General features: G+C 71.3%; 58 protein-coding genes, 1 pseudogene and 1 riboswitch (1 of these 60 running past the window's edge). Of the genes and pseudogenes, 27 read left to right on the top strand and 32 right to left on the bottom strand.

Going from position 1 to position 54,972, the window contains the following annotated elements; translation table 11 throughout:
- On the bottom strand, positions 1-775 hold the start of the coding sequence (locus QT196_RS36725; RefSeq protein WP_290356478.1) for a 2-isopropylmalate synthase. 1,049 nt of this gene lie to the left of the window's left edge; the window shows 775 of its 1,824 coding nt (coding positions 1-775); its start codon is at positions 773-775; its stop codon lies off the left edge, out of view.
- Positions 776-940: 165 nt separating this feature from the next.
- On the opposite strand from QT196_RS36725, the gene QT196_RS36720 reads away from it, so the two are divergent.
- From QT196_RS36720 to QT196_RS36710, 3 genes are all read left to right on the top strand, one after another.
- Complete coding sequence (locus tag QT196_RS36720; protein ID WP_168483004.1) at positions 941-1,630, top strand: FadR/GntR family transcriptional regulator; 690 nt, start codon at positions 941-943, stop codon at positions 1,628-1,630.
- A gap of 73 nt (positions 1,631-1,703) precedes the next feature.
- Complete coding sequence (locus QT196_RS36715; protein ID WP_168483003.1) at positions 1,704-2,237, top strand: GNAT family N-acetyltransferase; 534 nt, start codon at positions 1,704-1,706, stop codon at positions 2,235-2,237.
- Positions 2,238-2,326: 89 nt separating this feature from the next.
- The gene (locus tag QT196_RS36710) at positions 2,327-2,911 is read left to right on the top strand and encodes a carboxymuconolactone decarboxylase family protein (RefSeq protein ID WP_290356477.1); all 585 of its coding nucleotides are present in this window, start codon (positions 2,327-2,329) and stop codon (positions 2,909-2,911) included.
- Positions 2,912-3,098: 187 nt separating this feature from the next.
- On the opposite strand, the gene QT196_RS36705 is transcribed toward QT196_RS36710, so the two are convergent.
- Positions 3,099-5,549 carry an MFS transporter gene (locus QT196_RS36705; protein WP_290356476.1) on the bottom strand — a complete coding sequence of 817 codons (2,451 nt, stop codon included), beginning with the start codon at positions 5,547-5,549 and terminating at the stop codon, positions 3,099-3,101.
- A 606-nt stretch (positions 5,550-6,155) separates the two neighbouring features.
- Complete coding sequence (locus QT196_RS36700) at positions 6,156-6,842, bottom strand: ScbR family autoregulator-binding transcription factor (RefSeq protein WP_290356475.1); 687 nt, start codon at positions 6,840-6,842, stop codon at positions 6,156-6,158.
- A 118-nt stretch (positions 6,843-6,960) separates the two neighbouring features.
- On the opposite strand from QT196_RS36700, the gene QT196_RS36695 reads away from it, so the two are divergent.
- Together QT196_RS36695 and QT196_RS36690 are read left to right on the top strand one after the other, a co-directional pair.
- Complete coding sequence (locus QT196_RS36695; protein ID WP_323139178.1) at positions 6,961-8,001, top strand: ScbA/BarX family gamma-butyrolactone biosynthesis protein; 1,041 nt, start codon at positions 6,961-6,963, stop codon at positions 7,999-8,001.
- A gap of 174 nt (positions 8,002-8,175) precedes the next feature.
- Entirely contained in the window at positions 8,176-8,940 is a 765-nt protein-coding gene (locus tag QT196_RS36690) for an SDR family oxidoreductase (protein ID WP_168482998.1), read from the top strand.
- Between the two features lie 39 nt (positions 8,941-8,979).
- On the opposite strand, the pseudogene QT196_RS36685 reads toward QT196_RS36690, so the two are convergent.
- The 5 genes and pseudogenes from QT196_RS36685 to QT196_RS36665 all read right to left on the bottom strand — a co-directional run.
- Positions 8,980-9,180 (bottom strand): annotated as a pseudogene (locus QT196_RS36685) (2OG-Fe(II) oxygenase); the annotation flags it as partial.
- Positions 9,181-9,320: 140 nt separating this feature from the next.
- On the bottom strand, positions 9,321-9,833 hold the full coding sequence (locus QT196_RS36680) for a methylated-DNA--[protein]-cysteine S-methyltransferase (RefSeq protein ID WP_168482997.1): 513 nt from the start codon (positions 9,831-9,833) through the stop codon (positions 9,321-9,323).
- A complete protein-coding gene (locus QT196_RS36675) occupies positions 9,830-11,350 on the bottom strand; it encodes an AlkA N-terminal domain-containing protein (protein WP_290356474.1) in 1,521 nt (506 codons plus the stop codon). The genes QT196_RS36680 and QT196_RS36675 overlap by 4 nt, the downstream gene beginning before the upstream one ends.
- A 174-nt stretch (positions 11,351-11,524) precedes the next feature.
- Positions 11,525-11,695 (bottom strand): hypothetical protein, encoded by a 171-nt coding sequence (locus tag QT196_RS36670; protein WP_168482996.1) that lies wholly within the window; start codon positions 11,693-11,695, stop codon positions 11,525-11,527.
- 145 nt (positions 11,696-11,840) lie between these two features.
- Positions 11,841-12,068: a hypothetical protein gene (locus tag QT196_RS36665; RefSeq protein WP_042158238.1), complete on the bottom strand. Its 228-nt coding sequence runs from the start codon at positions 12,066-12,068 to the stop codon at positions 11,841-11,843.
- A 124-nt stretch (positions 12,069-12,192) separates the two neighbouring features.
- On the opposite strand from QT196_RS36665, the gene QT196_RS36660 reads away from it, so the two are divergent.
- Positions 12,193-12,798: an HD domain-containing protein gene (locus QT196_RS36660; RefSeq protein ID WP_290356473.1), complete on the top strand. Its 606-nt coding sequence runs from the start codon at positions 12,193-12,195 to the stop codon at positions 12,796-12,798.
- Positions 12,799-13,028: 230 nt separating this feature from the next.
- On the opposite strand, the gene QT196_RS36655 is transcribed toward QT196_RS36660, so the two are convergent.
- The 4 genes from QT196_RS36655 to QT196_RS36640 all read right to left on the bottom strand — a co-directional run bounded on the left by QT196_RS36655 (position 13,029) and on the right by QT196_RS36640 (position 19,520).
- Complete coding sequence (locus tag QT196_RS36655) at positions 13,029-13,925, bottom strand: 2-hydroxy-3-oxopropionate reductase (RefSeq protein ID WP_290356472.1); 897 nt, start codon at positions 13,923-13,925, stop codon at positions 13,029-13,031.
- A gap of 146 nt (positions 13,926-14,071) precedes the next feature.
- On the bottom strand, positions 14,072-15,853 hold the full coding sequence (gene gcl / locus QT196_RS36650) for a glyoxylate carboligase (RefSeq protein WP_168482993.1): 1,782 nt from the start codon (positions 15,851-15,853) through the stop codon (positions 14,072-14,074).
- 346 nt (positions 15,854-16,199) lie between these two features.
- Positions 16,200-17,861, bottom strand: coding sequence for a TROVE domain-containing protein (locus tag QT196_RS36645; RefSeq protein WP_168482992.1), 1,662 nt, complete (start codon positions 17,859-17,861; stop codon positions 16,200-16,202).
- Between the two features lie 396 nt (positions 17,862-18,257).
- On the bottom strand, positions 18,258-19,520 hold the full coding sequence (locus tag QT196_RS36640; RefSeq protein ID WP_290356471.1) for an acyl-CoA dehydrogenase family protein: 1,263 nt from the start codon (positions 19,518-19,520) through the stop codon (positions 18,258-18,260).
- A gap of 161 nt (positions 19,521-19,681) precedes the next feature.
- Here QT196_RS36640 and QT196_RS36635 point away from each other — a divergent pair, with 161 nt between their 5' ends.
- Positions 19,682-20,329: a TetR family transcriptional regulator gene (locus tag QT196_RS36635; protein WP_085922103.1), complete on the top strand. Its 648-nt coding sequence runs from the start codon at positions 19,682-19,684 to the stop codon at positions 20,327-20,329.
- Positions 20,330-20,360: 31 nt separating this feature from the next.
- Here QT196_RS36635 and def read toward each other — a convergent pair whose 3' ends face one another.
- On the bottom strand, positions 20,361-20,921 hold the full coding sequence (def, locus tag QT196_RS36630) for a peptide deformylase (RefSeq protein ID WP_168482990.1): 561 nt from the start codon (positions 20,919-20,921) through the stop codon (positions 20,361-20,363).
- Between the two features lie 183 nt (positions 20,922-21,104).
- Between def and QT196_RS36625 the strand changes: the two genes are divergently transcribed.
- The 5 genes from QT196_RS36625 (at position 21,105) to QT196_RS36605 (ending at position 25,611) form a co-directional block, all read left to right on the top strand.
- Positions 21,105-22,343, top strand: a complete 1,239-nt coding sequence (locus tag QT196_RS36625; protein ID WP_085922105.1) for a MurT ligase domain-containing protein — start codon at positions 21,105-21,107, stop codon at positions 22,341-22,343.
- 26 nt (positions 22,344-22,369) lie between these two features.
- Positions 22,370-23,098: a glutamine amidotransferase gene (locus QT196_RS36620; RefSeq protein WP_168482989.1), complete on the top strand. Its 729-nt coding sequence runs from the start codon at positions 22,370-22,372 to the stop codon at positions 23,096-23,098.
- Positions 23,099-23,241: 143 nt separating this feature from the next.
- On the top strand, positions 23,242-24,267 hold the full coding sequence (locus tag QT196_RS36615; protein WP_168482988.1) for a 6-phosphofructokinase: 1,026 nt from the start codon (positions 23,242-23,244) through the stop codon (positions 24,265-24,267).
- 117 nt (positions 24,268-24,384) lie between these two features.
- Complete coding sequence (locus QT196_RS36610; RefSeq protein WP_168482987.1) at positions 24,385-25,344, top strand: cytochrome c oxidase assembly protein; 960 nt, start codon at positions 24,385-24,387, stop codon at positions 25,342-25,344.
- 108 nt (positions 25,345-25,452) lie between these two features.
- Positions 25,453-25,611: a hypothetical protein gene (locus tag QT196_RS36605; protein ID WP_168482986.1), complete on the top strand. Its 159-nt coding sequence runs from the start codon at positions 25,453-25,455 to the stop codon at positions 25,609-25,611.
- 22 nt (positions 25,612-25,633) lie between these two features.
- Here QT196_RS36605 and QT196_RS36600 read toward each other — a convergent pair whose 3' ends face one another.
- The 3 genes from QT196_RS36600 to QT196_RS36590 all read right to left on the bottom strand — a co-directional run bounded on the left by QT196_RS36600 (position 25,634) and on the right by QT196_RS36590 (position 27,298).
- A complete protein-coding gene (locus QT196_RS36600) occupies positions 25,634-26,059 on the bottom strand; it encodes an SSI family serine proteinase inhibitor (protein WP_168482985.1) in 426 nt (141 codons plus the stop codon).
- A 208-nt stretch (positions 26,060-26,267) separates the two neighbouring features.
- A complete protein-coding gene (locus tag QT196_RS36595) occupies positions 26,268-26,945 on the bottom strand; it encodes a hypothetical protein (RefSeq protein ID WP_266736749.1) in 678 nt (225 codons plus the stop codon).
- 77 nt (positions 26,946-27,022) lie between these two features.
- The gene (locus QT196_RS36590) at positions 27,023-27,298 is read right to left on the bottom strand and encodes a hypothetical protein (protein ID WP_290356470.1); all 276 of its coding nucleotides are present in this window, start codon (positions 27,296-27,298) and stop codon (positions 27,023-27,025) included.
- A 196-nt stretch (positions 27,299-27,494) separates the two neighbouring features.
- On the opposite strand from QT196_RS36590, the gene QT196_RS36585 reads away from it, so the two are divergent.
- A complete protein-coding gene (locus QT196_RS36585; RefSeq protein WP_168482983.1) occupies positions 27,495-28,223 on the top strand; it encodes a lysophospholipid acyltransferase family protein in 729 nt (242 codons plus the stop codon).
- A gap of 148 nt (positions 28,224-28,371) precedes the next feature.
- Here QT196_RS36585 and QT196_RS36580 read toward each other — a convergent pair whose 3' ends face one another.
- A complete protein-coding gene (locus tag QT196_RS36580) occupies positions 28,372-30,009 on the bottom strand; it encodes an alpha/beta hydrolase (protein ID WP_266736746.1) in 1,638 nt (545 codons plus the stop codon).
- 599 nt (positions 30,010-30,608) lie between these two features.
- Here QT196_RS36580 and QT196_RS36575 point away from each other — a divergent pair.
- From QT196_RS36575 to QT196_RS36560, 4 genes are all read left to right on the top strand, one after another.
- Positions 30,609-30,992, top strand: a complete 384-nt coding sequence (locus QT196_RS36575) for a hypothetical protein (RefSeq protein ID WP_042158216.1) — start codon at positions 30,609-30,611, stop codon at positions 30,990-30,992.
- A gap of 43 nt (positions 30,993-31,035) precedes the next feature.
- Complete coding sequence (locus QT196_RS36570) at positions 31,036-31,890, top strand: hypothetical protein (protein ID WP_168482981.1); 855 nt, start codon at positions 31,036-31,038, stop codon at positions 31,888-31,890.
- A gap of 70 nt (positions 31,891-31,960) precedes the next feature.
- On the top strand, positions 31,961-32,341 hold the full coding sequence (locus QT196_RS36565; RefSeq protein ID WP_042158214.1) for a roadblock/LC7 domain-containing protein: 381 nt from the start codon (positions 31,961-31,963) through the stop codon (positions 32,339-32,341).
- A gap of 152 nt (positions 32,342-32,493) precedes the next feature.
- On the top strand, positions 32,494-32,868 hold the full coding sequence (locus QT196_RS36560; RefSeq protein ID WP_168482980.1) for a hypothetical protein: 375 nt from the start codon (positions 32,494-32,496) through the stop codon (positions 32,866-32,868).
- A 40-nt stretch (positions 32,869-32,908) separates the two neighbouring features.
- Here the strand turns inward: QT196_RS36560 and QT196_RS36555 are convergent, their stop codons facing one another.
- The 6 genes from QT196_RS36555 to QT196_RS36530 are packed head-to-tail and all read right to left on the bottom strand — an operon-like array spanning position 32,909 to position 37,557.
- A complete protein-coding gene (locus tag QT196_RS36555; protein WP_290356469.1) occupies positions 32,909-33,745 on the bottom strand; it encodes an urease accessory protein UreD in 837 nt (278 codons plus the stop codon).
- Positions 33,742-34,437, bottom strand: coding sequence for an urease accessory protein UreG (gene ureG, locus QT196_RS36550; protein WP_168482978.1), 696 nt, complete (start codon positions 34,435-34,437; stop codon positions 33,742-33,744). The genes QT196_RS36555 and ureG overlap by 4 nt, the downstream gene beginning before the upstream one ends.
- A 60-nt stretch (positions 34,438-34,497) precedes the next feature.
- Positions 34,498-35,172 (bottom strand): urease accessory UreF family protein, encoded by a 675-nt coding sequence (locus tag QT196_RS36545; RefSeq protein ID WP_168482977.1) that lies wholly within the window; start codon positions 35,170-35,172, stop codon positions 34,498-34,500.
- A gap of 42 nt (positions 35,173-35,214) precedes the next feature.
- Positions 35,215-36,936: an urease subunit alpha gene (locus QT196_RS36540; RefSeq protein WP_168482976.1), complete on the bottom strand. Its 1,722-nt coding sequence runs from the start codon at positions 36,934-36,936 to the stop codon at positions 35,215-35,217.
- Entirely contained in the window at positions 36,929-37,240 is a 312-nt protein-coding gene (locus tag QT196_RS36535; RefSeq protein ID WP_168482975.1) for an urease subunit beta, read from the bottom strand. The genes QT196_RS36540 and QT196_RS36535 overlap by 8 nt, the downstream gene beginning before the upstream one ends.
- A gap of 14 nt (positions 37,241-37,254) precedes the next feature.
- The gene (locus QT196_RS36530; RefSeq protein WP_026170153.1) at positions 37,255-37,557 is read right to left on the bottom strand and encodes an urease subunit gamma; all 303 of its coding nucleotides are present in this window, start codon (positions 37,555-37,557) and stop codon (positions 37,255-37,257) included.
- Positions 37,558-38,077: 520 nt separating this feature from the next.
- Here QT196_RS36530 and QT196_RS36525 point away from each other — a divergent pair.
- Positions 38,078-39,022, top strand: coding sequence for a M28 family metallopeptidase (locus tag QT196_RS36525; RefSeq protein ID WP_168482974.1), 945 nt, complete (start codon positions 38,078-38,080; stop codon positions 39,020-39,022).
- 38 nt (positions 39,023-39,060) lie between these two features.
- Here QT196_RS36525 and QT196_RS36520 read toward each other — a convergent pair whose 3' ends face one another.
- On the bottom strand, positions 39,061-39,375 hold the full coding sequence (locus tag QT196_RS36520; RefSeq protein WP_290356468.1) for a type II toxin-antitoxin system Phd/YefM family antitoxin: 315 nt from the start codon (positions 39,373-39,375) through the stop codon (positions 39,061-39,063).
- Positions 39,376-39,432: 57 nt separating this feature from the next.
- Between QT196_RS36520 and QT196_RS36515 the strand changes: the two genes are divergently transcribed.
- From QT196_RS36515 to QT196_RS36505, 3 genes are all read left to right on the top strand, one after another.
- A complete protein-coding gene (locus QT196_RS36515) occupies positions 39,433-40,068 on the top strand; it encodes an ATP-dependent Clp protease proteolytic subunit (RefSeq protein WP_168482972.1) in 636 nt (211 codons plus the stop codon).
- Positions 40,069-40,074: 6 nt separating this feature from the next.
- Complete coding sequence (locus QT196_RS36510; RefSeq protein WP_168482971.1) at positions 40,075-40,383, top strand: hypothetical protein; 309 nt, start codon at positions 40,075-40,077, stop codon at positions 40,381-40,383.
- 276 nt (positions 40,384-40,659) lie between these two features.
- A riboswitch (cyclic di-AMP (ydaO/yuaA leader) is annotated at positions 40,660-40,858 on the top strand.
- 4 nt (positions 40,859-40,862) lie between these two features.
- Positions 40,863-41,336, top strand: a complete 474-nt coding sequence (locus QT196_RS36505; protein WP_168482970.1) for a C40 family peptidase — start codon at positions 40,863-40,865, stop codon at positions 41,334-41,336.
- Positions 41,337-41,490: 154 nt separating this feature from the next.
- On the opposite strand, the gene QT196_RS36500 is transcribed toward QT196_RS36505, so the two are convergent.
- Positions 41,491-42,141: a LysE family transporter gene (locus QT196_RS36500; RefSeq protein ID WP_290356467.1), complete on the bottom strand. Its 651-nt coding sequence runs from the start codon at positions 42,139-42,141 to the stop codon at positions 41,491-41,493.
- A 71-nt stretch (positions 42,142-42,212) separates the two neighbouring features.
- Between QT196_RS36500 and QT196_RS36495 the strand changes: the two genes are divergently transcribed.
- Positions 42,213-43,130, top strand: a complete 918-nt coding sequence (locus QT196_RS36495) for a LysR family transcriptional regulator (RefSeq protein ID WP_290356466.1) — start codon at positions 42,213-42,215, stop codon at positions 43,128-43,130.
- A gap of 30 nt (positions 43,131-43,160) precedes the next feature.
- Here the strand turns inward: QT196_RS36495 and QT196_RS36490 are convergent, their stop codons facing one another.
- Positions 43,161-43,589 carry an ATP-binding protein gene (locus tag QT196_RS36490; protein WP_290356465.1) on the bottom strand — a complete coding sequence of 143 codons (429 nt, stop codon included), beginning with the start codon at positions 43,587-43,589 and terminating at the stop codon, positions 43,161-43,163.
- 279 nt (positions 43,590-43,868) lie between these two features.
- Positions 43,869-45,095, bottom strand: coding sequence for an 8-amino-7-oxononanoate synthase (locus tag QT196_RS36485; RefSeq protein WP_290356464.1), 1,227 nt, complete (start codon positions 45,093-45,095; stop codon positions 43,869-43,871).
- Positions 45,096-45,251: 156 nt separating this feature from the next.
- On the opposite strand from QT196_RS36485, the gene bioB reads away from it, so the two are divergent.
- The 4 genes from bioB (at position 45,252) to QT196_RS36465 (ending at position 49,414) form a co-directional block, all read left to right on the top strand.
- On the top strand, positions 45,252-46,415 hold the full coding sequence (bioB, locus tag QT196_RS36480) for a biotin synthase BioB (RefSeq protein WP_168482966.1): 1,164 nt from the start codon (positions 45,252-45,254) through the stop codon (positions 46,413-46,415).
- Positions 46,408-47,712, top strand: a complete 1,305-nt coding sequence (locus QT196_RS36475; protein ID WP_168482965.1) for an adenosylmethionine--8-amino-7-oxononanoate transaminase — start codon at positions 46,408-46,410, stop codon at positions 47,710-47,712. The genes bioB and QT196_RS36475 overlap by 8 nt, the downstream gene beginning before the upstream one ends.
- 130 nt (positions 47,713-47,842) lie before the next feature.
- Positions 47,843-48,544, top strand: a complete 702-nt coding sequence (gene bioD / locus QT196_RS36470) for a dethiobiotin synthase (RefSeq protein ID WP_168482964.1) — start codon at positions 47,843-47,845, stop codon at positions 48,542-48,544.
- A 198-nt stretch (positions 48,545-48,742) separates the two neighbouring features.
- Entirely contained in the window at positions 48,743-49,414 is a 672-nt protein-coding gene (locus QT196_RS36465; RefSeq protein ID WP_266736712.1) for a class I SAM-dependent methyltransferase, read from the top strand.
- Positions 49,415-49,436: 22 nt separating this feature from the next.
- Here the strand turns inward: QT196_RS36465 and QT196_RS36460 are convergent, their stop codons facing one another.
- The 4 genes from QT196_RS36460 to QT196_RS36445 all read right to left on the bottom strand — a co-directional run bounded on the left by QT196_RS36460 (position 49,437) and on the right by QT196_RS36445 (position 52,478).
- Positions 49,437-49,808, bottom strand: coding sequence for a fic family toxin-antitoxin system, toxin component (locus tag QT196_RS36460; RefSeq protein ID WP_168482962.1), 372 nt, complete (start codon positions 49,806-49,808; stop codon positions 49,437-49,439).
- Positions 49,805-50,077, bottom strand: coding sequence for a toxin-antitoxin system HicB family antitoxin (locus QT196_RS36455; protein ID WP_063770822.1), 273 nt, complete (start codon positions 50,075-50,077; stop codon positions 49,805-49,807). Before QT196_RS36455 ends, QT196_RS36460 begins: the two co-directional genes overlap by 4 nt.
- Before the next feature lie 122 nt (positions 50,078-50,199).
- Entirely contained in the window at positions 50,200-50,829 is a 630-nt protein-coding gene (locus QT196_RS36450) for a CAP domain-containing protein (RefSeq protein ID WP_266736707.1), read from the bottom strand.
- 560 nt (positions 50,830-51,389) lie between these two features.
- The gene (locus QT196_RS36445) at positions 51,390-52,478 is read right to left on the bottom strand and encodes a cytosine permease (protein WP_290356461.1); all 1,089 of its coding nucleotides are present in this window, start codon (positions 52,476-52,478) and stop codon (positions 51,390-51,392) included.
- 424 nt (positions 52,479-52,902) lie between these two features.
- Here QT196_RS36445 and QT196_RS36440 point away from each other — a divergent pair, with 424 nt between their 5' ends.
- A complete protein-coding gene (locus tag QT196_RS36440; RefSeq protein ID WP_290356460.1) occupies positions 52,903-54,384 on the top strand; it encodes an APC family permease in 1,482 nt (493 codons plus the stop codon).
- A gap of 21 nt (positions 54,385-54,405) precedes the next feature.
- On the opposite strand, the gene QT196_RS36435 is transcribed toward QT196_RS36440, so the two are convergent.
- Complete coding sequence (locus tag QT196_RS36435) at positions 54,406-54,828, bottom strand: MarR family winged helix-turn-helix transcriptional regulator (RefSeq protein ID WP_168484246.1); 423 nt, start codon at positions 54,826-54,828, stop codon at positions 54,406-54,408.
- Between the last annotated feature and the right edge of the window lie 144 nt (positions 54,829-54,972).

The following is a 54,972-nucleotide window of genomic DNA, read 5'->3' as shown; positions in this document are numbered from 1 at the left end:
TGGGGGTGGCGACCTCGACGGTGGCCGGGAGGTTATGCGTCACCGGACGGTCCGGCGAGGCGTCCCACAGGTCCGTCAGACCATTGCAGATCTCCAGTACGAGATCGGGCTCGGTGAGGTTGAAGACCTCCGGCGAGAACTGGAACCGGATGTCGGCCCCGGGCCGCGCCGCGGCCAGCCGGGCCATGTACGTCGCGGCGTCGTGTACCAGGTCGCGCACCTCCGTACGGCTGCGGCCCAGGACCACGTCACGCCACGTGGGCGCGGTCGGCGTGTAGAGGTGCACGACGGTGCGCGGCAGCCCCTCGACGGCCGCGAAGGTCCGCTCGATCAGGTCCCGCCGGGCGGGGGTGAAGACCACCACCGTCACGTCGTCCGGCACCGCGCCGCTGTCCGCCAGGTGCCGGACGAAGTCGAAGTCGGTACGGCTCGCGGAGGGGTAGGCGACCTCGATCTCCTTGAAGCCCATCGCGACGAGCAGATCGAACATCCGGCGCTTCCGTGGGGTGTCCATCGGCTCGGCGAGCGCCTGATTGCCGTCGCGCAGATCGACCGGCACCCACAGCGGGGCGCGCTCGATCCGGGCGGCGGGCCAGGCCCGTCCGGTGAGCGGTACCTCGACGCGCTCATGGGCGGGCCGGTAGCGGTGCGACGGCATCGCGCTGCCGCGCTGCGGATTCCACGCCGGTGCGTCGGCGGGGACCGGTCCGGCGGGCGTACGGAGCGTGGGGTAGGCGCTCGCGGCGACGGGATCGGCGGAGTGGGTACAGGGCATGACGGTCCTTCACAAGCCGGCGGGAGACCGGCAGCACCGAACCCCACGGCGGGGTGCCGGTCGCGTCAGGCCCCGCCGCGGCGGCCGAGAAGGAGACCACGCAGCTTCATGGCCGGTACAGTAGCCATGAATCAACTCCTCAGACAACCTGAGAGGTACGCCGGGATGTCACTCGAAGCGCTCCGCCCCAGCCCCCTGGTCGAACAGGCCGCCCAGCGGCTGCGCGACCAGATCACCGGCGGCCACTGGCCGGTGGGCACCAAGCTGCCCGGCGAGACCACGCTGGCCGGAACCCTTGGCGTCGGCCGCTCCACGGTCCGCGAGGCCGTACGGGCCCTGGTCGGCGCCGGGCTGGTGCGGCCACGGCAGGGCGCCGGCGTCTTCGTGATCGCCACCGAGCCCACCGAGGGCTGGCCCACCCGCCTGCGCCGCGCGGCCGTCGCCGATGTCTACGAGGTCCGCGCCATGGTCGAGGTGCAGGCCGCCCGGCTGGCGGCCACCCGGCGCACGGAGGACGACATCACGGCGATGCGGGCCGCCCTGGAGGGCCGCCGCACGGCCGCCGGAGCGGACCACGCGGCGTTCGTCGACGCGGACATCGCGCTGCACGCCGCCGTGGTCGAGGCCGCCCACAACCCCGTACTGACCGATCTGTTCACGGAGTTCGCACCGGCCCTGCGCCAAGGGCTGATCGACCTCGTGGAGCTGCTGGGGCTCCGGGACGAGGACCCGCAGCACGGCGACGCCCGGCACGCCGCGCTCGTCCAGGCCGTGACGGACGGCGACGGGGAGGCGGCGAGCCGCGTCCTCCAGACCGAACTCGACGCGACACTGACGCAGCTCCTGGGCCGCTGACCTGCACCGGACGGCCCGCGTACGGACACCCGCCGATTACCGCCGCGCCTCCGTATTCGACAGGATGGGCGGCATGACCGAGATCCGCACCCCCCGCCTCATCCTCCGCCGCTGGACCGACGACGACCTCGCCCCCCTGGCAGACATCCACGCGGACCCGCAGGTCATGCGCTGGATCGGCGACGGCTCCACGCTCGACCTGGACCAAACCGCCGAGGAGATCGAGCGCTGGGAGGAGGAGTGGGATGACGAAGGCTTCGGCATCTTCGCCGTCGAACTCCTCGCCTCGGGCGAACTGGCCGGATGCGCCGGCCTGTCCGTCCCCGCGTTCCTCCCGGAGGCCGAACACGAGGTGGCGATCAGCTGGCGCCTGGGCCCGCAGTACTGGGGCCAGGGCTACGCCTCCGAAGCCGCCCAGGCCGTCCTGGAGTTCGCCCTCCAGGACCGCGGCCTCGACCGCGTCATCGCCGTCAACCCGCTCGGCCACGAGTCCTCCCTGAACGTCGTACGCAAGCTCGGCATGACCTTCGAACGGGAGGCCACACATCCGGAGTACGGCCATGCGCTGACGGTGCACAGCATCGATCTCACGGAGTACCAGGCCTGAGGGGCGCACCGGCACCCCTAGCGCTTCGATTTCAGAAGCACTAGCCTCCTTCCGCTGCTTCGAAAAGCACATCAAGCGGAAGGGGAGTCATGCCTGCCCGGATTGCACCGACCGAGGCGCCGCACCCGTCAGAGGTGGCGGAAGTACTGCACCGCATGATGCCGGGGGACGAGGAGCCGATCGCGCTCTTCCGGCTCTACGCACGCAACCTCCCGCTGACCGAGGCGCTGCACGCCTGGGGCTCGTACCAGCTCAGCCGGCGACTCAGCCTCGGTCTGCGGGACCGCGAGATCCTCATCGACCGCACCTGCGCACGCTGCGGCTGCGCGTACGAATGGGGCGTGCATATCGCGCGCTTCGCCCCCCGCGCCGGACTGACCCCGGCGCAGATCACCTCCCTGACGCACGGCAGCAGCGCGGACACGTGCTGGACGACCGACCGCGACCGACTCCTCCTCGACGCGGCCGACGCCCTGCACACCGGCCACGACATCGATGACACGCTATGGGAGCGCCTCAGCGCGGAGTTCAGCCCGGAACAGCTCCTGGACCTGCTGATGCTGTGCGGCTGGTACCACGCCATCAGCTTCACCGCCCGCGCCACCAGACTCACCCCGGAACCCGGCACACCGACGTTCGACGACTTCCTCCCTCCGGACCCGCCGAAGCGCTGAAGCATCCCGCGGCACGGCGGGATGGATGGCGGACGGCTAGATTCGTGGGTCACGTCGCAGGCGGAGCAGTCGACTTGGGACCGCGGCTGAGAAGCCGCCGCCCTGCCGGGTGAGTGGCACTCGGCAGGGCGCCTGCATGTGTCTGCGGGTGTGCGTCTGCGAGCCTGCGGCCCCGTGCCGGAGTCCGTCAGCCGGCGGGTATCGGTGGCTGTGCCAGGTCCAGTTCCAGGTCCAGGTCCAGGTCCAGGTCCAGGGTTTCGTGGGTGCCGGCGGTGAGGGATATCGGGGCGGTGTGTGGCGGGTAACCGGCCGCCGTGAGGGTGTAGTCGGCGCCGCTCAGGCCGGAGAAGGCGAAGGCGCCGTCCGGTCCGGTGACGGTGTGCCCGGCGACCGTGCCGTCCTCGACGAGGGTCACGGCGGCGTCGGCGACCGGCCGACCGTGCGGGCCGCGCACCGTGCCACGGACGGTAGCCGTCTGCTGCAGGCGGGCGTCCTGCCGTTCCGGTGCGCCGCCGGACAGGTCCACGGCGCGGGCCTGCGGCTGGTGACCGGCGGCGCTGAGGACCACGGTGTAGTGGCCGGGCGGCAGAGAGGAGATGTCCCAGGCCCCGTCGGCGCCGGAGGCCGTACGGGCCACCACGGCGCCTTCGGCATCGGTGACGACGATGCTCCCGTCGGCCAGCGGGGTGCCCTCGGCGCCGCCGAGCATGGTGCCGCCCAGTCGGCCGGTGCCGGTGAGGACCAGGTCGACCCGGGTCGCGGCGCCCGCGCCGCGGTAGGTGGCGGAGGCCGCGTGCGGAGTGTGGCCGGGCGCGGCGCCCGTGAGGACGTAGGTGCCGGCCGTGGGGGCGTCGAGTGTGAAGTGACCGTCGGCGTCAGCCGTGGCGAGGCCGGCCTGGCGGCCCTGCCGGTCGATCAGGGTGATGCTCGCGCCGGGAACCGGGCTGCCGGAGGTGTCCGCCACCCGGCCCCGGAACCCAACGGCGTCGACACTCGCGGTCGTCGCCTCGGGGGTGGGCCGGGTGAGGGCTTGGTGGGGTTCGGTGACCGGCCGCGCCCAGGACGGCGCCGACTTCGCCAATGGCTCCATCTGCCCGTCCACGGAGGTGAGTTCGACGGCGCTCTCCGCGTCCACCGCACCGTCAGTGCTCTCGGCGACCAGGGTCGGGCCGGCCGCCTTGCGCTGTGACGGCAGGAAGCAGGCCAGGGCGACGCCGACGAGGACGGCGGCCGTGGCGATGAGAAAGGAGACCCGGAAGCCGGCCATCGTGGGCACCGTGGCCGGACCCATCTTCTGCGACATGTCGGCCAGCACCATGCCGATCACCGCGCTGGACACCGAGGTGCCGATGGAGCGCATCAGGGTGTTCAGGCCGTTGGCCGCGCCGGTCTCCGAGGCGTCGACGGCCCCGATGATCAGGGCGGGCAGCGAGGAGTACGCCAGGCCGATGCCGGCGCCGACGACCACCGCGATGATGACGGTCTGCCAGGCGGCATCCATCAGGCCGATGCCCGCGCCGTAGCCGATCGCGATGACGAGCATGCCGAGCAGCAGCGAGACCTTGGGGCCGCGCCGGGCGGCGATCCGGGCGTACAGCGGGGCGACGAGCATCATCGTCAGGCCCAGGGGCGCCATGCACAGCCCGGCCACCACCATCGACTGGCCGAGTCCGTAGCCGGTCGACGTGGGCAGCTGGAGCAGCTGCGGCAGCACCAGAGAGATGGCGTAGAAGGCGACACCGACCGTTATCGAGGCGAGGTTGGTCAGCAGCACCTCGCGGCGCGCGGTGGTCCGCAGGTCGACCAGCGGATCGGCGAGACGCAGCTCCATCACGCCCCACAGCACCAGGATCACGACCCCAACACCGAAGAGGATGAGGGTGGTCGGTGAACCCCAGCCCCAGTCGCTGCCCTTGGTGAGGGGCAGCAGCAGCGCCACCAGACCGGCCGACAACCCGAGGGCGCCCGCCACGTCGAAGCGCCCCTGGGCCCGTACCGAGGTCTCCGGGACGACGAGGAGGGTGAGCCCCATCGACAGCACGCCGAGCCCGGCGGCACCGAAGAACAGGGTGTGCCAGTCGGCGTGTTGGGCGACCAGGGCCGCGACCGGCAGGGCGAGCCCGCCGCCCACGCCGATCGATGAGCTCATCAGGCCCATGGCCGAGCCGAGCCGCTCGCGCGGCAGCTCGTCACGCATGATGCCGATACCGAGGGGAATGGCGCCCATGGCGAAGCCCTGGAGCGCCCGGCCCACGATCATGGTGACCAGATCACTGGTGAAGCCGCAGACCAGCGAGCCGACGACCATGACCGCGAGGCTGGTCAGCAGCATCCGCCGCTTGCCGTACAGATCGCCGAGGCGCCCCATGATGGGGGTCGAGACGGCACCGGCGAGGAGGGTGGCGGTCATGACCCATGTGGCGTTGCTGGGCGCCGTATTGAGCAGCACCGGCAGGTCTTTGATGACCGGCACCAGCAGCGTCTGCATCACCGCGACGACGATGCCCGCGAAGGCGAGGACCGGGACGATGCCGCCGGGGGATCTCCGCCGCCCGCCCACGGCCGGGTCGGGCCCCGGGTGGGTGGCCGCGGTCTCCGCCGCCCGTGCGGGGAGCTGGTCCGTCGTCGTCCGGGTCATGCGTGCGGCCTCCAGGGCGGCAGAGGTGGGTGGGTGTCGTCCAGCGGTGAAGCAAGCGGCGGGCGACAGGCGTTCGGTCGTGGGGCGTCGTCTGCGGGGCACGGTCACGATCAGGCCGTGGACGGATGGCGGGCCGATACGCACCACACTGATACGTGCATGACGAACGTTTTACCCGTGCTCGCTATTCCGCTGCGCGGCCCCGCATCTGCCCCCGACGACGGTGATCTCCCTCACCCCGCACCACTCCCCCGCGCCGTCTCCCGCCCCACTCATCGAGCCTCCCTCTGATCTCACCCTCGATGCGGACTCCACCGAACCCGCTGAGACCAGTGAACAGCACGCCACTGACAATCCCGTTCGGCAACGGCGAGACGCCCGACCCGCCCCCGTCGCCGGCGCTCACGGCTGCGCCTCCACTACCGCACCCGCCAATGGCGAGAGGCGCCGCGAGCCCTCCGCGACGCCTCTGACCTGCACAAGTCATCCATGACTCGTACACACTTCATCATTCAACACCGTCTGCGCGGTATGTTTTTGCCGTCCTCAGGATGCCGCCCGGATCGCCTCCACTCGACCCGGCCCCAGCCGTCGGCCGGGCCGGACTCACCCCGTGACGACGTCGCCCCCGGCGTCGGCCCCGGCGTGCGCCAGGGCCTTCCCCTGGAGGGTGGCATCGAGTTTCTCCCCGCGCTCCGGATCCAGGTTGAGCTTGGCGAGGATGGCCGGCACCGCGATGCTGGGGAGGGTGTGCTGGAAGAAGATGGTCAGGCGCTGGCTGAGGTCGGCCTGATTGGTCAGGGCATGCGACATCAACTGGATGCCCGCGAAGGCACCGACGAAGAGTTCGGCGGTCTCGGGCACCACGACGCTCTCCATGACCTCGCCGCGGTCCCGCGCCTGATTCAGCAACTCCACGACGAACCGGGTCCAGGCGAGCATCGACTGCTTGCGGTCGAGGTGGTTGGAGCCCTGCTCGACCGCCAGCCGGGCCGCCCCGCGCTGGATCGGGTCGCTGCGCAGCCGGTACGCCAACACCTGGCCCGAGTCGACGAACTCCTGCAACTTGATCTTCTGCGGCTCCACCGCGATGTCCAGCACATGCTCGTCAAGTACCGCGAGCGCGAGCTGCTCCTTGGAGGCGAAGTGGAAGTACAGGGCGCCCTTCGTCACACCGGCACGCTCAAGGACTTCGGCGATGGTCGCGCGGTCGTAGCCGAGGTCGTCAAAGACCGAGGCGGCCGCCTCCAAAATCAGTCGCCGGGTCCGGATCGCGCGGTCCTGTTGCGCCACAGGACGCCTCCTGTCTCTCGAAGTATTTTCACGTTCCGCATCAGTTAGCTACCGCTCAAGTCGCGCCTGGACCAGCTACTTGCTCCGTTTCGTCGCCCGGCATTGAAAATAAAACCGGATGGTACGTATCTTAACAGCGCCGGACCTCATCCCATTAAGACGCCTGGGGGCAGTCATGAGCGACACGATGCACGTCAGCGGCGCTGTTCAACCCAGGACTCCACCTCAGACGCAGCCGAAGCGGAACCCCGTCGGCAGCGCCGGGCAGCGCCACGGTCCGGGCGTTCCGCAGGAATTCGTGCACCGTCCGTTCATCGACGACATTCTGGTCACCTCATGGCACCGCCGGGACGACTCCCACTTCTCGCTGACCGCACAGTGGCCGCACGATCACGGGTATTTCACTCCGGTACATGGCCGTCACCATCTCATTCTCACCGGTGAGACGATTCGCCAGGCCGGGCTGCTGTTGTGCCACACCGAACTCGGTGTCCCGGTGGGCCATCACTTCATCCTCGGGGACCTGGTGTATACAACCCACCCCGAGCATCTGGCCGTTGGGGGCGGCCCCACCCGGCTGACGATCGATGTCACCTGTAGCCGGATGCGGATGCGGGCGGGCAGGCTCACCAACGGGCACTTCGACATGACCATCCGCAAGGCGGGCCGGATCGTCGCGACCGGCCACTCCGATGTCACCGTCGCCTCCCCCGCCGTCTACCGCCGGATCCGCGGCGAACGGCTGACCGCGCGCCGCTCGCTCGCCCCGCTCCCCCCTGCCGTACCGCACCACTTGACCGGCAGCGCCGATGACCGCGATGTCCTGCTCTCCCCCACCGGGCGGCCGGACCGCTGGCGGCTTCGTATCGCGCCCGGCCATGCCGCGATGGTGAACCCCGCGAACGACCACATTCCGGGGATGCTGCTGCTCGACGCCGCACAGCAGGCGGCCCGCGTCCTGACCGCGCCGCAGGAGTTCGTGCCGTACGCCTTCGGCACCGAATTCCGCCGCTACGCCGAGCACGGCATGCCCTGCGACATCGAGGCGCGCCTCGTCCCGTCCGCGCTCCCCTGCACCACGACGGTCCAGGTCACCGGCTTCCAGGACGGCCGACCGGTGTTCGTCTCCACCCTGACGGCGCTGGACGACCGGCGCTGAGCACACGGATCACGAGCCGCCTGCCGCGCGACCGGTATCCGCACCGTACGGGCCAGGAGGCGGAAGCGGCTGGACAGGGGCGCGCCGCCCCCGACTGCCCCACCGCAGCACAGCAATTGATGATCAACGGCGGCAGCGCGCCCGCCACAGGTACACGGAAGGCCAATCACACTCATGGGTGACCTCAACGGAAAGACCGCGCTGGTGACGGGATCCAGCCGGGGTATCGGCCGGAGCATCGCCCAGCGCCTCGCCCAGGACGGTGCCCTGGTCGCCGTCCACTACGGCAGCAATGACACCGCGGCCAAGGAGACGGCCGAGAGCATCACCACCGCGGGTGGGCGGGCCTTCCTCGTGGGCGCGGAGCTGGGGGTCCCCGGTGATGTGGAAGCCCTCTTCGCCGGCTTCGACGCCGAACTCGCCGCCTGCGGTGCGGAACCCGGCCTCGACATTCTCGTCAACAACGCGGCACTCAACTTCCCCGGGCGCATAGACCAGGTCACCCCCGAGGAGTTCGACCGCACCATCGCGGTCAACATCAAGGCCCCGTTCTTCATCGCCCAGCACGGTCTGCGCAGGATGCGGGACGGCGGACGCATCATCAACATCTCGTCGGCGGTGACGAGTACGGCACACCCGGCGCAGATCGCCTACAGCGTCTCCAAGGGCGGCGTGGACACCCTCACGCTCGCCCTCGCCAAGGACCTCGGCGCACGCGGGATCACGGTGAACACCCTGTCCCCCGGCTGGGTCGAGACCGATGTGACCGCGGCGCGGCGGGCGACGCCCGAGGGGCGGGCCGCACTGGCGGCCTATTCGGTGTTCAACCGGATCGGCAAGCCGCAGGACATCGCCGACGTCGCGGCCTTCCTCGCCTCCGACGAGTCCCGCTGGATCACCGGCCAGCGCATCGATGTCACCGGCGGCTCCATGCTCTGAGGCCGCCGGCCCCTGGGTCCGCGTGCGGCCGGGGCCGCTTCAGGCGTCGTGGAAGACCAGGCCCAGGGAGTGCCGCCGGCCGGAGCAAATGATGCTCACTCCGTGGCGCACGGGGCCGGCCGACCAGCCCCGGGCGGAGCGTACGGGGCGGTCACGGGTCGTGAAGATCAGTCCGTGGCCCGGTGGCAGGACGGTTCTGGTGCCGCGGGACTGGGCGCGCGGCCGCTGCTCGACGAGCAGGCGCCGTCCAGTCGGCGGCCGCGACACGCCGGGCGAGTGTGCCGGGGCGGGCGTGACGCTTGGTGGTCGTGGTGGTCATGGAGCGCTCCTGTGGGCGTGGGTCGGTGCGGCGCTCGGCGGTCGCGGGAGTACGGGGCGGCTCAGTGGACCTCCGGCCAAGCGCCCTCGAGGCCGAGGAGTTGCTGCTTGCGTGCGGGCCCGCCCGCGTAGCCCGACAGGGAACCGTTCGCGGCGATCACCCGGTGGCAGGGCCGGACGACGAGCAGCGGGTTCGCGCCGATCGCCGTGCCGATGGCGCGTACCGCACCGCGCGCCGCACCGATGTCGGCGGCGATCCTCCCGTACGTGGTGGTGGTGCCGTACGGGATGGCCTCCAGTGCCTGCCACACGCGCCGCTGGAAGTCGGTGCCCCGTGTGGGGGCGTAGGCGAGGGCGAAGCGGGTCAGCTCTCCGTCGAAGTAGGCGCGGAGCTGGTGGGCGATGCCGGTGAAGGCGGCGGGGGCGTATGTCCAGCCGTCCTGGACGGTCGCCCCGCCCTTCTGCCCGGGTACGGACAGCGATGCGAGCGCGGTGCCGCCCGGTGCGGTGGCCGATTCCTCGCCCACCAGCAGGAGTTCACCCAGCGGGCTGTCGAGGGTGGTGTAGAGCGTCATGGTCCGGTGCTTTCCGTGGTGGTGGGGCGGGGGCTCGCCGGCTCCGTGACCGGCGCGTTCCAGAAGTGGTGCATCGCGTACGAGCGCCAGGGGCGCCAGGCGTTCGCCCGCTCCCGCAGACCGGCCGTGGGGGCACCGGCCCGGCGCATGCCGGCAAGTACGGCCACATCGCCGGTCAGCAGGACATCGGGGTCCCCGAGGGCGCGCATCCGGATGTATGCGGCGGTCCACGGGCCGATGCCGCGCAGCCCGAGAAGCGCGCGTTCGGCCTCGTCCCGGTCGGCTCCGGCGTCCAGGACGACCGTGCCGTCGGCGAGGGCGGTGCTCAGGATGCGCAGGGTCGCGCGCCGGGACTCGGGCATCCCGAGTTCGGTGAGGGCGGCCTGCGCCAGGTCGCCGGGGCGGGGGAAGAGGTGGGTGAGCGCACCGGCCGGTTGGGGCAGCGGCTCTCCGTAGGCGGCGACCAGGGCGCCGCCCAGGGTGCGTCCGGCCGCGACCGAGACCTGCTGGCCGAGTACGGCACGGACGGCTAGCTCGTCCGGGGCAGGAGCGCCCGGGGAACGCAGACCGGGGTGCCGGTCCACCAGCCGCGCCAGGACGTCATCCGCGCGCAGCCGTTCGGCGACCGCGTACGGATCGGCGTCCAGGTCGAAGAGGCGGCGCACCCGCTGGCTCGCGGTGGTGAGGTCCCGCAGCTCGGACAGGTGCAGCCGGCAGTCCAGCCAGCCGTCGCCGGCCGCCTCGTCGACCTCGGCGATCCCTGCGCCGTGCGGCAGCCGCAGGGTCCGCCGGTAGGTGCGGGCGCCGGGCTCGCCGCTGACCTCCTCGATACCGGTGATCGCGCGCTGCTGGAGGTGGTCGAAGAGCTGCCGCGCCGCATACGGCCCGCGGAAGGCCAGCCGCAGCGGCAGCACCCCGGGCGTGCCGGGCGGTGCCACCGGGCCGAAGCGCGTTCCCTTACCGGGGCGGGCGGCACGCAGCTCGCTCGGGGTGAGCGCGTAGATCTCCTTGATGGTGTCGTTGAACTGCCGCACGCTGGCGAAGCCCGCCGCGAAGGCGATCTCGGCCGCCTGGAGTGCGGTGGTCTGGAGCAGCACCCGGGCGGTGTGGGCGCGCTGTGCCCGCGCCAGGGCCACCGGCCCGGCGCCCAGCTCGGCGTTCAGCTGCCGCTGGACCTGCCGGGCACTGTAGCCGAGCCGGGCCGCCAGCCCGGCGACGCCTTCCCGGTCGACCACACCCTCGCTGATCAGCCGCATCGCCCGTCCGACGACATCGGCGCGGGCGTTCCACTCCGCCGAGCCGGGCACCGCATCGGGGCGGCAGCGCCGACAGGCGCGGAATCCGGAGCCCTGGGCGGCCGCGGCGGTCGGGAAGAAGGCGACATTCAGGCGTCGGGGCGTGGTGGCGGGACAGCTCGGCCGGCAGTAGATCCCGGTCGTGGACACCGCGAAGAAGAAGGCACCGTCGAATCGGGCGTCCCTGCTGCGCACCGCCTCGTACCTGCTGTCCTCGTTCATCACAGTGTCCACTGTGCAGCAGGTCAGACGGCGGCGCTGGCGGAAATCGGACGGAGCGTTCGGAGGGTGTGGGGCTGCGCGGCGCACCCTGGGCGCCCGGACCGGACAGCAGGCAACGGCTCAACTCCCAAGAGATCAACCGGAGTTCAGAAGTTCCGCCGTATCCCACTCGTACTACGAGGCCACCGCCATCAGGATCACCAAGGCCGCCAGCAGCACGAAGGTCTCCCAGCGCATCGCCCTCCGCAGGACACTCAGGTCCGGAAAGCTCCCTGATCCGCCGCCACTGCGCGTCGCGTACCCGCTGTCGGAACCGTCGTCGCCGTTTCCGCTGTCGTCGCTCATGCCCTGCCCCCGCTCTCCTGCCGTTCCTGACCAGCCACGACGACCTTCCGATCGTCGGTCGTCAGCGTATCGCCCTGCCGTGCGGCACCGCGTGACGGCTACGGGGACGGAGACGAGGGCCGGGGCGAGTCCGGCAAGCGGGCCTTCAGGCCGGTGGCATCGGCCAGTCGTCCAGCGAGCCACCGCGCCATTCGACGAGGCGCGGGTCGTCCAGCGCGATACTCCCGGCCGGGCCGGTGACGCCCGCGCGGCGGAGGAACTCGGCAACATCGCCGCGGCCATGGGCCAGGCCGACGATCTGCCCACGCACGGTCACCCGTCGGCCACCGGACGGCGTCGGCGGGTGCACGATGACAGGCGGATGCTCGGTCATGCATCCAGCCTGCGCCGGGGTCCGTGCTCGCGCATTTCGGCAGCCGCCGTGCGCGTCAACGGCCCTTGGAGGGTGACCGGTGATCTCGCCCGTGGGCCATGACCCATGGGCGACAATCGTGGCCATGACCTTGGATGATCTTGTGATTCCCGATACCCGCGCCTGTCGTGCCGCGCTGGAGGTGGCGAGCGCCTACTGCTCCCCCGCGCTGCTGAACCACTCCGTGCGGGCGTATCTCTGGGCGGCCGCCTACGCCTCGGCCCAGGACATTGCCTTCGATCCGGAGCTTCTCTATGTGTCGGCCATGTTCCACGACCTCGGGCTGGTGAAGGAGTTCGACAGCCACACCGTGCCCTTCGACGAGGCGGGTGGCCATGTGGCGTGGGTGTTCGCGGCGGGCGCCGGGTGGCCGGTGGAGCGGCGGGTGCGGGCGTCCGAGGTGGTCGTCCGGCACATGTGGGACGAGGTGAACGTGGCCATGGATCCGGAGGCCCATCTGCTGGTGTACTCCACCTCGTTGGACATCTCCGGGCGGCGTCCCGACACGCTGTCGGCGGACCTCCGTACCGAGGTGCTGGCGCGCTACCCGCGGCTCGGGCTCGGCGAGGAGTTCCTGGCGTGCTTCCGGGACCAGGCCGCGCGCAAGCCGGACAGTTCCGCCGCCGCCGCGGTCCGCCAGGGCATCGCCGCGCGGATCGCCGCCAATCCGCTGGATGCGTACGGGGCGTAGCGGACGCCCCCTGCGGCCCGCGGGCCATGGCCGTCGCCCGCGGCACGAGGAAGCCCCGGCCAGACGGGGGGATGCTGGCCGGGGCGGCTCGGGAGGGGTGCCGCAGCACCCACACCCAATTGAACGGTGAACAACAGCTGCGCGTTCCAGGCCGGCGGGGTGATGACCGTCACCCCGCTCGCGCACGGCACGCCCCCCCCGCCCGCCCGGAGACGCTCGCCCGGCCCTGCTCAGCCTTCGGTGGTGTGTCCGGAGAGGCGTTCGACGCCGCGCAGGAGGGCGGAGTGGTCGAGGCCGCCGTCGCCCTGGGCGCGGAGGGAGGCGACGAGTTGGGCGACGACGCTGCCGACGGGGAGGGCGGCGCCGACGGTGCGGGCGGCGTCGGTGACGATGCCCATGTCCTTGTGGTGGAGGTCGATGCGGAAGCCGGGGCGGAAGTCGCGGGTGGTGAAGTTGTCCTTCCTGCGGGCCAGGACGGTGGAGCCGGCCAGTCCGCCGCCCAGCACGTCGAGGGCGGCGCTCAGGTCGACGCCGGACTTCTCCAGGAAGACGACGGCTTCGGCGCAGGCCTGGATGTTGACGGCGACGATGAGCTGGTTGGCGGCCTTGACGGTCTGCCCGGAGCCGTGCGGGCCGCAGCGCACGATGGTCTTGCCGAGGGCTTCCAGGAGGGGGCGGGCGGCGTCGAAGTCGCTCTGGTCGCCGCCGACCATGATGGACAGGACCGCTTCGATGGCGCCGGCTTCGCCGCCGGAGACGGGGGCGTCCAGGACCCGGATGCCCTGGTCGGCGGCGGCGTGGGCGAGGTCGATGGAGGTCTGCGGGGTGATCGAGGACATGTCGATCAGCAGGGCCCCGCGCCGGGCGTGGGCCAGGATGCCTTCGGGCCCGTAGGCGATGGCCTCGACCTGCGGGGAGGCGGGGACCATGGTGATGATGACGTCGGCGTCGGCGACCGCCTCGGCGATCGAGCCGGCCACGCTGCCGCCGTTCTTGGCCAGCCGCTCCAGCTTGTCGGCCTCCAGGGTGTAGCCGGTCACCGGGTAACCGGCCTTGATCAGGTTCTCGGCCATGGGCGAGCCCATGATGCCCAGACCGATCCACGCGACCTTGGGGAGATTGCTCATGCGGTGCCTCTTTCACATCACGGAAGGGGAGGACGGCGGCGGAGGGGTGCCGTCCGGGGTTTTACGGGAGGGGCGGTGACGCCGGGCGCGGGGGTGCGCACCGCGCCCGGCACACCGTCCGGATCGGGTCCGGTGCCGGTCCGGCGTCAGACCTTGAGCGGCTTGATCGCGGTGGGTGCGTGACCGGGCTCGGTCGCGACGTCCTCCCACTCGTTGACGCTGGCGATGTCGGAACCGCTCATCGAGATATTGGTGATCCGTTCGAGGATGGCCTCGACGACGACCGGGACGCGGTGCTCGGCGGCCAGCTTCTTGGCCTCCTCGAAGGCGGCGCCCAGCCGGCTCGGGTCGGTGACCCGGATGGCCTTGCAGCCCAGGCCCTCGGCGACCTTGACATGGTCCACGCCGTAGACGCCCAGCTCCGGCGCGTTGATGTTCTCGAACTCCAGGTTGACCTGGAAGTTGATGTCGAGGTTGCGCTGCGCCTGACGGATCAGGCCCAAGTAGGCGTTGTTCACCAGGACATGGATGTACGGGATCTTGTGCTGGGCGCCGACGGCCAGCTCTTCGAGCATGAACTGGAAGTCGTAGTCGCCGGAGAGCGCGACGACCGGGGTCTCCGGGTCGGCGGTGGCGACGCCGAGCGCGGCCGGGATGGTCCAGCCGAGCGGGCCGGCCTGGCCGCAGTTGATCCAGTGGCGCGGCTTGTAGACGTGCAGCATCTGCGCGCCGGCGATCTGGGAGAGGCCGATGGTGGTGACGTAACGGGTCTCCGGGCCGAAGGCCTGGTTCATCTCCTCGTAGACGCGCTGCGGCTTCATCGGGATGTTGTCGAAGTGCGTACGGCGCTGGAGCTGCGCCTTGCGCTCCTGGGTGGACGCGGCCCAGGCACTGCGGTCCGGCAGCTTGCCCGCGGCCTTGAGCTCCCTGGCCACCTCGACGAACAGCTCCAGCGCGGCCTTGGCGTCCGAGGCGATGCCGTAGTCCGGGGCGAAGATCTTGCCGATCTGGGTGGGCTCGATGTCGACATGGACGAAGGTGCGGCCCTGGGTGTAGACGTCCAGCTTGCCGGTGTGGCGGTTGGCCCAGCGGTTGCCGATGCCGAGGACGAAGTCGGACTCCAGGAAGTTCGCGTTGCCGTAGCGGTGCGAGGTCTGGAGGCCGACCATGCCGGCGTTCAGCTCATGATCGTCGGCGAGGATGCCCCAGCCCATCAGGGTGGGCACGACCGGGATACCGGTCAGCTCGGCGAACTCCACCAGCAGCCCGGACGCGTCGGCGTTGATGATGCCGCCACCGGCGACGATCAGCGGGCGCCGGGACGCGTTGAGGAGCGTGACGGCCTTCTCGATCTGGGCGCGGGTCGCGGCCGGCTTGAAGGCGGGCAGCGGCTCATAGGTCTCGGGGTCGAACTCGATCTCGGTCAGCTGGACATCGATCGGCAGGTCGATGAGGACCGGGCCGGGGCGGCCGGAGCGCATCAGGTGGAAGGCCTGCTGGAAGACGCCGGGGACCTGGGCGGCCTCCATCACGGTGGTGGCGGCCTTGGTGACCGGCTTGGCGATCGAGGCGATGTCGACGGCCTGGAAGTCCTCCTTGAGGATCACCGCGGTGGGGGCCTGGCCGGTGATGCACAGGATCGGGATCGAGTCACCGATCGCGGAGTAGAGACCGGTGATCATGTCGGTGCCGGCCGGCCCTGAGGTCCCGATGCAGACGCCGATGTTGCCCGGGTGGGTCCGGGTGTAGCCCTCGGCCATGTGCGAGGCGCCCTCGACATGGCGCGCCAGCGTGTGATCGATCCCGCCCGCGCCCTTGAGCGCCGCGTAGAAGGGGTTGATCGCGGCACCCGGCACTCCGAAGGCGTGGGCCACGCCCTCCCGCTTGAGGATCTCCACCGCGGCGCGGGCGGCTGTCATTCGAGGCATCGAGTACTCCTGCGTCGACCTGTCACGGGCAAGCTCCAGCGAAGCGGCGGAGAGAGTTGATTCCGTATCGTGGAACTAATGTTTTGCTTTATGGAAGGAAAGTAGAGCGCGGCGTTCCCGTCGTCAAGGGGATGAGGGGCACCTCGCGCCGGACGCCCCGCCGGACGGGCGCAGGTCACCCCTGCCGCCGGAGCACCTCCCGCACGACGAAAAGCCGCCCACCGGGCCCTTGCCCGATGCGCGGCTTCGCGCCGGATGCAGACACAAGGAGGGCCCCACCCGGCGGCCGGGTGGGGCCCTCCTTCTGCGACGGCGACCCGCGCCGGGGCCGCTCGCACTCCACTCGTCAGCTCGCAGGCTGCTCCCACGGCCACCGGGCGTCCCGGCCGTCCTCCAGCAGCGGGATCATGCGGAACGCCTGGTCCGTGAGGCCACCGAAGGTGTGCCGGTGCCGGCTGCCGGACGGCGCGTGCCCGGCCTCATATCCGGCGAGGTTCCAGGTGTACATCGGCACGGTGGCAGGTATGGACTCGGTGACCTCCTGGGCGTCGTGTCCCGCCTGCTCGTCGGTGACGATGACGACCCGGTCGTGGCCGCGGAAGGTCTCGCGGAGGGCGGCGGCCGTGTCGGTGCCGCCGCCGAGGAACCAGCCGCCGTCCTTCCAGCGGCCGACCGCGCGCAGCAGTGACTCAGCACGCTGCGGCGGAAAGACCTTCGTGGCCGCGCAGGGAGCGTCACCCCAGTGCCGGCGGCCGGACGAGAACGAGAAGACGTCCGCGCTCTCGCAGCGCTGCCCCAGCGCAACCCCGAACAGTGCCGCCGCGTCCCACCGCATGAGGGTGCCGTCGCGGGAGAACCCGGCCTGCATCGAGCTGGACGTGTCGACCATCACCAGCGTCCGGCCGCGCAGCCGCGGGATGTTCGCCAGCGATATCGTCAGCGCCTTCTCCAGGGCGTGGCCCCAGCGCAGCGAAGGCGCAGCCCGGTACGCCGAGTAGAAGCGCATCGGCAACTGCCGGGAGCGAGCGACCTGATCCGGGTCGGCGAGCTTCCGCGCCACCATCTCGGCGACCTCGTCGGAGACACCGGCCTGGTCGAAGTTCCGCAGGTTGCGCAGCAGAGCCATATAGCCCATGGACGGGATGACCGCCTCCCACGCTGCGGCGTCCATCGGCCCCTGGAGCCACCCGGCCAGCGCCTCCCATGTCATCCCGGCGTGCTGGAGGAATGCGGCGGCGTCCGGGCGGGCGAGCAGGGCACGGCGCTTCTCGACGGTCCAGTCGCCGATCGCGGCGCGGGTGTGCAGCAGTTGCAGGGACTCGGGGATCGGCTTGTCGCGGTGGTGGCGACGGTCGATGGCGTGCTCGAACAGATCGCCCTGCCACCCGGCGGTGGGAGCGGGGTGGGTGAGTTCGATGACGTCACCGAAGCGGAAGCCCTTCGCCTCGGTGTCGTACTTGAGCAGGGACTTCTCGTTGTACAGCGCGCCGACGGCGTCCTCGATGCCGCGCTTGACGGGCTTGGGGATGCGTCGGCCGTAGCGCGATGTCCAATAGGCGAGGAGTTCACCCGGCTCGTCAGCGCGCTGGAGGACGGCGGCGATCGTCTTGCGGTTGAACCCCGCCCCTTCGTCCACCACGGATGCGCCGGCCGGGCCGCCGGAGCCGCGGGCCGCTTCGAGGCGGGCCTTGACGTACTCGGCCGCGCCCACGATCGCCGCGGTGCGCATGTTGCCGGGACCGCGCAGCCAGCCGAGCATCCCCGCGGTCCATACCGGATCCTCGACGGCGAGCTGCCGGACGAGCTGGGTGTAGCGGTCGTCGCGCTGCCCGCCGGTCTCGTAGAAGCTGTCGGTGCCGACGAAGTTGGCGACCGCGAGCAGGAACAGCTCCGACTTGGGATCGCGCAGATAGCCGGAGCCGCCTTGGTGGGTGCGGGCCCGACGGCCGGTGGTGGTCACCGGCGAACCGGCGGCGGGCGGCGCGGCACGGTGGTTGAAGCGGGACAAAGGAAAACCCCTCACAGGGAGGGGAAGCTCAGCAGCGGGGTGCCCGAGATCAGAGTCGGCTGAGGAAACAAGGTGCTCTGCCAACTGAGCTACGCCGACCCGTAGTCGGCGACGGGACTCGAACCCGCGACCACCCCATTAACAGTGGAAGTACCCCCTGCCTGCGCACCGGGCACCCCGATGCCGCGCCTCCCGAGATCAAGGACGGCCTACGGCGGGACTTGTGGAAGAAGTAGCCGTGGGCCTGCGCACCGGGAGGTGCCTGACGTTGTGCGTGCACTCTAACGCGCCCCACTGACAAAGCTCATGGGATTTTCGCGCCCCCTCACGACGCGCCACCCCGCCGCCTGCCGAAGCAGGGGCGGGGCGCCTCTGCGCGCCTGCCTGCGAGTTGCCCTAGCGGATCGGCATCCCGGACAGCGTCCGGGCGATCACCAGGCGCTGGATCTCACTGGTGCCTTCGAAGATGGTGTAAATAGCGGCGTCGCGGTGCATCCGCTCGACCGGGTATTCGCGGGTGAAGCCGTTGCCGCCGAGGATCTGTACGGCCTGGGCGGTGACCTTCTTGGCGACCTCGCTGGCGAAGAGCTTGGACATGGAGCCCTCGGCGGAAGTGAACGGCTTGCCGGTCACCGCCATCCAGGAGGCGCGCCAGACCAGCAGGCGGGCGGCGTCGATCTGGGTGCGCATATCGGCGAGTTGGAAGGCCACGCCCTGGTTGTCGATGATGGGGCGGCCGAACTGGGAGCGGGTCCGGGCGTACTCCAGTGCCTCCTCGTAGGCCGCCCGCGCGGTGCCGACCGCCATCGCGCCGACGGCGGGCCGGGACGCCTCGAAGGTGGCCATAGCGGCGTTCTTCACCCTCCCCCGCTCTCGGCTTCGCTCGAGCGGGGGGACCCCCATGCCGTCCTTCTTGGCGTTCTCACGGGCCCGGGCAAGGCGCTCGTCGAGCTTCTCCTTGCCGCCGAGCAGGCAGTGGCCGGGGACCCGGACGTTCTCCAGGACGACCTCGGCGGTGTGCGAGGCGCGGATGCCGTGCTTCTTGAACTTCTGCCCCTGGGAGAGGCCAGGGGTGTTCGGGGGGACGATGAAGGAGGCATGGCCCTTGGAGCCGGCCTCCGGGTCGACGACCGCGACGACGACATGGACGTTGGCGATCCCGCCGTTGGTGGCCCAGGTCTTGGTGCCGTTGAGCACCCACTCGTCCTTGGCCTCGTCGTAGACCGCGCGGGTGCGCATCGCGGCCACGTCCGAGCCGGCGTCCGGTTCCGACGAGCAGAAGGCGGCGACCTTGACGTCATCGACATCGCCGTACATCTGCGGGACCCAGGTGCCGATCTGCTCCTCCGTGCCGTTCGCGAGCACGCCGACGGCGGCCAGGCCGGTGCCCACGATCGACAGGCCGATTCCGGCGTCGCCCCAGAACAGCTCCTCCATGGCCATCGGGATGCCGAGGCCCGTCGGGTCGAAGAACTGCTGGGCGTAGAAGTCGAGGGAGTACAGACCGATCTTGGCGGCCTCCTGGATCACGGGCCAGGGGGTCTCCTCGCGCTCGTCCCACTCGGCGGCGGCGGGGCGCATGACGTCCGCGGCGAAGCCGTGAATCCAGTCACGGACTTCCTTCTGCTCGTCATTGAGCTCCATGGTGAACTCGGCCATGTCCCCTCCAGCTGCTGCGGTATTGCGGTGTTACTAGCGGTAACACGCAGTGTGTTACTCGCCAGTAAAGGCTGTCAACTCCCCTGGGGACGAAATCGCCGTGGAGATCGGGTGTTACGTTGCGCCAGCGCCACGGATTCACAAGGGTGGGGAGCACGACCATGGAAAGCACAGAGCACATCGGCCGCCGGCAGACGGCGACCGAGCGCCGACGGCGGGAGCTGCTGGAAGCCGCCGAGCGCATTGTGCTGCGCGACGGCCCGGACGCCTCGATGAACGCCATCGCCGCCGAGGCAGGAATCACCAAACCGATCCTCTACCGGCACTTCGGCGACAAGGGCGGGCTCTACCGCGCGCTCGCCGTACGGCACACCGACGCCCTGCTCGCCAATCTGGCGACCGCGCTGGACGCCCCCGTCCTGCGCCGGGACCGGGTCGAGGCCACCCTCGACGCCTACCTGCTCGCGATCGAGGCCCGGCCACAGGTGTACCGCTTCCTGATGCACCCGTCGGACGAGGACAACGCCTCCGAGTCCGGCTTCGACGTCGGACGGCACTCCGCCCCCCTGCTGCGCCGGCTCGGTGAGGAACTGGCCAAGGTGATCACCGACCGGCTCGACCTGGGGCCGGGCGGCGAGCTGACCGCGCGCGTCTGGGGCCATGGCATCGTCGGCATGATGCAACACGCCGGTGACTGGTGGCTGCGCGAACGCCCGTGCTCGCGCGAGCAGTTGGTCAAGCAGCTGGCCGATCTGCTCTGGGGGCAGCTGGCCGCGGTCGACGACCGCGCGGACGGCCCCGGCTTCTAGGAGCCGGTCCGTGCAGGGAGGCGCCGGTCGCTCAGCGGCCGGGCGCCTCCTCCGTCGCGGCCCACGGAGCCTTCGCCGCCGCCCGGAGCGCCCGCCGGCGGCGCAGCCCGGTCAGGTGGTCGATGTAGAGACCGCCGTCGAGATGGTCACACTCGTGCTGGAGACAGCGCGCGAAGAAGCCGGTGCCGGTCACCGTGGCGGTCTCGCCGGTGACGCTCACCCCGGTCACCACGGCATGGTCGTGGCGCGGGGTGCCGGCTTCGATGCCGGGGAGCGAGAGACAGCCCTCGGGTCCGCGGATGACCGGACCGTCGGCCTCGACGAGCCGGGGGTTGACGAGATGCCCCAGATGGCGGCGGTCCTCGTCGTCGGGGCAGTCATAGACGAAGACCCGCAGCGGGACGCCGATCTGGTTGGCGGCGAGGCCCACTCCCTGCGCGGCGTACATCGTCGCGTACATGTCCTCGACCAGCCGGGCCAGCTCGTCGTCGAAGACGGTGACCTCCTGGCAGGGCTCGGTCAGGGCCGGATCGCCCAGCAATCGCAGCGGGCGGACATGGCCGGAACTGCCGGGAATGGTGCGGGGACGCATGGGGACAAGCGTACGGTCCTGCACACAGCGGATGTCGCCGCACGGGTGGCGGGGTTCGGGGCTGCGGCCGGATCTCGATAGGCTGATCCCCGACCGAAGCCCCGGCCGGTCATCGGCTGCGGAGGAGCGTTCCACGGCAGCCCCACGGCAGGCGGGCGCCGGATGCAAGGAGGATCAAAGACGATGGCAGGCAACACGGAGCCGCTGTCGCCGCGGGCCAAGCTGGCCGTGACGGCAGGCAAGGCCGCGGCGGCGGTATCGCGCGCGGCGGGCCGCGGCAGCGGATCGGTGATCGGTGGCCGGGTGGCACTGAAGCTCGACCCCGACCTGCTGGCGCGGCTGGCCCGGCACCTGGACGTCATCCTGGTGTCGGCGACCAACGGCAAGACGACCACGACGCGGCTGATCGCGGAGGCGCTGCGGGCCAGCGGCCCGGTGGTCTCCAACGCGCTCGGCGCCAACATGCCGGCCGGTATCACGTCCGCGCTGGCCGGTGGATCGGACGCCCGCTACGGCGTCATCGAGGTGGACGAGAAGTACCTCGCCGGTGTCGCACGCGATACGACGCCGAAGGCCATAGCGCTGCTGAACCTCTCCCGCGACCAGCTCGACCGCGCCGCGGAGACCCGGATGCTGGCCGAGCACTGGCGGGAGGGGCTGTCCGGCTCCAAGGCGCTGATCATCGCCAACGCGGACGACCCGCTGATCGTGTGGGCGGCCTCGTCGTCCTCGAACGTGGTGTGGGTCGCGGCCGGGCAGGAGTGGAAGGACGACGCCTGGTCCTGCCCCTCGTGCGGTGGTGTGATGCAGCGGCCGGGCGAGGACTGGTTCTGCGGCGAGTGCGGCTTCCGCCGTCCGACGCCCAGCTGGGCGCTGTCCGGCGATCATGTGCTCGACCCGCACGGCAGCGCGTGGCCGATCAAGCTCCAGCTGCCGGGGCGCGCCAACAAGGCGAACGCCACCACGTCCGCCGCGGTCGCCGCCGCCTTCGGCGTGCCGCCGCAGGTGGCCCTTGAGCGGATGTTCTCGGTGCAGGCGGTGGCCGGGCGCTACGACGTGGTCACGTTCATGGAGCGGGAGCTGCGGCTGCTGCTGGCGAAGAACCCGGCCGGCTGGCTGGAGACGTTCTCGCTGATCGACCCGCCGCCGACCCCGGTGATCATGTCGGTGAACGCACGCGGCGCGGACGGCACCGACACCTCCTGGCTGTGGGACGTCGACTACACCCGGCTGGCCGGCCACCCGATCTTCGTGCTCGGCGACCGCAAGCTGGACCTGGCGGTGCGGCTGGAGGTCGCGGGCCTCGACTTCAAGGTCTGCGAGAGCCTGGACGAGGCGGTGCAGCTGGCACCGCCCGGCCGGATCGAGGTCATCGCCAACTACACGGCCTTCCAGGACCTGCGCCGACGGGTGGGCAACTGACGATGCGCGGACAAGGACGAGCAAGCATGAGTGACAACTGCCTGCGTCTGGTGTGGATCTACCCGGACCTGCTGAGCACGTACGGCGACCAGGGGAACGCCCTGGTGGTGGAGCGGCGGGCGCGCCAGCGCGGTCTGGACGTCCAGCGGCTGGACGTACGGTCCGACCAGCAGATCCCCACCTCCGGCGACATCTACCTGATCGGTGGCGGCGAGGACCGGCCGCAGCGGCTGGCCTCCGAGCGGCTGATCCGCGACGGCGGGCTGAGCCGTGCGGTCGCCAACGGCGCGATCGTGTTCTCGGTGTGTGCCGGCTACCAGATCCTGGGCCATGAGTTCATCAATGACCTCGGGGAGCGGCAGCAGGGTCTGGGGCTGCTGGACGTGGTGAGCACCCGCGGCGAGGCCGAGCGCTGTGTCGGTGACGTACTCGCCGATATCGACCCGCAGTTGGGGCTGCCGCCGCTGACCGGCTTCGAGAACCACCAGGGCGTGACGCATCTGGGCAAGACCGCCCGGCCGTTCGCCAAGGTGCGCTTCGGCAAGGGCAACGGGGTCGGCGACGGCTACGAGGGCGCGTGGAACGACACCGTCTTCGGGACGTACATGCACGGCCCGGTGATGGCGCGTAATCCGCATATCGCCGACCTGCTGATCAAGCTGGCGCTGGACGTCAACGCGCTTCCCCCGGTGGACGACACCTGGTACGAGGCGCTGCGCCAGGAGCGGATCGCCGCGGCGACCACGCCCGCCTGAGCGCCATCGCGCCCATTCGTACGCCCGCAGTCTTGCACTGCGGGCGTACGTGTTCCCGGGGGTCTCGCGCTTGTAGGGTGAGCGGATTCCCACCGGACGACGGGGTCCGGGCCCCCGGTTGAGTTGCAGAGGTTTTTCAAGCAATGCGTATTGGTGTCCTCACCTCCGGCGGCGACTGCCCCGGCCTGAACGCCGTCATCCGGTCCGTCGTCCACCGCGCCACCGCTGATCACGGCGATGAGGTAATCGGCTTCCGTGACGGCTGGAAGGGCCTGCTGGAGTGCGATTACCGCAAGCTCGACCTCGATGCCGTCGGCGGCATCCTGGCGCGCGGCGGCACCATCCTCGGGTCGTCCCGGGTGCAGCCCGCGCATCTGCGGGACGGCGTCGAGCGGGCCCGCGGCCATGTCGCCGAGCTGGGCCTGGACGCGATCATCCCGATCGGCGGCGAGGGCACGCTGAAGGCGGCGCGACTGCTGTCGGACGCCGGGCTGCCGATCGTGGGCGTACCGAAGACCATCGACAACGACATCGCGGTCACGGATGTGACGTTCGGCTTCGATACCGCGGTGGGTGTCGCCACCGAGGCGCTGGACCGGCTCAAGACCACCGCCGAGTCCCACCAGCGCGTGATGATCGTCGAGGTGATGGGGCGGCACACCGGCTGGATCGCGCTGCACTCCGGCATGGCGGCCGGTGCGCACGCGATCGTCGTGCCCGAGCGGCCCTTCGACATCGAGGAGCTGACCGCACGGGTCTCCGAGCGGTTCGAGGCCGGCAAGAAGTTCGCGATCGTGGTCGTCGCCGAGGGCGCCAAGCCGCGCGAGGGCACCATGTCCTTCGACATCGGCGGCAAGGACATGTACGGCCATGAGCGGTTCGCCGGGGTCGCCCGACAGCTGTCCGTGGAGCTGGAGGACCGGCTCGGCAAGGAGGCGCGTCCGGTGATCCTCGGGCACGTCCAGCGCGGCGGCACCCCGACCGCGTACGACCGGGTGCTCGCCACCCGCTTCGGCTGGCACGCCGTCGAGGCCGCGCACCGCGGCGACTTCGGGATGATGACCGCGCTGCGCGGCACCGACATCACGCTGGTGCCGCTGGCCGAGGCCGTGGAGACGCTCAAGACGGTGCCCGTGGAGCGCTACGACGAGGCCGAGTGCGTGCTGTGACCTCGCTGCCCCCATCGCGATAGTTCCGCGCTGCACGAACCGCCCCCGCCCGATCACCAGGCCGGGGGCGGTTCTAGTCTTGTCGCCGGAGCATTGGTACGAATCAGGAGCGAGCGGATGGATCACAGCGGGCACGGCATGGACGGCATGAACATGGATCTGCCGCCGTTCACGCTGGGGAGAGGCCTGGAGTTCGGTGGTGATCCGGTCTTTCTCGTCGGCTGTCTGCTGGGGCTCGGACTGTACGGCTGGGCGGTGATCCGGCTGCGGCGCCGGGGGGACGCCTGGCCGGTGGGCCGGACCGTCGCCTGGGCCCTGGGCGTGGTGTCGGTGGCCCTGGTGATGTGTACCGCGCTCAATGACTACGGCATGGCGATGTTCAGCGTGCACATGGTCCAGCACATGATCATCAGCATGCTCTCGCCGATCCTGCTGCTGCTCGGGGCGCCGATGACGCTGGCGCTGCGCGCCCTGCCGGCCGCCGGACGGGGCCGCAAGGGGCCGCGTGAACTGCTGGTGGCGCTGCTGCACAGCCGCTACATGCGGATCGTCACGCACCCGGCGTTCACCATCCCGCTGTTCATCGCGAGCCTCTACGCGCTCTACTTCTCGCCGCTGTTCGACTTCCTGATGGAGTCCCGGGCCGGGCACATCGGGATGATGGTGCACTTCCTCGCGGTGGGCCTGGTGTTCTTCTGGCCGATCATGGGCGTCGACCCGGGTCCGCACCGGCCGGGCTATGTGATGCGGATGCTGGAGCTGTTCGCGGGCATGCCGTTCCACGCGTTCTTCGGCATCGCGCTGATGATGGCCACGGAGCCGATGGTCCGCACCTTCCTGCACCCGCCCGCCTCGCTGGGGATCGACCCGCTGTCCGACCAGTCGGCGGCCGGCGGTATCGCCTGGGCCTTCAGCGAGATCCCGTCTGTGGTGGTGCTGATCGCCCTGGTCTTCCAGTGGTACAAGTCCGAGGAGCGTCAGTCGCAGCGCGCGGACCGCGCCGCCGACCGCAACGGCGACAAGGATCTGGCCGACTACAACGCCTATCTCGCCTCGCTCAACGCCCGGGGGCAGTGACCGCGCGTCGCCAGTCTGGCGGTACGGGCCGCGGCCGGGGACGATGGCCCCATGGCCGCGGCCCGCGTCGTTTCCTCGGCGCCCGGCCGCCGTGAGGAGCGTGCGGGTATGCCCGGATCTGCGAAGACGATGGCCGTGTGCACGGTGGGCGGGCTGGTGGCGGCGACCGCTTACACCGTGGCGCTGGGCGCCAATGGCTGGCTCTGGTTCTCCTGGGTGGTGGTGGCGCTGGTGACGATCGGGGTGCTGGCCGCCCGGCCGGTCTGAGCCCGCCGGCGCGGGGCGCCGTTCAGAAGCGGAAGACGGCCCCGGTGGCGGAGTCCATCGTGCAGGCGTTGGGGAACTCCTTGCGCCAGTTGATGGGGACGCCGCGCCAGGTGCCGGTCGCGGTGGCGGTGACCGGGTCGTACTCCCTGGTGCAGGTGTGCGGCTCGCCGGGCAGCGCGTCCAGGTCCCCGCGGGCCCAGGTCAGCGCGTCGCAGGCGGCGCCCGCGTGCGGATGCCGGCGGTGGATGTCCGGGCAGCTGAGGCGCACCCCACGGGTCCAGGTGTTGCCCGCTCCGGACATGGTGAGCACCAGGCCCTGGTCTCCGGACGGCGCCGGCGGCTCATCGGCGCCGGCCGGACCGGCGCAGAGCAGGGCCAGGGACAGGGTGGCAAGCGCGGTGGCGGGCAGGGTGGCACGGGCGGGTCGGCGTCGACGGCTCACGGGCATCGCGGTCTCCTGGGAACGCTCGGGTGGGGTCACATGCGGGAGCCCGACAGGGACACGCGGCGCCCGGCGGCCCCAGGCCACCTCGCCGCGCCCCGGCGGACAAGCGGCCACGCCGTGAGGTCGCCCGTACGGCCTGCGGATGCCCTCCAGGAGACAGGGTGGCCGGCAACGGAGGAGGCGGCTCCGCTGCCGGCCACCGGACCGGGGGTTACCCCACCCGCTCGATGCGGGCACGGCGGATCAGGAACTTGCCGTCCTCACGTACCTGCTCGAAGGCCGCGTTGTTGAGCAGCACACAGCTGCCCGACGTCGAAGTGACGGAGACGGTCGTCGACTTGTTGTTGTCCAGATTGGTCACCTTCAGCTTGGTCCCGGCGGGGAACTCGTCGCTGGACGCCGCCGGTGCGCCGCCCTCCCCGGAGAGGGTCACCGTCGAGCCGGGGCACACCACATCGCCGTCGCCGGCCGGCGGGGCGGCGGACGAGTCGCCGGACGCGGGCGGGTCGTCCGAGGCGGGTGGCTGCGCCGATCCGGACGGCTCCTGCGACGCGGCCCCCGCACCGTCGGCGGGTGGCTGGTCCGCCGCCGGCGGGGCGCCCGCGGCCGCGCCCCCGTCCCCCGAACAGCCCGCCTCCCGCTGCTGCAACCGGATCTGCTTGATCACGGCCTCCCGGTTGGCGATCCGCGCCGCCGACTGGGCGTCCGGCTCGGCCTTCTGGTCGGCGATGAACTCCTGATTGTTGCTCAGCGCGGTGGCCAGTCCGTCGCAGGCCGCCGACGCCTGGCTGGTGCCCGTGGTGACGATGGCGATACCGCCGACCAGTGCCGCGGCGCTGACACAGACGATGATCTTCTGGCGCCGGCCGGCTTTCTTCTTGCGGGACATCTCTGACTCCTGTCGTCGGCCCGGACCGTGGGGTGGGCTCGGTTGCCGGACAGTACGGCGCGTCAGCTCGGCGCGGCTCAGAGCGAGGGGAAAGTTGTCCGTGGATGCCAAAGCGGATACCGAAAGGTAACAAGCGGCAGGCCAGTGGGAGTTCGGGAGTCCGGAGGGGTGCAGGCGGAGAGGATCTGGTGGTCGATACCGGCGGCATCGTTCATCGCGAACCGGGCCGCCAGCTCCACCGCGCTGTCCCCTGCGCCCAGCCCGCGGTGTGCGGCGGCGTCCTGGCGCCCGTAGGACTCCAGGAGCCGGAGGTAGCCCTCGCTGCACAGGTGGGCGTGCACGTCGGTGCGCATCACTCTCAGCCTCGCGCCGGGGCCGTGGTGTGTCCACCGGAGCGGCCGGGCAGCGGGAAGGAGTCAGTATCGATCCGGCCGAAGGTGGTTACCCGCCGCGGCACTTGCCCATAAACTCACTGGCCGTCTCGGGGCCCGCTCGTCACCTGGGACGAGGTAGCCGCCCAGGCGGGCTGACGGATCAGGGAGCTGCGCTGTGCTCTATCAGGTGCTGAAGTACCTCCTTCTCGGGCCCTTGCTGCGGCTGGTGTTCCGGCCGCGGATCGAGGGGCTGGAGCATGTGCCGGAAGAGGGCGCGGCCATCATCGCGAGCAATCATCTGTCGTTCGCCGATCACTTCGTGATGCCGGCGATCGTGCCGCGCCGGGTGACGTTTCTGGCCAAGGCGGAGTACTTCACCGGACCGGGGCTGAAGGGGCGGCTGACCGCGGCGTTCTTCCGGGGCGTCGGGCAGATTCCGGTCGACCGGTCCGGCGGCCGCGCCTCGCAGGCGGCGCTCTCCTCGGGGCTCGGCGTGCTGCGCAAGGGCCGGCTGCTCGGCATCTACCCGGAGGGCACCCGCTCGCACGACGGGCGGCTCTACAAGGGGCGTACCGGCGTCGCCTCGATGGCCGTCACCGCGGGGGTGCCGGTGGTGCCGTGCGCGATGATCGGCACGTTCGAGGCCCAGCCGACCGGCCGGCGGCTGCCGCGCGCGATGCGGATCACCATCCGCTTCGGCGCACCGCTGGACTTCTCGCGCTATGCCGGGCTGGAGGATGAACGCATCGCGCTGCGCGCCGTCACCGACGAGATCATGTACGCCATCCTCGCCCTGTCCGGCCAGGAGTACGTCGACACCTACGCGGGCGAGGCCAAGGCCGAGGCGCAGGCGCGGGGGCAGGGACGGCGGGGGCACGGGGGCGGGAAGGGGTCCGCGCGCTGAGTGGTGGGCGCGGGTCCGGGGGCCGGGGGGGTGCGAACCAGGACGCGGGCCGAAACGACAGGGGCGGCCGGGAGGATTCCCGGCCGCCCCTGCGTGCCGTCATGTGGTGCCGGCACCGTTCATGCCGACACCGCTCATGCCGTCATCATCAATGCACTGCGGGCACGTCCAAAGCCCCCACGAGGGACTTCGCCGCCGACAGCTTGCTGGGCTTGGGCGTGGCGTGCGGTGCGCAGGTCACGTCCTTGGCGTCGGTCTTCCCGGACAGGAAGTAGGCGTCGACCCGGTCGTTGATGCAGGGGTTGACCTGGCCGGTGACACCGTGCGATCCGGCGTCCCGCTCGGTGATCATGCGGGAGCCCTTGAGGCGACGGTGCAGCTCGACCGCGCCGCCGTACGGGGTGGCCGCGTCGCGGACACTCTGCACGATCAGCACGTTCGGCAGACCCTTGCCGGTCTTGACGTCGACCGGCCGCTGCTGCTTGACGGGCCAGGTGGCGCAGGGCAGGTTCATCCAGGCGTTGGACCAGGTCATGAACGGTGCCCGCTGGTGGATGCGGGTGTTGTCGCGGTCCCACTTCTTCCAGCTGGTGGGCCACTTGGTGTCGGTGCACTCGACGGCCGTGTAGACGGCGTTGCCGTTCTCCGAGGCGATGTTGCCCGCGGTGTCCTTGAGGTTCGGACCCGCGTTCTCCACCAGCGGCTTGCTGTCACCGGTGAGGTACGCGCTCCAGACCTCGGCGACCGTGGCCCACATCGAGTCGTAGTACGGAGCGTTCTGGAAGAAACCGGTCAGCTCGGCGGGGCCGACGACACCGCCGATGGGCTTCTTCTTGGCGGTCGCCCGCAGCTTCTCCCAGGCCGCCTGGACCTTCTCGGGGGTGCTGCCGATGTGATACGTGGCGTCGTTCTTGGCCACCCACTTCTTCCAGTCGCCCCAGCGGGTCTCGAACGCGACGTCCTGGTCGAGGTTGGCCTGGTACCAGACCTTCTCGCGGGAGGGGTCGACGACGCTGTCGACGAGCATCCGGCGCACATGCCCCGGGAAGAGCGTCGCGTAGACCGCGCCCAGGTAGGTGCCGTACGAGACGCCCAGGTAGTTGAGCTTCTTCTCACCGAGCGCGGCACGGATCACGTCCATGTCGCGGGCGGTGTTCGGGGTCGTCATGTGCGGCAGCAGGCGGCCGCTGCGCTCGGCGCAGCCGTCGGCGTACTGCTTGGCGAGCTTGCGCTGGGCGCGCTTGTCGGCCTCGCTGTCCGGCACCGGGTCGGCCTTGGGCGCCTTGACGAACTCCTGCGGGTCCATGCAGGAGATCGGCGCGGAGTGGCCCACGCCCCGGGGGTCGAAGCCGACGAAGTCATACGCCTTCGCGGTCTTGGCCCAGAGCGGGTTCTTGGTGGTGATGCGGGTCGGGAACTTCATGCCCGAACCGCCGGGGCCACCGGGGTTGTACAGGAGGGAGCCCTGGCGCTGCTCCTTGCCGCCGGTGCCGAGGGCACGGTCGACGGCGATCTTGATGGTGCGGCCGTTCGGCCGGGCGTAGTCGACCGGGACGGTGACATAGCCGCACTGGACCGGCGACTTGAGGCCCCAGTCCGCGGGGCAGTCCTGCCAGTCGATGCCCTTCTTGGCCGCGCGCGCGGCGGCGGTGGCCACACCGCGTGCTTCGGCCGAACCGCGCTGGTGGTGCTCACCCGCCTGGGCGGGCGTGGCGGTTATCGCTCCGGCGAGAAGCGCGCCGGAGACCAGGGTTCCGGCGGCGCCGAGCGCTGCTGTTTTTCTCACGTGGTCAATTCCCCCTGCATGGTGCGCCACTTGTGGCGGCGTTGATCACAGGCTTACAGAGGGATCCTGTCGTGCCCCATCCCCTCCTGAACAGGTTTGGCCCACACTTCTTTACCAACCTGTAGGTTTCTTGGCCCGCCGGCGCCACGTCTCCCCGGACGCATCCGCTCCCCCGGCGGTGCGGACACCGGCACCGACGGCCTGCGCACGAACGGCCGGACCTCGCAAGCGAACCTCATCATTCCGGCCAAGGCCGCCTCCCCATGACGAACTTTCCCCCACCACTCGGCCCTCGCAGTGGCATCCTCAACTTGGTTTGGACTTACGACAGTTGCCCGACGGAAGCGGTGAATCCGCAGGCCGGGCGGCCAGGGGCGCGGGCGCGCGGCACGGCGGGAAAGCTGCCGGAGTGCGGTACGGCGCGATGGCCGCCCAGGGGGCGCGGAGGGGCGAGAATACGTCAATTGCCGTAGACCTGCTCCACAGGCATGTGCCAGCCGCACAGCTTCAGTAACCTTCCGTGAAGGCTCTCCCACTCACTGCCACGGGAGGGCTTCGGCGTTTTCGCGCTGTCAGAGCCGTCGCGAAGGAGATCCGAAGTGCCGGGTATCGATCAGGTGTTGTCCCAGGCAATGGGGATCCCGGGCGTTCTGGGCGCCGGACTGATCGACTGGACCAGTGGTCTCACGCTCGGCACCGCGGGACAGGCGCCGCACGGCGATCATGACGCGGCCGCCGCCGATACCGCCGAGGTGGTGCAGGCCGTGGCCCGCAACGCCACCTTCGACACCTCGGGCGCCGGCGGCCCGGCCCTCGAAGACCTGATCATCACGGCCGAGAGCAGCTACCACCTCATCCGTTTTGTGCACACGGCCTTCGACAGCCAGACCTACCTCTACCTCTGGCTGGACCGTACCCAGGCCAATCTCGCCGTCGCGCGCCTCCGGCTGCGCGATCTGGCGGCGGAGCTCGTCGCGCCCTGAGCACGGGCTCCGCCACACCGCACGCACGTTAAAGGAACCAGCCATGGGCCTGCCCATATCCCCTCCCCCGCCCGCACCGGCAGGGCTGCTCGACCGGTGCGCCGCCGAGCGGGCCACCGGCGCCCTCCGTGGTCCGCACGGCTGCTTCTACCTTCTCGACGGCGCGGTCTACTGCGTCGAGGGCACCGCCGCCCCTGGTCTCGACATCCGCCTCATCGCGGCCGGCAAGGTGCCGCCACAGGGCTGGCAGTACGCCGTCGAGCAGGCGGGGCCGCACCAGCGGGGCGCTCAATACCTGGTCAGCGAGGGCTGGTTAACCCAGAGCGAACTGGAGATATGCCATCTCGCCGCCCTCCTCGACGCGGCGTTCTTCGCCCTGCCGCTGCCGCCCGAGTCCACCTCCTTCACTCCCGGGACCGCCCACTGGATGGGGGTCGTACGGCCGATCAGCGCCGGTGCACTCCAGCAGGCGACGGCCCGCCGCCGGGCGCTGCTCGACCGGCTCCACCCGTGGGCGGCGGTCGACTCCTCCCCCGTCATCCCCGTCCGCCCGCGCACCTCGGCCGCCCCCACCACGGGCCGGCAGCGGCGGCTGCTCGACCGCGCCGACGGCCGGCACACCCCGCAGGAACTGGCCCGGCTGCTGGGCCAGTCCGCGTTCGCGACCCTGCTCGACATCCGCCGTCTCGCCGCCGCCGGCCTCGTCCAGCTGCCCCCGGCACCGACGGCGCTCCCGCGGCGCCGGCCCGGCGCCTGCCTGGACGGGCCCGCCGCCCCCGCCGCCGAAGGACGCCCCACCCCGACCTGGCACATACCGGTTCCGGACCTCCTCGATACCGGCGATCCGGATATTGCCCTCCTTGTCCGACTGCGTACGGCGCTGGAGGAAAACCTGTGAGCCCTGACGCACGAAGACGGTGCACACCATGAGGCGCGTCATCGGAAAACGTGCCCGGAAAAGGAGACTGATGACGATCGAACCCCGTATACGGGATGAATTGCACACGCTGCGCGATCAAGTGCGCCATTTCCAGGGCGGGATGGTCGCGAGCGTGGACGGCATGGTGATCGCCCACGATCTGCCGGATATCGAACCGGACGGCCTGGCCGCGCTCACCGCCGCCGCGATCGGCGTCGCCAAACGCCTCACCGAGGCGACCGGCCAGGGCGCCTTCGAGGAATCCCTGACCCGCGGTGCCACCGGCTACATAGCCGCTTATTCGGCCGGGCGCCGCGCGGTCCTGACGGCCGTGGCCAGCACGGACACCAACGTGGGGCGGCTCCATCTCCAGGCCCGGAAGGCCGCGGAACGCATCGGCGCCCTCGTGGACGCGGCGCCCCACCGATAAGAGCTCACCGACGACAGGACAACGCCCCCGCCGTCCCCGCACGCACGCAGAAAACCCCGGAACGCCGGACACCGCGAAACCCGGGACCCCGGAACCGTTCCACCCCCGGAACCGCTGAAACACCGTCAAGGAATCGAAAGGTCTGACCCCTCATGGCTCAAATGGAATCCGCTCTCGCCGACGCGATGTCGACGATCGAGGGCGCGGTCGGCGTCGCCCTGGTCGACTACACCAGCGGTATGGCGCTGGCCACCCTGGGCGACAATCAGGCGCTGGACCTCAATATCGCGGCGGCCGGCAATACCGATGTCGTACGCGCCAAGATGCGCACCATGGAGATGCTGGAACTCCAGGGCTCCATCGAGGACATGCTCATCACCCTGACCTCGCAGTACCACATCATCCGCCCGGTGTCGGGCAAGAACGGCGGCGGCCTCTTCCTCTATCTGGTGCTGGACCGCAAGCGCGCCAATCTCGCGCTGGCGCGCCACCGTCTCGCCAAGCTGGAGGCCGACCTGGAGGTCTGAGCCGGGCCGCCCCGTCGCCCGCCGCCGTCACCCGCCGCCGTCACCCGGCGGCGGCGCTCCGGGCGGCCTCGTCCAGGAGGCGCCGCAGCCGGAGCGCGTCCGGGGCGACGGCCGTGGCCAGGGCCGCGGGACCGGCGAGCGGTGCCAGGACGCCCTGCCCCGCGCCGTCGCCGGACCGCTTCCCCGCCGCATCTCCCAGCAGCCGCACCCCGGCCGGGCACTGGTTGAACTCCGGCTTCACGACGAGGAGTTGACCGAGGGCACGGTGTCCGTCCAGCACGGCCGAGGTGTCCCAGCCGGGGGCGCCGGGCCCGTACGCCGTCTCCTGGTCGAGCAGGGTCCGGCCGGCCCGGCGGACGATGAGCCGGCTGCGCAGCGCGCCGGTCTGTTCGCCACTGCGTCCCAGGACCTGTTCCTCGCGCAGTACCAGGTGGGCGGTGGGGGCGAGTTCGACGGTGGTGGTCATCCGCAGGGCGCTGCCGGCCGCGGAGATCAGCGGTTCGGGCAGCCAGTCGAGCCGGGCACCGTCGCCCACCGTCAGCCGTACGTCGTAGGTGGCGTGGTCGGCCGTGCGGCCGGGCAGCGCGACGGTCGCGGCGGCGGACGTGAGGCGCAGGGCGGCGCCCGCCTCGGCGGTGGCTTCGATGGCCAGCCGGTCGCCGCCGAGGGGAGCGCTCATGGCCCCCACGACACAGACCCGGGCCTGCCCGCCGGGCCCGCGGATCCGGCGCAGCGCGAACGGTCCGTCGCCGTCCAGGACCGGCAGCCGGGTGGTGCCGCCCGCCTCGTCAACCCGCGCGACGATACGGGCGGTGGCGCGCAGACCGGCGGCCGGAGCGGCGGCGGTCTGCGGCGGTGTGCGGAGCGCGGTGGTCATGCCGGGCCCGCGGTCCAGTCCGCCAGCCGTTCCCGGACCCACTCCGTCACGGGCCGGACGCCGTTCTCCGACTTCAGCGCGGTGAAGACGACCGGCAGTTCGCCGCGCTGGGCCTTGGCGTCGCGGGCCATGCCTTCGAGGTCGACGCCCACATAGGGGGCGAGGTCGGTCTTGTTGACGACGAGGAGGTCGGAGGTGGTGACGCCGGGCCCGCCCTTGCGGGGGATGTCGTCGCCGCCGGCGACGTCGATGACGAAGATCTGGGCGTCGACCAGGCCCTTGGAGAAGGTCGCGGTGAGGTTGTCGCCGCCGGATTCGATCAGGACGAGGTCGAGCGGGCCGACCGCCTCCTCCAGGTCCTCGACGGCTTCGAGGTTGGCGGAGATGTCGTCGCGGATGGCGGTGTGCGGGCAGGCGCCGGTCTCGACGGCGGAGATCCGCTCGGCGGGCAGCACCGCCTCGCGGAGCAGGAATTCGGCGTCCTCGCGGGTGTAGATGTCGTTGGTGACCACGGCGAGGGACAGCTCGTCGCGCAGGGCGCGGCAGAGCGCGGCGACGGTGGCGGTCTTGCCGGTGCCGACCGGTCCGCCCAGCCCGATGCGCAGGGCCCGCCGGGTGCCATCGGCCCGTACGGGGTCGGGGGCGCTGTAGGTGTGGCGCTCGGGGAAGGTGTCCTTGTGGTCGAGATGCATGGTCACTCCGGTGGTGGGTGCGGCCGCGGGCGGTGGTGGGTCCGGCGGGAGGGCCGGGGGTCAGGAGGCGAAGAGGCGTACCGGCCAGGCGGCGTGCTGTTGGGCGGTGATGTCGAGCAGCGGCGCGGAGGCGGCGGGCAGTGCGTCGACCCCCTCGGCGGCGACCCGCAGCGCGGCCTCGGCGCCCTGTTCCGCGACCCGGTCGAGGTCGGTGGTGAGGCGGGCGAGCACGGCGGTGGCGTCGAAGGGGTCCAGGCTCAGCAGCCGGACCGCCGCGGTGGCCGGGCCGCTGATGTTCTCGTAGGCGACGGCGTACGCGGCATCGAGCGGCGGCAGACCGGCGGACCGGGCGGCCAGGCCCAGGACGACGGGCTGGTGGGCGCCGCGGGGGCGGGCCGTGGCGAGCGCGTCGAGGGCGGCGCTCGGCCAGGTGGCGCGGGCCGCCCGCATCATCTGCCGGCCGAGCCGCCTGGCGACCTGCCGCAGCGCCGGGACGGGCGTGCGGGCGTCGGCGGCGTCGTCCAGACGGAGCGGGTCGTGGCCGGCCGCAGCGGCGGCGGCGAGGCCCGCGGCGACCAGGCCCGCGGTGTGCAGCCGGCCCCGGCAGAAGGCCTCCAGGGTGGCGGCGTCCTTGATACGTCCCGCGGCGACGGCCGGTTCGGCGCCGCCCGAGTGGGCGTGCCCGCCGGCGGGGAACCGGCCGTCGGCGAGGACGAGCAGCGCTGCGCGGCTCATCGGTGGTACGCGTCCTTCGTCGGGGTGTGCATGGGTGTCCCCTCAGAAGAGGAAGTACCGCTGGGCCATGGGGAGTTCGGCGGCGGGGCGGGGCTCGACCACCTCGTCGTCGATGGTCACGGTGAAGGTGTCCGGGTCGACCTGGACGCGCGGCAGGGCGTCGTTGTTACGCATATCCGCCTTGGTGATGCCGCGGGTGCTGCGGATCGCTTCGAAGGACTTGCTCAGCGGGAGGCGCTCGGGGAGACCGTCTGCCAGGGCCTGCGGGGCGACGAAGTTGACCGAGTTGCTGCCCGGGGCCCGGCCGGTGGCGCCGAACATCGGGCGGGGCAGCACCGGCTGCGGTGTGGGGATGGAGGCGTTGGCGTCGCCCATCTGCGCATAGGCGATCTGGCCGCCCTTGATGACCAACTGTGGTTTGACGCCGAAGAACGCCGGGTCCCACAGGACGAGATCGGCGATTTTGCCGTCCTCGACGGAGCCGACGAGATGGTCGATGCCCTGGGCGATGGCCGCGTTGAGGGTGTACTTCGCGACATAGCGGCGGGCCCGGTGGTTGTCCGCGGCGCCGTCGCCGGGCAGTGCGCCGCGGCGCCGCTTCATCACATGCGCGGTCTGCCAGGTGCGCAGCACGACCTCGCCGATCCGGCCCATGGCCTGGGCGTCCGAGGCCATGATCGAGATGGCGCCGAGGTCGTGCAGGATGTCCTCGGCGGCGATGGTGGAGGGCCGGATCCGGGATTCGGCGAACGCCAGGTCCTCGGGGACCGCGGGGTTGAGGTGGTGACAGACCATCAGCATGTCGAGGTGTTCCTCGACGGTGTTGACGGTGTGCGGCCGGGTGGGGTTGGTGGAGGCGGGCAGCACGTTCGGCTCGGAGACCATCGCGATCATGTCGGGGGCGTGGCCGCCGCCGGCGCCCTCGACATGGAAGGCGTGGATCGAACGGCCCGCAATGGCGGCGAGGGTGTCGCCGAGGAAGCCCGCCTCGTTGAGAGTGTCGGTGTGGATCGCGAGCTGGGCGCCGCTCTCCTCGCAGACGGTCAGACAGGCGTCGAGGACGGCGGGTGTGGCACCCCAGTCCTCGTGGATCTTGAAGCCGAGGATCCCGGCCCGCAGCTGGTCGCGCATCGACGCGAGGGAGGTGGTGTTGCCCTTGCCGAGCAGACCGACATTGACGGGGAGCGAGTCCATCGACTCCAGCAGCCGGGCGACATGCCAGGCGCCGGGGGTGATGGTGGTGGCCTTGCTGCCCTCGGCGGGCCCGGTGCCGCCGCCGATCATCGTGGTGACGCCGGAGGCCAGCGCCTCGTCCGCCTGCTGCGGGCAGATGAAGTGCACATGGGTGTCGATGGCACCGGCGGTGAGGATCTTGCCGTTGCCCGCGATGACTTCGGTCTCCGGGCCGATGACCAGGTCCGGGTGGACGCCGTCCATGGTCTCGGGGTTGCCGGCCTTGCCCAGGGCGGTGATCCGGCCGTCACGGATGCCGACATCGGCCTTGACGATGCCCCAGTGGTCGAGCACGACCGCGCCGGTGATCACGGTGTCGGGGGTGCCCTCGGCGCGGGTGGCGCGGGACTGGCCCATCGATTCGCGGATCACCTTGCCGCCGCCGAAGACGGCCTCGTCGCCGGCCCGGCCGGGCCCACCCGAGCGGTCCTCGGTGATCTCGATGAGGAGGTCGGTGTCGGCGAGCCGGATGCGGTCGCCGGCGGTCGGGCCGAAGAGGTCGGCGTACGCCTGGCGGGTGAGTTCAGCCATCGAGGGTTCCTCCGGTCTCGCCCCGCAGGCCCATGACGATGCGCTTGCCCCCGATGGGGACGAGTTCGACCTCGGTGGGAATGCCGGGCTCGAAGCGCACGGCGGAGCCGGCCGGGACGTTCAGCCGCTTGCCGTGCGCGGCCGCGCGGTCGAAGTCGAGGCCGGGATTGGCCTCAGCGAAGTGGTAGTGGGAGCCGACCTGGACGGGGCGGTCGGCGGCGTTGAGGACGGTCAGCCGCGTGCAGGGAAGGCCTTCGTTGAGGCGCACCGGCTCGTCGGCGTGGAGGATCTGGCCCGGGATCATGTTCCGCTCCCCGTTCAGTTGATGGGTTCGTGAACGGTGACGAGCTTGGTGCCGTCGGGGAAGGTGGCTTCGACCTGCACGTCGTGGATCATCTCGGGGACGCCGTCCATGACCTCGTCTCGGGTGAGCACCTTGCGGCCGGAGGACATCAGCTCGGCGACGGTACGGCCGTCCCGGGCGCCTTCGAGGATGTGCACGGTGAGCAGCGCGATCGACTCGGGGTGGTTCAGCTTCACCCCCCGGGAGCGGCGCTTTTCAGCCACGTCTGCCGCCACATGAATCATCAGGCGCTCCTGTTCATGCGGGGTCAGTTGCATACCTTCCACCTCACAGTCTTCCCGCCCGGACACATTCGCCCAGGTCACAGGCGTGGGCACACCTGTGTCGTTAGATGTACCACGCAGTAATTAAAGGAGGAGCAAACCGACTTTCAGCACTTGGCCATCAAGCGCCCTGCGCCAGGAGGCTAGTTCGGCGGGATTTCAGCGGCGTTACGGCCAGGGACCGGTCGACACCTCTTCTTTCGCCTGGCGTAACGCGGCGTTATCACCGCCCGTTACGGCGTGGCCACCATCTCCAGCAGCGACTGACACCCCGTCACCTCCCGGGCCGCACGGGCAATGCGCTGGCGAAATCCACCCCTCGAGGCCCGCTCGGGCGCACGGAACAGATGACCGCCATGCGCCATGAATCGCCACTATCGGCGTAAACGAGACCCGGCTCGCTCGCCGAACACAACTGTCCGGTATGCGCTCTTGACGGTTGGCAAAGTGATCGCAATTCTCATGTGCGCGTCAAACAGCTCCATCCCCCCACACAAGTATCGGAGCAAACACTGTGACTCGTTCCACGCGAATACGCCGGGCCGCGCTGGCCACGGGCGCCGTCGCCGCCGTCGCCGCCACCGTCTTCACCGCGGCCGGCGCCTACGCCGGGACCGCGCCGGCGGCCGCCCCGGACATCGACGTCAAGTCCGTCAAGGCCGACCTGGACCAGCTCCAGTCGATCGCCGACGCCAACGGCGGCAACCGCGCCCACGGACAGGCCGGCTACAAGGCGTCCGTCGACTTCATCAAGGGCAAGCTCGACAAGGCCGGATTCACCACCAAGGTCGAGGAGTTCGACGGCGGCGGCGCCAAGGGCTACAACCTGGTCGCCGACTGGAAGGGCGGCGACGAGAGCAAGACCGTGATGGCCGGCGCCCACCTGGACTCGGTCCCCGACGGCCCCGGCATCAACGACAACGGCTCGGGTTCGGCCGGCATCCTGGAGGTGGCGCTCGCCGTCGCCAAGGCGGACCTCAAGCCCACCAAGCACCTCCGATTCGCCTGGTTCGGCGACGAAGAGGACGGCATGGTCGGCTCGCAGGCCTACGTCGACAAGCTCGGCGCCGACAAGTCGAAGATCGACTCCTACCTGAACTTCGACATGATCGGCTCGCCGAACCCGGGCTACTTCGTCTACGACGACGACACCCGCCTGGAGAAGGTCTTCAAGGACTTCTTCGCCAAGAAGAACATCGCCACCGAGAAGGAGACCGAGGGCGACGGCCGCTCGGACCACGCCTCCTTCAAGGACGCGGGCATCGCCGTCGGCGGCCTCTTCTCCGGCGCCGACTACAAGAAGACCGAGGAGCAGGCGAAGAACTGGGGCGGCGAGGCCGGCAAGGCCTTCGACGCCTGCTACCACCAGGCCTGCGACACCGCGAAGAACATCGACGACAAGGCGCTCGACAACAACACCGACGCCATCGCCCACGCGCTGTGGGAGCTCAGCTCCTGAGCCACCCGCACCCCCGCACGGTCAGCGCTCGCTGACCGTCAGCTCTCGCGACCCGGTCGCCGGTCCCCGGCAGCCGGGTCGCGGTGTTCTGCGGCGATCCCGAACCGCCGCCGTTCGCCCGGAGCGGACGGGAGCGGTCGCACGGCGGAGACCGTGCTGATCACCTGCTCCTCCTCCGCACCCTGCTCCCGCCGCCCCAGCTCATCAAGAAGCTCCAGGTCAGCGGCGGATACCAGCGCCACCAGCGGTTTGCCGTGCCGGGTGACGACCACCCGCTCACCGCCGTAGACAACGCGGTTGATCAGATCCGCCAGCTCGGCCCGGGCTTGCGTCACCGGAATTTCGTAGGCCATGCTCCCATTCTAACTGGACGTACATCCTGTACATTTTTTACAGAGAGGAGCATGCTCATGCTGCGACCGATGGCCCGCTACATCCTTCCGGAGTTCACCGAGCGCACGTCCCAGGGGACGCGCACCATGGACCCGTACTCCAAGCTGCTCAGTGAGCGCATCATCTTCCTGGGCACCCCGGTCGACGACGCCTCCGCCAACGATGTGATGGCGCAGTTCATCCACCTCGAACACGCCGCGCCCGACCAGGACATCGCGCTCTACATCAACTCCCCCGGCGGCTCCTTCACGGCGATGACCGCCATCTACGACACGATGCGCTTCGTGTCGTGCGATGTGCAGACCATCTGCCTCGGGCAGGCCGCCTCCGCCGCCGCGGTCCTGCTGGCCGCCGGCACCCCCGGAAAGCGGCTGGCCCTGCCCGGCGCCCGGATCCTGATCCACCAGCCCTCGCTCCCCGAGCCCGTCCAGGGCCAGGCCACCGATCTCCAGATCGAGGCCGAGGAGTTGCTGCGCACCCGCGACATGCTGGAGCGGATGCTGGCCGAGCACACCGGACAGCCCCGGGAACGGATCGCCGCCGATATCGAGCGCGACAAGATCTTCGACGCCGAAGCCGCCCGGGAGTACGGCCTGATCGACGCACTCACCCGTCAGCGCAAGCAGTCCACCCCCCAACCCGGCGATCGGTGAGCCCGGATGCTGCTGCCGGAACTTCCGCCACTGCCCGCCCTGACACGGGCCGAGGGCGACCTGATCGACCGCTATCTGGAGGTGCTCGACCTGCTGGGCAAGATCAACCCGGCCCGGGGCGGCGACACCTACTCCGGACTGCGGGCCGCCCAGGCACTGGTCGGCAAGGCCGCCGGGCTGCGGGACGCGCTGACGCTGATGCACGACCGGGGCGAGAGCGAGCTGCACCGCGAGACCCTGGCCCGCGCGCTCCGGGTATTGGAGGGCGAGCGCCGGGCCGGGCTCGTGACGATGCCGCCGGCCACGGAGAGTTGACGCGACACGCACACGGAGCTGCGCATACGGCGTAGCGTCCGGGCCCGATGTGAGGAGGCGTCGAATTGCGCGGGGAGACGCAATTCCCTGGACCATTGATGTTTCGCCGCTGGTCCAGAGGGTGTGACGCTCCGCGTCTCGGCACTTGCGAGAACAAAAGTAACCATTCAGGCGAAGTGTGACGCATGTCACATACGGCATTTTCAGCTCGGAATTCCGGTGGCGGGTGCGTGACGATCCCTTCGACGGCAAGCCCCCGCCACAGCGACGGGGCGGTCCGGACGGGCGCCTAATCCCGCCGCCGTACCGGATGTCCGGTCGACGTTGTGGATCGGCGGGAGCGGAGGACCCGAGCAGGACGGGGTCCCGGCCTCAGGGCCGAGGGCTCCTTGGGGTGAAGCCGTACGCACGGCCGGGCATCTTCGCCTGCCCGAACCCGACAGGTCTTCCTTCGCAGGCGGCTGACGAAGGGTTTGCGCATGACTGTGCGCATGCATACGCCGAATCTGCTGGCGCGCGCCGGCACCGTCACCGCTCTGACGCTGGTCACCCTGGGCGGGACAACCGTCGCCCCGGGAGAGACCGGGAACGCCGAAGCCGCGACGGTGTCCGCCTACGCGCTGCGCATCGCGGCCTCCAAGAGCGGCGCGCCCTACCAATACGGCGCCCAAGGGCCGTACCGCTTCGACTGTTCGGGCCTGACGCTGTACTCGTTCAAGCGCGCCGGGCGGGCCCTGCCCCGTACCGCCGCCGCCCAGTACGTCCGCACCCGGCATATCCCGGCCTCCGTGCGCAGACGCGGTGACCTGGTCTTCTTCCGTTCCGCACGCGGCATTTACCACGTCGGCATCTACGCGGGCCGGGGCCGGATGTGGCATGCGCCCAAGGCCGGGAGCGTGGTGCGGCTGGAGCGGATCTGGAGCGGCGCGGTGTCCTATGGACGTGTGGGCTGACCGGCATTTCGTCTCACGTGTGATCAATTGTCAGTGGGATTGGCCCACTTGGCCGGTTGACCTCACCGCTGAGCACACTGCTGACGTCCGCGGCGCGCGGAAGCTTCCCGCCCGCGGACGGCTCGGTGACGGTGGCCGAACCGCTGCCCGTCCTTCAGGCCAGTACGACCTCGACGAGCAGGATGCCGCCCAGCGTGGTGAGCAGCGCTCCGGTGACGGCTTCCAGGGCGCGGGTGACCCGGGGGCGGCGCAGCCAGTCGCCCAGGTGGTCGACGAGCAGTGCGACGGCGGGGAACCACACCAGGGCCATGGCGACGACCATCGTCGCGAGCAGGAGCGTACGGGGCAGGGCGGGTTCGCCGGCCGGGACGAACTGCGGGAGCAGGCTGAGGAAGAGGACCGGGGCCTTGGGGTTGAGGGCGTTGGTCAGGAAGCCCTGGCGCAGGCTCCGCCCCGTGGTGCCCGGGCGGGCCACCGGGCTGTCGGCCGGGGCGGTCGCGGCGTCGTCGGGCGTTCCCCTGCGGCGGACGGCCGCGACCAGCGCACCGACTCCGAGGTACAACAGATAGATACCGCCGAGGAGTTGGACGGCGCCGAAGAGTGCGGGCACGGCGACCAGCACGGCCGCGAGTCCGGCGACCGCCAGTGCGGTGTGCACCAGCAGCCCGCCCGCCACTCCGACGGCGGCCGCCACCCCCGCCCGGCGCGAGTCGAGCGCGTGGCGCACCACGACCGCGAAGTCCGCGCCCGGCATGGCGACCATGCCGGCGGCTACTCCGGTGAAGGCGATCAGCTGTCCGTCCATGGGAGCAGTTTCGCTGGTCAGAGCCTTTAATGGGGAGTGGCAATGTTCTTGGGGAGCCTAAAGAGGTTCTTATGTACGACCCCACGCGACTGGCCGCTCTGGTGGCGGTGGCGGAGGCCGGTTCGATCAGCAGAGCCGCCGACCGGCTGGGCTACACCGCGCCCGCGCTCTCCCAGCAGCTCGCCAAGCTGGAGCGGGAGGCGGGGACGGCGCTGCTGGTGCGCCACCACCGCGGGGCACGGCTGACGGCGGCCGGTGAGCTGCTGCTCGTACGGGCCCGGCGGGTGCTCGACGAGCTGGATCAGGCGCGGCACGAGCTGTCCCGGCTGACGGGGCTGTCCGGCGGCCGGCTGCGGGTCGGCACGTTCATGACCGCCGGGACGCATCTGCTGCCGCCCGCGCTCAGCGCGTTCCGGCGCGCGCACCCCGATGTGGAGCTGAGCGTCACGGAGTACGTACCTCCGCAGGCCACCGCGGCGGTGGCGCTGGGCGAGGTCGATCTGGCGCTGACGCACGAGTATGTGCCGGGCGAGGCGATGCCACGGCCGGAGGGGGTGCGGCTCGAACCGCTGCTGACCGAGGAACTGGTGCTGGTCACCGCGCCGGGCCATGCCCTCTCGGCGGGCCCCGGACGTCTGCCGCTCGCCGAGCTGGCCGGTCAGCCGCTGGTCAGCATGGCACCGGCCAATCCGAACCGGCGTGCCGTGGAGGCGGTGCTGGCGGCCGCCGGGGCGAGTGTGGCGGTGCGCTGTGAGTCGCCGAGCTATGCGGTGGTGTGTGCGCTGGTGAGCGCGGGGCTCGGGGTGGCGGTGGTCCCGGAGATGATGGCGGAGGGCTCCGTGACCCCGCTGGGGGTCCGCCGGCTGGACCCGCCGGAGCTGCTCCGCCGCATCTCGGTGGCCTACCGCCCCGACGGCGGCGCCCCGGCCGCGGACACCTTGCGCGCCCTGCTGCGCGGGGCCTTCACCCGCCACGCCCCCGCGCCGTAGCCGGAGGCCCGCCGGGTGCGGCAGAGGTCGTCAGCGGACGGGGTTCTGCCACGGCAGGGTGATCCAGACGGTCTTCCCGCCGGACGCGGTGGGGACGACCGTGAGCCGGCCGCCGGCTTCCGCGGCGAGGCAGCGGATGATGACCAGGCCCCGGCCGTTGTCCTGCTGGACGGCGGCGGGCAGTCGGCGCGGGCGGCGGGGATGGCTGTCGGTGATGCCGACCCGCAGCTGCTCGTCGCGCTCCAGCCGCAGCTCGACGGTGAAGTCCGGCGACCGGCCGAAGGTGTGCACGACGGCATTGGTCGCGAGTTCCGAGACGATCAGCCGGAGGGAGTCGGCGAGCGCGGAGTCGACGGGCAGGCCCCATTCGGCGAGCACGGCGAGGGCGTGGCTGCGGGCGGTGCGGACCGAGGCGGGGACGCTCGGCAGAGTCAGTGAGGATGCTTGGTGGTCTGCCATCGAGGCGCCGTCCCTTTCCCACCGAGGCCCGGGTCCGGTGCGCACCGGACCCGGGATGCCGCTCCGGACACCGGTGCGGCCTCGGGCTTCTGCTGGGCGTCAGACTGCCACCCCCGCCGGCGATGAGATACCCGATCCACCCACATATACGGAGCCCTATCGCTCGTTGCGGTGAACTCTGCCACGCGAGACCGGATTTGGACGGACCGCACCGGCGGGTTCCGCAGGCCCCCAGGATCAGGGCCGACGACGGCCGCCGGGCCCGGAACGCCGTCCGCGTCAGGCCGTCGGCGCCGTGGCCACGATCGTGCCGACCGCCGTGTCGAGCTGGGCGTCCGTCAGATCCGCGCGGGCGGTGAGCCGCAGCCGGGAGATCCCGTCGGGCACGGACGGCGGCCGGAAGCAGCCGACGGCGAGTCCGGCCGCACGGCAGTCGGCGGCCCAGCGGACCGCCGCCTCCGGCGAGGGGGCGCGGACCGAGACCACCGCGGCGTCCGGCCGGACCGCGGCCAGCCCCGCGGCGGTCAGCCGTTCGTGCAGCTCCCGGGCGACCTGGCCGGCCCGGGCGGCGCGCTGCGGTTCGCGGCGCAGCAGCCGCAGCGCGGTGAGGGCGCCGCCGACCGCCGCCGGGGCGAGTCCGGTGTCGAAGATGAACGACCGGGCGGTGTTGACCAGGTGCTCGATGACCCGGGCCGGGCCGAGCACCGCACCGCCCTGGGAGCCGAGGGACTTGGAGAGCGTCACGGTGGTCACCACATCGCCGTCACCGGCGAGCCCGGCGGCCCACAGCGCGCCGCGGCCCCCGTCGCCCAGGACACCCAGACCGTGCGCGTCGTCGACGAGCAGCGCGGCGCCCGCGGACCGGCAGGCCTCGGCGAGCGCGGGGAGCGGCGCGGCGTCGCCGTCGACCGAGAAGACCGCGTCGGTCACGGCCAGCGCCCGGCCGTCGTGGCCGGTCAGCGCCGTGCACACGGCCTCGGGGTCGGCGTGCGGGGTCACTTCGGTACGGGCCCGGGAGAGCCGGCAGCCGTCGATGAGGGAGGCGTGGTTGCCCGCGTCGGAGACGACCAGGGTGCCGGGAGCGGTGAGCGCGGTGACGGCGGCGAGGTTCGCGGCATAACCGGACGACAGCACCAAAGCGGCCTCGAAGCCGCAGAACGCGGCGAGTTCCGCCTCCAGCCGGGCGTGCAGCTCGGTGCTGCCGGTGACCAGCCGGGAGCCGGTGGCGCCGGCGCCCCAGCGGTGCGCGGCGGCGGCCGCACCGCGGGTGACCTCGGGGTGCCGGGCCAGTCCGAGATAGTCGTTGCTGGCCAGATCGAGCAGCGGGGAGTCGGCGGGGCGGGGGCGCAGCGTGCGGACCAGTCCGGCACGATGGCGTGCGGTACGGGCCGTGTCGATCCAGTCGAACGCCGCGTCATACACCGGCCGGGAGGGCTCGGCGGGGGGCTCGCCGGGGGTCGCCGGCGCGGTGTCGTGGAGCAGCGACGGGGCGGAGTCCTGCGGCATCGGCGTCCTTCGTCTGTCGGCCTCGATTGTCGGCTGTCTATAGACGTTAGCGGTCGTTCCGCACGCACACAGTGTGGTGATACACACACCTCGATCGGAGCTCGTTGTGGAGATCCTCCTTGGCCGGAGGCGGTGGCGTACGCCAGGATCAACGCCATGGAGCTGCTGAACACACTGGTGGACAAGGGACTGCGGCGCGAGATGCCGACCCGCGAAGAGGCGCTGGCCGTGCTGGCGACGTCCGATGACGAACTGCTCGATGTCGTGGCCGCGGCCGGAAAGGTGCGCCGCCAGTGGTTCGGGCGGCGGGTCAAACTCAACTATCTCGTCAACCTCAAGTCGGGCCTGTGCCCCGAGGACTGCTCGTACTGCTCCCAGCGGCTGGGCTCGAAGGCCGAGATCCTCAAGTACACCTGGCTGAAGCCGGATGACGCGTCCAAGGCGGCGGCCGCCGGGGTGGCCGGCGGCGCCAAGCGTGTCTGCCTGGTGGCCAGTGGCCGCGGCCCCACGGACAAGGACGTGGACCGTGTCTCGGAGACCATCTCCGCCATCAAGGAGCAGAACGAGGGTGTGGAGGTCTGCGCCTGCCTGGGTCTGCTCTCCGACGGCCAGGCCGGCCGGCTGCGCGAGGCGGGCGCCGACGCGTACAACCACAACCTGAACACCTCGGAAGCCACCTACGGCGACATCTGCACCACGCACGACTTCTCGGACCGGGTGTCCACCGTCCAGCAGGCCCAGGCCGCCGGGATGTCCGCCTGCTCCGGGCTGATCGCCGGTATGGGGGAGAGCGACGCCGACCTGGTCGATGTGGTCTTCGCACTGCGCGAACTGGACCCGGACTCGGTCCCGGTCAACTTCCTGATCCCGTTCGAGGGCACCCCGCTCGCCAAGGAGTGGAACCTCACCCCGCAGCGCGCGATGCGCATCCTGGCGATGGTGCGGTTCGTCTGCCCGGACATCGAGGTACGGCTGGCCGGCGGCCGCGAGGTCCATCTGCGCAGTCTCCAGCCGCTCGCCCTTCACCTGGTCAACTCCATCTTCCTCGGCGACTATCTGACCAGTGAGGGCCAGGCCGGCAAGGACGACCTGGCGATGATCGCGGACGCCGGGTTCGAGGTCGAGGGCACGGACACCACGACGCTGCCCGAGCACCGCCGGCCGGACTGCGGCGGAGCGGCGGCCTGCGAGGCCGGCGACGCGGAGGGCGACGCCGCGGATCTCGCCGCCACTGTCACGGCACCGTCCGACGACACCCGCCGTGATCTGGTCTCGGTGCGCCGCCGCGGTGCCGGTACCGAACTGCCGCCCAATGCCTGAGCCGCTCACCCCCGGCGAACTGCTCGCGCTCGACCGGCAGCATGTGTGGCATCCGTACGGGCCGATGCCCGGCAAGGCCGCACCGCTGCTGGTGGAGTCCGCGTCCGGGGTCCGGCTCCGGCTGGCCGAACCGGTCGAGGGCCGGGACGAGTTGGTGGACGGCATGTCGTCCTGGTGGTCGGCGGTGCACGGCTACAACCACCCGGTCCTCAATGACGCCGCACAGAGCCAGCTGGGGCGGATGAGCCATGTGATGTTCGGCGGGCTGACCCATGAGCCGGCCGTCCGGCTGGCGAAGCGGCTGGTCGACATCACCCCGGAGCCGCTGGAGCACGTCTTCCTCGCCGACTCCGGTTCGGTGTCCGTCGAGGTCGCCGTCAAGATGTGCCTTCAGTATTGGCGCTCGCTCGGAAAGCCCCGCAAACAGCGGCTGCTGACCTGGCGGGGCGGCTATCACGGCGACACCTGGCAGCCGATGTCGGTGTGCGATCCGGACGGCGGGATGCATGAGCTGTGGCAGGGGGCGCTGCCGCGGCAGGTCTTCGCGGACACCCCGCCGGCAGGCTTCGACGCGGCGCCGGACGAGGCGTACGCCGCGCAGCTGCGCGAGCTGATCGCCCGGCACGCCGACGAGCTGGCGGCGGTGATCGTGGAGCCCGTGGTGCAGGGGGCGGGCGGGATGTCGTTCCACTCCCCCGGCTATCTGCGGGTGCTGCGGGAGGCCTGCGACGCCCATGGCGTGCTGCTCGTCTTCGACGAGATCGCCACCGGCTTCGGCCGTACGGGCGCCCTCTTCGCCGCCGAACACGCGGGCGTCGCACCCGATGTGATGTGCCTGGGCAAGGCGCTGACCGGCGGATATCTCACCCTGGCGGCGACGCTGTGCACGGCGGCGGTGGCGGACGGGATCTCCCGGGGCGCACTGCCGGTGCTGGCGCACGGTCCCACCTTCATGGGCAATCCGCTGGCCGCGGCCGTCGCCGATGCCTCGATCGAGCTGCTGCTGTCCCAGGACTGGGCGCAGGAGGTCAAGCGGATCGAGGCCGGGCTGCGGGACGGTCTGGCCCCGGCCCGGAGCATCGCCGGGGTGCGTGACGTACGGGTCCTCGGCGCGATCGGTGTCGTCCAGCTCGACCACGAGGTGGACATGGCGGCCGCGACCCGGGCGGCGGTCCGGGAGGGCGTATGGCTGCGCCCGTTCCGGGATCTGATCTACACCATGCCGCCGTACATCACCGGCGACGGCGATGTGGCGCGCATCTGCGCCGCGGTGTGCGCGGCGGCGCGCGAGGGCTGACCGCACGGGCGGCGGTGGCCGGGTCTCCGCGCCCCGCCGCCCCCGGTACCGGTGCCGTGCGCACCGGGCACACAGCAACATTCCCAGTCATTACGCGCGGGATCGGCCGCGCAGAGTCGGAGGCACAACCATGTCGGTGCTGTTCGTGACGGGCACGGGCACGGAGATCGGCAAGACCGTGACGACGGCCGCGATCGCCGCGGCGGCGCTCGCCCAAGGCCGTTCGGTGGCCGTGCTCAAACCGGCCCAGACCGGCGTCACGGCGCACGAGCCGGGAGATGTGGCGGAGGTCGAGCGGCTGGCCGGTCCGGTCACCGGTGTCGAACTCGCCCGCTACCCGGAACCGTTGGCGCCCGCGACGGCCGCGCTGCGGGCCGGTCTGCCGCCGGTCGGTCCGCGGGACATCGCCGAGGCCGCCGCCAAACTGGCCGCCTCGCACGACCTGGTGCTGGTCGAGGGCGCGGGCGGGCTGCTGGTCCGCTTCGACGCGGACGGCCATACGCTCGCCGACGCCGCGCGGCTGGCCGGGGCCCCCGTCCTGGTGGTCGCCCAGGCGGGCCTGGGCACCCTCAACACCACCGCGCTGACCGCACTGGCCCTGCGCTCGTACGGACTCGACTCCCCGGGCGTCGTCATCGGCAGCTGGCCGGCCGAGCCCGACCTCGCGTCCCGCTGCAACCTGGCGGACCTGCCGGACGCCGCGGGCGCCCCGCTCCTCGGCCTGGTCCCGGAGGGTTCCGCCGGACTCGCGCCGCACGCCTTCCGCACCGCGGCCCCGGACTGGCTGGCACCGGCGCTCGGCGGGTCGGGGGCGTTCCGTATCCCCGCGTGACGGGGTGCGGCCGCGGGCAGGCACACCGCCGCACGGACGGCGCGTGGTGAGAGAGGACGGGACCTGCCCTCGGTGCGAGAGCCGCTCCCGCCTCGTACGGATGTCCGGGCCGCTGACGGGGTGGCTCCCGGTGACTCCTTCACCGCCCGGTGGGGAAACTGACTCCAGGAGCGGGCAGCGTCGGCGAAGGGGTCCGTCATGTGGCAGCGCAGAAGAGTTCCGCAGGGCACGGTGCACCACCCGGTGTTCGCCCGTTTCTATGCGAGCTGCTGCGGTCCGGCCGCGGATGCGCGGGCGGGGGTGGCCGCGCTCCGGAAGGAGCTGCTGACGGGCACCACCGGCCGCGTCATCGAGGTCGGCGCGGGCACCGGGCTGAACTTCGCGCACTATCCGGGGACCGTCTCGGAGGTGGTGGCCATCGAGCCGGAGCCCACCCTGCGGGAGGTGGCCCGGTCGGCGGCGGCGCATGCGGAGGTGCCGGTGGATCTGGTGCCAGGGGTGGCGGAGGCGCTGCCGGTCAAGAGCGAAGCGTTCGACACCGCGGTGGCGTCGTTGGTGCTGTGTTCGGTGCGTGAGGTGCAGCGGGCGCTGCTGGAGCTGCGGCGGGTGCTGCGGCCGGGCGGTGAGCTGCGGTTCTTCGAGCACGGGCGGGCCGCGGGGCGGGGGCTGGCGGCGGTGCAGTGGTCGCTGGACCGGACGGTCTGGCCGCTGCTGATGGGCGGCTGTCACACCGGCCGGGACCCGCTGGGCGAGATCCGTACGGCCGGGTTCGAGGTGGTGCGGGTGCGCCGGCTGCGGGTGCCGGAGCGCGGGCCGACGCTGCCGACCTCACCGGCGGTGCTGGGCACGGCCCGGCGGCCGGCCGGCTGAGCGGCCCGCGTGCGGGCGGCGCTCAGACCGTCCAGGTGCGCAGCTCGTCCGCGATGGCCCCGACGTCGGCCGTACCGTCCTTGACGAGGCGGGCGAGGTCGCGGACCTGCTCGGGGGAGGTGGCGATCTTCAGACCGCTGGCGACGAGGTAGCCATAGGCGACGGCCGTCGCGAACATCGCATTCGCCTCCTCCAGCGCCGGTACCTGGAGCAGGAGTTGGAGCAGCGCGGCGGCGCGGTCCTGGGGACCGGTGTAGACGGGCACACCGAATATCTCGGCTTCATGGCGGCTGACGGCGGCCACCAGGGCGCCCCAGTCGGTGACCTGGGGGTCTCCGGGGGTGTGCTGTTCGGCGATCAGAAGGAGCCAGGCGAGGTCGATGCGCAGTGTCACGTGGTGCCCGGCAGTCCTTCGTGGTCGGTGGTGCCCGGGGTGGCAGGGGGGCTGCCCTCTTGCCGGCCGAATTCCTCGGCGAAGACACGCTCGTACTGCTTCATGAAGTCGGAGGCGGCCTCGACGAAGGTCTGGCCGACCTCGCCGGCGTCCTTGAGGACGAGCTCCTCGATATAGCGGTTCATGCTCACTCCCCGCTGCGTGGCGCGCTCTCGCGCCGCTTCAGCAGTGGCTTCGTCCACCCTGACGTTCAGCTGCGTCTTCGCCACCCCTCAAAGCTAGCGCGCATCCGCTAGCAGCGGCAAGCGGCGGGGGCGGCGGAGATCCCGGGTCCGCCTGCCCGGATGCTCCGCTGCGCGGCATCCGGGCAGGCGGCGCCCACGGCCCGGCTTTACTTGTAGCCGAAGTCCTGGGTCCAGTAGGCCCGGTGCTTACCGCCCAGGGCGACACCTATGCCGGTGGCCTTGGAGTGGCAGCCGAGGATGTTGGCCCGGTGGCCGGGGCTGTGCATCCAGGCGTCGAAAGCGCCCTGGGGGGTCGTCGGCCAGGCGTCGATGTTCTCCGCCGAGGCGTCGTCGTACCCCTGCGCCTCCATCCGCTCCTTCGGGCCCTTGCCGTTGGTGGAGGTGTGCGAGTAGTGGCTGTGGGTGGCCATGTCCTGGCTGTGCAGCCGGGCGGCCTTGTCCAGACGGGGGTCGCGGTGCAGGGGCGCACAGCCGTGCTCGACCCGCGCCTTGTTGACCAGCCGGTTGATTTCCGCCTCGTAGCGGTCGATCTTGCTGTTCCCCGACTTGGTCGCCTTCGGCGCCGGCGTGGAGGGCCGGTCACTCGGCGTGGCGTCGGGGGTGGCGCTGCCCGAGGCCTGGGGGAAGGCCTCGTTGGCCGTCGCGTGGTCCTGGGAGTTGAACACGGCCAGCGATCCACCGAGGACACCGGCCGCGGCCAGGATGCCGATCGGAATCATCCGGGCCCGGCGCCGGTGCGCACCGCGCGCCTCGCGCTTCACCGAAGAGAATTTCACGTTCAACTAAATCGTCTCCATGGGGGAATGCCGGAACGGAAAGCGGACGGCGCACGACGGCACCCTCCACTCCCCACAGGCCCGTTCGGTCACCCGAACCGCCTTTCCGAGAACAGGGGGCACCGTAACAAAGCATTCCGGCCTCGGAATTGGCCGAAGATGCACCACCACCCTCCGAGCGCGGCCGGAATGATGCAACATGCCCGCTTTAAGCCCTCTTTGAAAGCATGGCCACGCCACCCTCAGCCCCTCGCACCTCTCGGGCAGTGCCCAACTTCCCCTTTATGCAGGGCAGTTGAGAGGCCAATACACTTCGGATTCTGCGAAGGGGAGGAAGTTCGGCCGTGTGGTCGCCCCGAAAACCTTCTGCACAAAGGAACTTGCACCGGAGATATGGCGGCAGTTGGTAAATCCCCCGCGAGTTCCGTACGATGCCGCAGCGCCTTTCCACTCCCGGGGAGGGAAAGGGAATTTCGGGCCAGGCATAGAATTTCTGGGCCTGGGCGGGCCGGGCTCTTTCGTCGCGCAGCGGGCTGCGGGCGGCACCTTCAGCGGGTGTCCTAACGGGTGTCCGCGAAGCCTCGTACGTCCTCCGGGTACAGCGGCCGGAGCGGATCGAGGATGCGGGCGGCCTGCTCGCGCACGCTGAACACCGCTGCCCCGTCGCACCGCCGCCGGGAGCGCGCCCCCAGGAAGTCCAGCGGCGCGGTCACGGTCAGCTCCACGCACCTGTGCACCGCGCGGTAGAGGGTGAGCGCGCCCTGGTGGAGGAGGATCAGAAGGAAGAGTGCCAGCAGCACCGGTCCGAACGCCCCGGCCGCGGTGTCGAATCCGGCGACGGGGTCCGGGCCCGGGCAGGCCGGGGCGACGACCGCACCGGCCAGGAACGGCAGCAGGGAGCCCAGGCAGGAGCCCCCGTAGGTCGCCCGGAAGGCGGCGGCGGTACGGGCGGGCCGGGGCAGCGAGCGCGCGGGGTCCGCGACGTACGGGGCGAGGGCCGGCTGCCACAGGGCGCTGAGAGCGACGATCGCGAGCCAGCCGGCGAAGGTGAAGCCGCCCCGGGTGAGGACGTCCGCGGGCAGGCCGCGGGCCACGACGACCGCGAGGCCGGCCAGGCTGCCGAGGGCGAGGATCACCGCCGCCGCCCTGTGGAGGAGGTGGAGCAGGCGCCGGCCGATCAGGCAGAGCAGCGCGGAGCCGACGGCGGCGAGCAGGATGCCCGCGCCCAACGGCACGTTGGGCGCGAGGGCGTGCAGCGACCGCCCGGCGAGCACGAGGTGAGCGGCGAAGAGCGCGAGGTACACGGCGGCCGCGACGGCCACGCTCGGCAGTGCGCCCGGCGAGCCGAACCGGGCCCGGCTCCGGAGCCCGCGCGGCCCACCGGGCTGCGGGCCCGGCGCCCACCGCGACGCCGTACAGGCCCCGCCCAGCAACTGTCCGACGAGCACCGCCAGGATGCCCGACCACAGCGGCTGATGGAACACCTGCACCGCCATCGCGCCGGTGACCAGGGCCAACGGGGCGACCTGGGTGGCGAACCCGAGGGTGAACAGCGCACGGACACCCCCGTGCCGTGCGCGCTCCGGCACCTCGTCGGCGGTGTGGGTTTCGACCGCGCCGGGCTGCGCGGCTCCGTGCCGATCGGTCACGGCGGCCTCCTCGTGGCTGGCCCGCGCGGGGTCGCGGGCTGGTGGGTGACGGGACGGCCAACCGGCGGACGGGCAGCGTGGAGCTGCCGGATGACCGGTGGGGCGGCGGCCGACGAGGGGGGCTGAACGGAGTCTCGGGTACCCGGGCCACCAGGTCAATGACCAAGATCCGTCCTCCCCCGGATCTCCATGAGGTGCGAGACGCACGGCGCGGCCACGCGGTTCTCCACCGGCCGCCGGGGCGCGACTCGACGGACGACGGCGGCGGCCCGGACGACCGGCCGACGCGTCCGGCGCAGGGCGTGCCGCTGCCGATGTGGCCGGAGCCGATGCCGCACGATGTGACCGTCGCGGGCCCGGCCCCCGGAGGGCAGCGACGGACCGGACCGACCGCGACCGCACCGGCCATCAGGAGGACCACGCCGTGTCCGTCCCCGCCCCCGTTCCGAATCTGAAGCGGAGTCTGCGGCGCTTCGACATCATGGCGATGGGCGTCGCCGCCGTGATCTCCTTCGATGTGATCGGGCAGATCGCCGCCGGCGGCGGACAGGCCGTCATCTGGATCGCGGTCATCGCGGTGACGTTCCTGCTGCCCTACGCCCTGGTGTTCGCCGAGACCGGGGCCGCGTTCCCACAGGAGGGCGGGCCCTACGTCTGGGTGGAGGTGGCGTTCGGGCGGCCGACGGCCGTGCTGACCACGATGTTCTATTGGGTCACCAACCCCGTCTGGCTCGGCGGTTCGCTGGTCTTCGTGGCAGCCGCGGCATGGGACGGCTTCGTCCTCCCGCTCGGCTCGGGGACGGTGGCGGACTACGCCTTCAAACTGGCCTTCATCTGGGCCGCGATCCTCACTGCGGTGGTCTCGCTGCGCCGCGGCAAGTGGATCACCACGGCCGGCGCCGGGGCCAAGGTGCTGGCGCTGGCCTTCTTCACCGGTACGGCTGTGGCGTACGGGATCCAGCACGGCTTCCGAGGGCTCCAGAGCGCCGACTTCTCCCCCACCGGGTTGGGGTTTCTGGCGCTGGTGCCGGTGCTGTTGTTCGCGTTCGTCGGGTTCGAGGCGCCCAATGCGGCGGGCGACGAGATGCTCGCTCCGCAGCGCGATGTGCCGGTGGCGATCGGGGTGTCGGGGGCCATCGCCATCTGCTGCTATCTGCTGCCGGTGCTGGCCATTCTCTCGGCCGCGCCGCCCGGCGAGGTCACCGGTGTCGGCGGCTTCATGGATGCCGCCCGGCTGGTCTTCGGGATCTACGGCGACGGGCGCGAACCGGTGCTGACCTTCGTCGCGGTGCTGTTCGTGGTGGCGCTGCTGACGCAGGGCAGCGCCTGGATGATCGTCGCCGACCGGATACAGGCGATGGCGGCCGCCGACGGCGGGTTCTTCAGCCGGGGCCTGGGCGCCTTCCATCCGCGGCTGGGGACGCCGGTCCGGATGAATCTGCTCTCCGGGGTCACCGCCACCGTGTTCATGGCCGCCGCGATGAACCTGGCGAAGGGGGACGCCTCGGCGGTCTTCGGCGTAGTACTGACCGTCGCGATCACCACCCTGCTGCTGTCCTATCTCGCCGTGGTCCCCTCGCTGCTGACGCTGCGGCTGCGCCACCGCGAGGTGCCCCGGCCCTACCAGGTCCCGTTCGGCACCCGTGGGTTCACCGTGGCGACGCTGCTCGTCTACGCCTGGATCGTGCTCGGCTCATGGGTGGCGCTGTTTCCCGGCACCCTGGAGCAGCTCTTCGGCCTCCCGTACGACTTCCGGGCGGTCTGGGGCGTCTCCCGGCTCACCTTCGAGGCGTTCACCCTCGGCACCGTCGCCCTGCTGCTGGCGGTCGCCGTCGCCGGGTACCTCACGCAGCGCAGGCGCACCCGGCCCCGGGACGAGGAGCGCCAGGCCGGCCCGGCCCGTTAGCGCGGGTCCGGACCGGCGGGATCACTGCTCCGGCTCGGCGACCCGGAGCAGCAGTGCGTGCAGCTGGTCCCGTTCACCGGCGTCGAGCGGGACGAGCAGTTCGTCGGTGACCTGACGGCTGGACTCGTCGGTGTCGCGCAGGGCGCTGCGGCCCTGGTCCGTCAGGACGACGATGCGGCTGCGGCGGTCGCCCGGGGCGGGCCGGCGTTCGACGTAGCCGAGGTCCTGGAGGTCGTCGACCAGGCTCACGATCGCGCTCGGGTCGTAGCCCAGCCGTTCACTCAACTCCCGTTGCAGGGCGCCTTCCACGGTCGTCAGATACCGGAGCAGGGCGTAGTGGCGCAGCCGCAGGCCGTACTCCTGGAGCGCCGTGTTGAACATGCTTCCCGACCGCAGGCCGAGGCGGTACAGCAGGTAGCCGGTGTCGGCGTGGAGGGCGCGCATCCAGGGGACGTCGGCGTCGGTCTCGGCGATCTCTGACTCCGGTGTGAGGTCCCGTGGGAACGGGAGCGCGGGTGGGGAGGGTGCGGACTCAGCATGGAGCATACCGAGGTTCACGGCAACTATTGACGACAACAATGATTGGTC

Origin of the sequence: Streptomyces sp. P9-2B-2 (assembly GCF_030406865.1) — a bacterium.
GTDB lineage: Bacteria > Actinomycetota > Actinomycetes > Streptomycetales > Streptomycetaceae > Streptomyces > Streptomyces platensis.
The sequence above is the reverse complement of the archived record's forward strand: the minus strand, read 5'-3'. Positions and strand labels throughout refer to the sequence as shown.

Coding starts and splice junctions, on each gene's coding strand:
- QT196_RS36490 (WP_290356465.1), bottom strand. CDS start 43,589: ATGGCAGACCACCAAGCATCCTCACTGACTCTGCCGAGCGTCCCCGCC.
- QT196_RS36515 (WP_168482972.1), top strand. CDS start 39,433: ATGCTGCGACCGATGGCCCGCTACATCCTTCCGGAGTTCACCGAGCGC.
- QT196_RS36520 (WP_290356468.1), bottom strand. CDS start 39,375: ATGGCCTACGAAATTCCGGTGACGCAAGCCCGGGCCGAGCTGGCGGAT.
- QT196_RS36670 (WP_168482996.1), bottom strand. CDS start 11,695: ATGAGCGACGACAGCGGAAACGGCGACGACGGTTCCGACAGCGGGTAC.
- bioD (WP_168482964.1), top strand. CDS start 47,843: ATGTCGGTGCTGTTCGTGACGGGCACGGGCACGGAGATCGGCAAGACC.
- QT196_RS36505 (WP_168482970.1), top strand. CDS start 40,863: ATGACTGTGCGCATGCATACGCCGAATCTGCTGGCGCGCGCCGGCACC.
- QT196_RS36690 (WP_168482998.1), top strand. CDS start 8,176: ATGGGTGACCTCAACGGAAAGACCGCGCTGGTGACGGGATCCAGCCGG.
- QT196_RS36555 (WP_290356469.1), bottom strand. CDS start 33,745: ATGACCACCGCGCTCCGCACACCGCCGCAGACCGCCGCCGCTCCGGCC.
- QT196_RS36705 (WP_290356476.1), bottom strand. CDS start 5,549: ATGACCCGGACGACGACGGACCAGCTCCCCGCACGGGCGGCGGAGACC.
- QT196_RS36675 (WP_290356474.1), bottom strand. CDS start 11,350: ATGAACGAGGACAGCAGGTACGAGGCGGTGCGCAGCAGGGACGCCCGA.
- QT196_RS36560 (WP_168482980.1), top strand. CDS start 32,494: ATGGCTCAAATGGAATCCGCTCTCGCCGACGCGATGTCGACGATCGAG.
- QT196_RS36600 (WP_168482985.1), bottom strand. CDS start 26,059: ATGCCCGTGAGCCGTCGACGCCGACCCGCCCGTGCCACCCTGCCCGCC.
- QT196_RS36465 (WP_266736712.1), top strand. CDS start 48,743: ATGTGGCAGCGCAGAAGAGTTCCGCAGGGCACGGTGCACCACCCGGTG.
- QT196_RS36595 (WP_266736749.1), bottom strand. CDS start 26,945: ATGTCCCGCAAGAAGAAAGCCGGCCGGCGCCAGAAGATCATCGTCTGT.
- QT196_RS36590 (WP_290356470.1), bottom strand. CDS start 27,298: ATGCGCACCGACGTGCACGCCCACCTGTGCAGCGAGGGCTACCTCCGG.
- QT196_RS36640 (WP_290356471.1), bottom strand. CDS start 19,520: ATGGCCGAGTTCACCATGGAGCTCAATGACGAGCAGAAGGAAGTCCGT.
- QT196_RS36605 (WP_168482986.1), top strand. CDS start 25,453: ATGCCCGGATCTGCGAAGACGATGGCCGTGTGCACGGTGGGCGGGCTG.
- QT196_RS36620 (WP_168482989.1), top strand. CDS start 22,370: ATGAGTGACAACTGCCTGCGTCTGGTGTGGATCTACCCGGACCTGCTG.
- QT196_RS36610 (WP_168482987.1), top strand. CDS start 24,385: ATGGATCACAGCGGGCACGGCATGGACGGCATGAACATGGATCTGCCG.
- QT196_RS36530 (WP_026170153.1), bottom strand. CDS start 37,557: ATGCAACTGACCCCGCATGAACAGGAGCGCCTGATGATTCATGTGGCG.
- QT196_RS36540 (WP_168482976.1), bottom strand. CDS start 36,936: ATGGCTGAACTCACCCGCCAGGCGTACGCCGACCTCTTCGGCCCGACC.
- QT196_RS36435 (WP_168484246.1), bottom strand. CDS start 54,828: ATGCGCGCCCTCCACGCCGACACCGGCTACCTGCTGTACCGCCTCGGC.
- QT196_RS36545 (WP_168482977.1), bottom strand. CDS start 35,172: ATGAGCCGCGCAGCGCTGCTCGTCCTCGCCGACGGCCGGTTCCCCGCC.
- QT196_RS36695 (WP_323139178.1), top strand. CDS start 6,961: ATGGTACGTATCTTAACAGCGCCGGACCTCATCCCATTAAGACGCCTG.
- QT196_RS36500 (WP_290356467.1), bottom strand. CDS start 42,141: ATGGACGGACAGCTGATCGCCTTCACCGGAGTAGCCGCCGGCATGGTC.
- QT196_RS36655 (WP_290356472.1), bottom strand. CDS start 13,925: ATGAGCAATCTCCCCAAGGTCGCGTGGATCGGTCTGGGCATCATGGGC.
- QT196_RS36715 (WP_168483003.1), top strand. CDS start 1,704: ATGACCGAGATCCGCACCCCCCGCCTCATCCTCCGCCGCTGGACCGAC.
- QT196_RS36495 (WP_290356466.1), top strand. CDS start 42,213: ATGTACGACCCCACGCGACTGGCCGCTCTGGTGGCGGTGGCGGAGGCC.
- QT196_RS36510 (WP_168482971.1), top strand. CDS start 40,075: ATGCTGCTGCCGGAACTTCCGCCACTGCCCGCCCTGACACGGGCCGAG.
- def (WP_168482990.1), bottom strand. CDS start 20,921: ATGCGTCCCCGCACCATTCCCGGCAGTTCCGGCCATGTCCGCCCGCTG.
- QT196_RS36720 (WP_168483004.1), top strand. CDS start 941: ATGTCACTCGAAGCGCTCCGCCCCAGCCCCCTGGTCGAACAGGCCGCC.
- QT196_RS36615 (WP_168482988.1), top strand. CDS start 23,242: ATGCGTATTGGTGTCCTCACCTCCGGCGGCGACTGCCCCGGCCTGAAC.
- QT196_RS36710 (WP_290356477.1), top strand. CDS start 2,327: ATGCCTGCCCGGATTGCACCGACCGAGGCGCCGCACCCGTCAGAGGTG.
- QT196_RS36475 (WP_168482965.1), top strand. CDS start 46,408: ATGCCTGAGCCGCTCACCCCCGGCGAACTGCTCGCGCTCGACCGGCAG.
- ureG (WP_168482978.1), bottom strand. CDS start 34,437: ATGCATCTCGACCACAAGGACACCTTCCCCGAGCGCCACACCTACAGC.
- QT196_RS36660 (WP_290356473.1), top strand. CDS start 12,193: ATGACCTTGGATGATCTTGTGATTCCCGATACCCGCGCCTGTCGTGCC.
- QT196_RS36565 (WP_042158214.1), top strand. CDS start 31,961: ATGACGATCGAACCCCGTATACGGGATGAATTGCACACGCTGCGCGAT.
- QT196_RS36680 (WP_168482997.1), bottom strand. CDS start 9,833: ATGACGCTCTACACCACCCTCGACAGCCCGCTGGGTGAACTCCTGCTG.
- bioB (WP_168482966.1), top strand. CDS start 45,252: ATGGAGCTGCTGAACACACTGGTGGACAAGGGACTGCGGCGCGAGATG.
- QT196_RS36665 (WP_042158238.1), bottom strand. CDS start 12,068: ATGACCGAGCATCCGCCTGTCATCGTGCACCCGCCGACGCCGTCCGGT.
- QT196_RS36635 (WP_085922103.1), top strand. CDS start 19,682: ATGGAAAGCACAGAGCACATCGGCCGCCGGCAGACGGCGACCGAGCGC.
- QT196_RS36570 (WP_168482981.1), top strand. CDS start 31,036: ATGGGCCTGCCCATATCCCCTCCCCCGCCCGCACCGGCAGGGCTGCTC.
- QT196_RS36625 (WP_085922105.1), top strand. CDS start 21,105: ATGGCAGGCAACACGGAGCCGCTGTCGCCGCGGGCCAAGCTGGCCGTG.
- QT196_RS36485 (WP_290356464.1), bottom strand. CDS start 45,095: ATGCCGCAGGACTCCGCCCCGTCGCTGCTCCACGACACCGCGCCGGCG.
- QT196_RS36535 (WP_168482975.1), bottom strand. CDS start 37,240: ATGATCCCGGGCCAGATCCTCCACGCCGACGAGCCGGTGCGCCTCAAC.
- gcl (WP_168482993.1), bottom strand. CDS start 15,853: ATGCCTCGAATGACAGCCGCCCGCGCCGCGGTGGAGATCCTCAAGCGG.